At 66.8% G+C, this 55,351-nt stretch carries 58 protein-coding genes, 1 tRNA gene and 1 pseudogene (2 of these 60 only partly in view); 29 read left to right on the forward strand and 31 right to left on the reverse strand.

Annotated elements, in window-relative coordinates:
- Positions 1-1,433, forward strand: partial view of a methyl-accepting chemotaxis protein gene (locus EPL00_RS14935; RefSeq protein ID WP_135853617.1) — the 3' portion only. The gene continues 316 nt to the left of window position 1, outside the view; only the last 1,433 of its 1,749 coding nucleotides appear in the window; its start codon lies beyond the left edge, outside the window; it ends in the stop codon at positions 1,431-1,433.
- Positions 1,434-1,516: 83 nt separating this feature from the next.
- Entirely contained in the window at positions 1,517-2,755 is a 1,239-nt protein-coding gene (pan2, locus tag EPL00_RS14940) for a proteasome-activating nucleotidase Pan2 (RefSeq protein WP_135853616.1), read from the forward strand.
- A gap of 129 nt (positions 2,756-2,884) precedes the next feature.
- On the opposite strand, the gene EPL00_RS14945 is transcribed toward pan2, so the two are convergent.
- The gene (locus EPL00_RS14945) at positions 2,885-3,160 is read right to left on the reverse strand and encodes a DUF5808 domain-containing protein (protein ID WP_135853615.1); all 276 of its coding nucleotides are present in this window, start codon (positions 3,158-3,160) and stop codon (positions 2,885-2,887) included.
- 379 nt (positions 3,161-3,539) lie between these two features.
- Positions 3,540-4,259: an enoyl-CoA hydratase/isomerase family protein gene (locus EPL00_RS14950; protein WP_238398214.1), complete on the reverse strand. Its 720-nt coding sequence runs from the start codon at positions 4,257-4,259 to the stop codon at positions 3,540-3,542.
- 70 nt (positions 4,260-4,329) lie between these two features.
- On the opposite strand from EPL00_RS14950, the gene EPL00_RS14955 reads away from it, so the two are divergent.
- Positions 4,330-5,103 (forward strand): DUF7114 family protein, encoded by a 774-nt coding sequence (locus EPL00_RS14955; RefSeq protein ID WP_135853614.1) that lies wholly within the window; start codon positions 4,330-4,332, stop codon positions 5,101-5,103.
- Between the two features lie 45 nt (positions 5,104-5,148).
- Here EPL00_RS14955 and EPL00_RS14960 read toward each other — a convergent pair.
- Positions 5,149-6,392 (reverse strand): annotated as a pseudogene (locus EPL00_RS14960) (RNA-guided endonuclease InsQ/TnpB family protein).
- Positions 6,393-6,914: 522 nt separating this feature from the next.
- On the opposite strand from EPL00_RS14960, the gene EPL00_RS14965 reads away from it, so the two are divergent.
- A tRNA-Thr gene (locus tag EPL00_RS14965) sits at positions 6,915-6,986 on the forward strand.
- A 77-nt stretch (positions 6,987-7,063) separates the two neighbouring features.
- Here the strand turns inward: EPL00_RS14965 and nirK are convergent.
- The 4 genes from nirK to EPL00_RS14985 form a co-directional block, all read right to left on the reverse strand.
- Positions 7,064-8,128 carry a copper-containing nitrite reductase gene (gene nirK / locus EPL00_RS14970; protein ID WP_135853613.1) on the reverse strand — a complete coding sequence of 355 codons (1,065 nt, stop codon included), beginning with the start codon at positions 8,126-8,128 and terminating at the stop codon, positions 7,064-7,066.
- A 233-nt stretch (positions 8,129-8,361) separates the two neighbouring features.
- Positions 8,362-10,659: a nitric-oxide reductase large subunit gene (locus EPL00_RS14975; RefSeq protein WP_135853612.1), complete on the reverse strand. Its 2,298-nt coding sequence runs from the start codon at positions 10,657-10,659 to the stop codon at positions 8,362-8,364.
- Positions 10,660-11,281: 622 nt separating this feature from the next.
- Complete coding sequence (locus EPL00_RS14980; RefSeq protein WP_135853611.1) at positions 11,282-11,590, reverse strand: cupin domain-containing protein; 309 nt, start codon at positions 11,588-11,590, stop codon at positions 11,282-11,284.
- Between the two features lie 9 nt (positions 11,591-11,599).
- Complete coding sequence (locus EPL00_RS14985; RefSeq protein WP_135853610.1) at positions 11,600-11,827, reverse strand: DUF2249 domain-containing protein; 228 nt, start codon at positions 11,825-11,827, stop codon at positions 11,600-11,602.
- Between the two features lie 36 nt (positions 11,828-11,863).
- Here EPL00_RS14985 and EPL00_RS14990 point away from each other — a divergent pair, with 36 nt between their 5' ends.
- A complete protein-coding gene (locus EPL00_RS14990; RefSeq protein WP_162224233.1) occupies positions 11,864-12,007 on the forward strand; it encodes a hypothetical protein in 144 nt (47 codons plus the stop codon).
- A 72-nt stretch (positions 12,008-12,079) separates the two neighbouring features.
- On the opposite strand, the gene EPL00_RS14995 is transcribed toward EPL00_RS14990, so the two are convergent.
- From EPL00_RS14995 to EPL00_RS15025, 7 genes are all read right to left on the reverse strand, one after another.
- Positions 12,080-12,472 carry a cupin domain-containing protein gene (locus EPL00_RS14995; RefSeq protein WP_135853609.1) on the reverse strand — a complete coding sequence of 131 codons (393 nt, stop codon included), beginning with the start codon at positions 12,470-12,472 and terminating at the stop codon, positions 12,080-12,082.
- Positions 12,473-12,563: 91 nt separating this feature from the next.
- The gene (locus tag EPL00_RS15000; RefSeq protein WP_135853608.1) at positions 12,564-12,878 is read right to left on the reverse strand and encodes a hypothetical protein; all 315 of its coding nucleotides are present in this window, start codon (positions 12,876-12,878) and stop codon (positions 12,564-12,566) included.
- 53 nt (positions 12,879-12,931) lie between these two features.
- On the reverse strand, positions 12,932-13,981 hold the full coding sequence (locus EPL00_RS15005; RefSeq protein ID WP_135853607.1) for a S8 family serine peptidase: 1,050 nt from the start codon (positions 13,979-13,981) through the stop codon (positions 12,932-12,934).
- A 65-nt stretch (positions 13,982-14,046) separates the two neighbouring features.
- Entirely contained in the window at positions 14,047-14,304 is a 258-nt protein-coding gene (locus EPL00_RS15010; RefSeq protein WP_135853606.1) for a hypothetical protein, read from the reverse strand.
- A gap of 205 nt (positions 14,305-14,509) precedes the next feature.
- Positions 14,510-15,901 carry a hypothetical protein gene (locus EPL00_RS15015; RefSeq protein ID WP_135853605.1) on the reverse strand — a complete coding sequence of 464 codons (1,392 nt, stop codon included), beginning with the start codon at positions 15,899-15,901 and terminating at the stop codon, positions 14,510-14,512.
- The gene (locus EPL00_RS15020) at positions 15,898-16,155 is read right to left on the reverse strand and encodes a DUF2249 domain-containing protein (RefSeq protein WP_135853604.1); all 258 of its coding nucleotides are present in this window, start codon (positions 16,153-16,155) and stop codon (positions 15,898-15,900) included. Before EPL00_RS15020 ends, EPL00_RS15015 begins: the two co-directional genes overlap by 4 nt.
- A gap of 25 nt (positions 16,156-16,180) precedes the next feature.
- Positions 16,181-17,101: an extracellular solute-binding protein gene (locus EPL00_RS15025; RefSeq protein WP_135853603.1), complete on the reverse strand. Its 921-nt coding sequence runs from the start codon at positions 17,099-17,101 to the stop codon at positions 16,181-16,183.
- 202 nt (positions 17,102-17,303) lie between these two features.
- Here EPL00_RS15025 and EPL00_RS15030 point away from each other — a divergent pair, with 202 nt between their 5' ends.
- From EPL00_RS15030 to EPL00_RS15060, 7 genes are read left to right on the forward strand one after another with little or no spacing between them, the layout of a single operon-like run.
- On the forward strand, positions 17,304-20,486 hold the full coding sequence (locus EPL00_RS15030) for a molybdopterin-dependent oxidoreductase (protein ID WP_135853602.1): 3,183 nt from the start codon (positions 17,304-17,306) through the stop codon (positions 20,484-20,486).
- On the forward strand, positions 20,486-21,667 hold the full coding sequence (locus tag EPL00_RS15035) for a 4Fe-4S dicluster domain-containing protein (protein WP_135853601.1): 1,182 nt from the start codon (positions 20,486-20,488) through the stop codon (positions 21,665-21,667). Before EPL00_RS15030 ends, EPL00_RS15035 begins: the two co-directional genes overlap by 1 nt.
- A gap of 9 nt (positions 21,668-21,676) precedes the next feature.
- Positions 21,677-22,495, forward strand: a complete 819-nt coding sequence (locus tag EPL00_RS15040) for a molecular chaperone TorD family protein (protein WP_135853600.1) — start codon at positions 21,677-21,679, stop codon at positions 22,493-22,495.
- Positions 22,488-23,501: an ethylbenzene dehydrogenase-related protein gene (locus tag EPL00_RS15045; protein ID WP_135853599.1), complete on the forward strand. Its 1,014-nt coding sequence runs from the start codon at positions 22,488-22,490 to the stop codon at positions 23,499-23,501. Before EPL00_RS15040 ends, EPL00_RS15045 begins: the two co-directional genes overlap by 8 nt.
- On the forward strand, positions 23,498-24,556 hold the full coding sequence (locus EPL00_RS15050) for a HEAT repeat domain-containing protein (RefSeq protein ID WP_135853598.1): 1,059 nt from the start codon (positions 23,498-23,500) through the stop codon (positions 24,554-24,556). The genes EPL00_RS15045 and EPL00_RS15050 overlap by 4 nt, the downstream gene beginning before the upstream one ends.
- 6 nt (positions 24,557-24,562) lie before the next feature.
- Positions 24,563-25,144: an aldehyde dehydrogenase gene (locus tag EPL00_RS15055; RefSeq protein ID WP_135853597.1), complete on the forward strand. Its 582-nt coding sequence runs from the start codon at positions 24,563-24,565 to the stop codon at positions 25,142-25,144.
- Between the two features lies 1 nt (position 25,145).
- Positions 25,146-26,621: a P-loop NTPase gene (locus tag EPL00_RS15060; protein ID WP_135853922.1), complete on the forward strand. Its 1,476-nt coding sequence runs from the start codon at positions 25,146-25,148 to the stop codon at positions 26,619-26,621.
- A gap of 100 nt (positions 26,622-26,721) precedes the next feature.
- Here EPL00_RS15060 and EPL00_RS15065 read toward each other — a convergent pair whose 3' ends face one another.
- Both EPL00_RS15065 and EPL00_RS15070 read right to left on the reverse strand, forming a co-directional pair.
- Positions 26,722-27,276, reverse strand: a complete 555-nt coding sequence (locus EPL00_RS15065; RefSeq protein ID WP_135853596.1) for a metal-dependent hydrolase — start codon at positions 27,274-27,276, stop codon at positions 26,722-26,724.
- A gap of 216 nt (positions 27,277-27,492) precedes the next feature.
- The gene (locus EPL00_RS15070) at positions 27,493-28,107 is read right to left on the reverse strand and encodes a hypothetical protein (protein WP_135853595.1); all 615 of its coding nucleotides are present in this window, start codon (positions 28,105-28,107) and stop codon (positions 27,493-27,495) included.
- Between the two features lie 119 nt (positions 28,108-28,226).
- Between EPL00_RS15070 and EPL00_RS15075 the strand changes: the two genes are divergently transcribed.
- Genes EPL00_RS15075 through EPL00_RS15085 form a run of 3 tightly spaced genes read left to right on the forward strand, consistent with a single transcriptional unit; the run spans position 28,227 to position 30,623 of the window.
- A complete protein-coding gene (locus EPL00_RS15075; RefSeq protein ID WP_135853594.1) occupies positions 28,227-28,760 on the forward strand; it encodes a halocyanin domain-containing protein in 534 nt (177 codons plus the stop codon).
- Positions 28,761-28,768: 8 nt separating this feature from the next.
- Positions 28,769-30,076: a radical SAM protein gene (locus tag EPL00_RS15080; protein WP_135853593.1), complete on the forward strand. Its 1,308-nt coding sequence runs from the start codon at positions 28,769-28,771 to the stop codon at positions 30,074-30,076.
- Between the two features lie 4 nt (positions 30,077-30,080).
- Entirely contained in the window at positions 30,081-30,623 is a 543-nt protein-coding gene (locus EPL00_RS15085; protein ID WP_135853592.1) for a molybdopterin-dependent oxidoreductase, read from the forward strand.
- Positions 30,624-30,641: 18 nt separating this feature from the next.
- Here the strand turns inward: EPL00_RS15085 and EPL00_RS15090 are convergent, their stop codons facing one another.
- The gene (locus EPL00_RS15090) at positions 30,642-31,085 is read right to left on the reverse strand and encodes an FAD synthase family protein (RefSeq protein WP_135853591.1); all 444 of its coding nucleotides are present in this window, start codon (positions 31,083-31,085) and stop codon (positions 30,642-30,644) included.
- A complete protein-coding gene (gene mobA / locus EPL00_RS15095) occupies positions 31,082-31,819 on the reverse strand; it encodes a molybdenum cofactor guanylyltransferase (protein ID WP_162224234.1) in 738 nt (245 codons plus the stop codon). The genes EPL00_RS15090 and mobA overlap by 4 nt, the downstream gene beginning before the upstream one ends.
- 88 nt (positions 31,820-31,907) lie before the next feature.
- Between mobA and EPL00_RS15100 the strand changes: the two genes are divergently transcribed.
- From EPL00_RS15100 to EPL00_RS15110, 3 genes are all read left to right on the forward strand, one after another.
- Entirely contained in the window at positions 31,908-32,294 is a 387-nt protein-coding gene (locus tag EPL00_RS15100; RefSeq protein WP_162224235.1) for a hypothetical protein, read from the forward strand.
- A 79-nt stretch (positions 32,295-32,373) separates the two neighbouring features.
- Positions 32,374-33,729 (forward strand): protoporphyrinogen oxidase, encoded by a 1,356-nt coding sequence (gene hemG / locus EPL00_RS15105; protein ID WP_135853589.1) that lies wholly within the window; start codon positions 32,374-32,376, stop codon positions 33,727-33,729.
- 97 nt (positions 33,730-33,826) lie between these two features.
- Entirely contained in the window at positions 33,827-34,624 is a 798-nt protein-coding gene (locus EPL00_RS15110; RefSeq protein ID WP_135853588.1) for a twin-arginine translocation signal domain-containing protein, read from the forward strand.
- 40 nt (positions 34,625-34,664) lie between these two features.
- Here EPL00_RS15110 and EPL00_RS15115 read toward each other — a convergent pair whose 3' ends face one another.
- Positions 34,665-35,288 carry a helix-turn-helix domain-containing protein gene (locus EPL00_RS15115; RefSeq protein ID WP_135853587.1) on the reverse strand — a complete coding sequence of 208 codons (624 nt, stop codon included), beginning with the start codon at positions 35,286-35,288 and terminating at the stop codon, positions 34,665-34,667.
- 135 nt (positions 35,289-35,423) lie between these two features.
- On the opposite strand from EPL00_RS15115, the gene EPL00_RS15120 reads away from it, so the two are divergent.
- Complete coding sequence (locus tag EPL00_RS15120) at positions 35,424-35,696, forward strand: DUF2249 domain-containing protein (protein WP_135853586.1); 273 nt, start codon at positions 35,424-35,426, stop codon at positions 35,694-35,696.
- A gap of 50 nt (positions 35,697-35,746) precedes the next feature.
- On the opposite strand, the gene EPL00_RS15125 is transcribed toward EPL00_RS15120, so the two are convergent.
- Entirely contained in the window at positions 35,747-35,965 is a 219-nt protein-coding gene (locus EPL00_RS15125) for a DUF7511 domain-containing protein (protein ID WP_202932655.1), read from the reverse strand.
- A gap of 36 nt (positions 35,966-36,001) precedes the next feature.
- Positions 36,002-36,484 carry a universal stress protein gene (locus tag EPL00_RS15130; protein WP_135853856.1) on the reverse strand — a complete coding sequence of 161 codons (483 nt, stop codon included), beginning with the start codon at positions 36,482-36,484 and terminating at the stop codon, positions 36,002-36,004.
- A gap of 205 nt (positions 36,485-36,689) precedes the next feature.
- Here EPL00_RS15130 and EPL00_RS15135 point away from each other — a divergent pair, with 205 nt between their 5' ends.
- A complete protein-coding gene (locus EPL00_RS15135) occupies positions 36,690-37,262 on the forward strand; it encodes a DoxX family protein (RefSeq protein ID WP_135853585.1) in 573 nt (190 codons plus the stop codon).
- Between the two features lie 50 nt (positions 37,263-37,312).
- Here the strand turns inward: EPL00_RS15135 and EPL00_RS15140 are convergent, their stop codons facing one another.
- Positions 37,313-37,588, reverse strand: a complete 276-nt coding sequence (locus EPL00_RS15140) for a DUF7521 family protein (protein WP_135853584.1) — start codon at positions 37,586-37,588, stop codon at positions 37,313-37,315.
- 2 nt (positions 37,589-37,590) lie between these two features.
- Positions 37,591-37,968, reverse strand: coding sequence for a winged helix-turn-helix domain-containing protein (locus tag EPL00_RS15145; RefSeq protein WP_135853583.1), 378 nt, complete (start codon positions 37,966-37,968; stop codon positions 37,591-37,593).
- A 160-nt stretch (positions 37,969-38,128) separates the two neighbouring features.
- On the opposite strand from EPL00_RS15145, the gene EPL00_RS15150 reads away from it, so the two are divergent.
- The 3 genes from EPL00_RS15150 (at position 38,129) to EPL00_RS15160 (ending at position 40,927) form a co-directional block, all read left to right on the forward strand.
- A complete protein-coding gene (locus EPL00_RS15150) occupies positions 38,129-38,509 on the forward strand; it encodes a response regulator transcription factor (RefSeq protein ID WP_135853582.1) in 381 nt (126 codons plus the stop codon).
- 77 nt (positions 38,510-38,586) lie between these two features.
- Entirely contained in the window at positions 38,587-39,261 is a 675-nt protein-coding gene (locus tag EPL00_RS15155; protein ID WP_135853581.1) for a potassium channel family protein, read from the forward strand.
- A 799-nt stretch (positions 39,262-40,060) separates the two neighbouring features.
- On the forward strand, positions 40,061-40,927 hold the full coding sequence (locus EPL00_RS15160; RefSeq protein WP_135853580.1) for a dihydrodipicolinate synthase family protein: 867 nt from the start codon (positions 40,061-40,063) through the stop codon (positions 40,925-40,927).
- Between the two features lie 321 nt (positions 40,928-41,248).
- Here the strand turns inward: EPL00_RS15160 and EPL00_RS15165 are convergent, their stop codons facing one another.
- Positions 41,249-42,448 carry a carboxylate--amine ligase gene (locus EPL00_RS15165; RefSeq protein WP_135853579.1) on the reverse strand — a complete coding sequence of 400 codons (1,200 nt, stop codon included), beginning with the start codon at positions 42,446-42,448 and terminating at the stop codon, positions 41,249-41,251.
- A gap of 280 nt (positions 42,449-42,728) precedes the next feature.
- Here EPL00_RS15165 and EPL00_RS15170 point away from each other — a divergent pair, with 280 nt between their 5' ends.
- Positions 42,729-43,691, forward strand: coding sequence for a DUF5787 family protein (locus tag EPL00_RS15170; RefSeq protein ID WP_135853578.1), 963 nt, complete (start codon positions 42,729-42,731; stop codon positions 43,689-43,691).
- Between the two features lie 35 nt (positions 43,692-43,726).
- On the opposite strand, the gene EPL00_RS15175 is transcribed toward EPL00_RS15170, so the two are convergent.
- On the reverse strand, positions 43,727-44,314 hold the full coding sequence (locus EPL00_RS15175) for a hypothetical protein (protein WP_135853577.1): 588 nt from the start codon (positions 44,312-44,314) through the stop codon (positions 43,727-43,729).
- A gap of 6 nt (positions 44,315-44,320) precedes the next feature.
- Positions 44,321-44,965 carry a winged helix-turn-helix domain-containing protein gene (locus EPL00_RS15180; protein WP_162224236.1) on the reverse strand — a complete coding sequence of 215 codons (645 nt, stop codon included), beginning with the start codon at positions 44,963-44,965 and terminating at the stop codon, positions 44,321-44,323.
- A 181-nt stretch (positions 44,966-45,146) separates the two neighbouring features.
- On the opposite strand from EPL00_RS15180, the gene EPL00_RS15185 reads away from it, so the two are divergent.
- Positions 45,147-45,788: a universal stress protein gene (locus EPL00_RS15185; protein ID WP_135853575.1), complete on the forward strand. Its 642-nt coding sequence runs from the start codon at positions 45,147-45,149 to the stop codon at positions 45,786-45,788.
- Positions 45,789-45,821: 33 nt separating this feature from the next.
- Here EPL00_RS15185 and EPL00_RS15190 read toward each other — a convergent pair whose 3' ends face one another.
- Entirely contained in the window at positions 45,822-46,268 is a 447-nt protein-coding gene (locus EPL00_RS15190; RefSeq protein WP_135853574.1) for a DUF6653 family protein, read from the reverse strand.
- Between the two features lie 116 nt (positions 46,269-46,384).
- On the opposite strand from EPL00_RS15190, the gene EPL00_RS15195 reads away from it, so the two are divergent.
- The gene (locus tag EPL00_RS15195; protein ID WP_135853573.1) at positions 46,385-47,893 is read left to right on the forward strand and encodes an arylsulfotransferase family protein; all 1,509 of its coding nucleotides are present in this window, start codon (positions 46,385-46,387) and stop codon (positions 47,891-47,893) included.
- A 21-nt stretch (positions 47,894-47,914) separates the two neighbouring features.
- Here EPL00_RS15195 and EPL00_RS15200 read toward each other — a convergent pair whose 3' ends face one another.
- From EPL00_RS15200 to EPL00_RS15210, 4 genes are all read right to left on the reverse strand, one after another.
- Entirely contained in the window at positions 47,915-48,790 is an 876-nt protein-coding gene (locus tag EPL00_RS15200) for an MBL fold metallo-hydrolase (protein ID WP_135853572.1), read from the reverse strand.
- Between the two features lie 109 nt (positions 48,791-48,899).
- Complete coding sequence (locus EPL00_RS24085; protein ID WP_274381002.1) at positions 48,900-49,022, reverse strand: hypothetical protein; 123 nt, start codon at positions 49,020-49,022, stop codon at positions 48,900-48,902.
- 226 nt (positions 49,023-49,248) lie between these two features.
- A complete protein-coding gene (locus EPL00_RS15205; protein ID WP_135853571.1) occupies positions 49,249-50,640 on the reverse strand; it encodes an ATP-binding protein in 1,392 nt (463 codons plus the stop codon).
- An 89-nt stretch (positions 50,641-50,729) separates the two neighbouring features.
- On the reverse strand, positions 50,730-52,535 hold the full coding sequence (locus EPL00_RS15210; protein ID WP_135853570.1) for a flippase activity-associated protein Agl23: 1,806 nt from the start codon (positions 52,533-52,535) through the stop codon (positions 50,730-50,732).
- A 409-nt stretch (positions 52,536-52,944) separates the two neighbouring features.
- On the opposite strand from EPL00_RS15210, the gene EPL00_RS15215 reads away from it, so the two are divergent.
- From EPL00_RS15215 to EPL00_RS15225, 3 genes are all read left to right on the forward strand, one after another.
- Positions 52,945-53,127, forward strand: coding sequence for a hypothetical protein (locus EPL00_RS15215; RefSeq protein ID WP_135853569.1), 183 nt, complete (start codon positions 52,945-52,947; stop codon positions 53,125-53,127).
- Between the two features lie 104 nt (positions 53,128-53,231).
- Complete coding sequence (locus tag EPL00_RS15220) at positions 53,232-54,374, forward strand: thiolase family protein (RefSeq protein WP_135853568.1); 1,143 nt, start codon at positions 53,232-53,234, stop codon at positions 54,372-54,374.
- A 283-nt stretch (positions 54,375-54,657) separates the two neighbouring features.
- Positions 54,658-55,351, forward strand: the start of a protein-coding gene (locus EPL00_RS15225; protein ID WP_135853567.1) for a PQQ-dependent sugar dehydrogenase. Its footprint extends 1,208 nt past the window's final position; the window shows 694 of its 1,902 coding nt (coding positions 1-694); the start codon lies at positions 54,658-54,660; its stop codon lies beyond the right edge, outside the window.

A 55,351-nucleotide genomic window follows, 5' to 3' on the forward strand; every position in this document is an offset into this window, starting at 1 on the left:
CCGACGCCGAGCAGGATGACGAAATCGGACACCTCGTCGGTTCGTTCGCCGACATGCGCGCGTACCTCCGGGTCGTCGCCGAACAGGCCGCCGCGCTCTCCCGACAGGAGTTCGACGACCCCGTGATGGACGAGGAGGTCCCCGGCGAGTTCGGGGCCTCGCTGGACCGGATGGCCGAGAGCCTGCGCCGGTACACCGCCGACCTCGAAGCGACGACCGACGAGTTGGAGGCGACGACCGCCGACCTCGAACGCCGCTCCGAGAACCTGAAGCGACTCGTGACGGCGTTCGGCGACGCCGCCGAGGAGGCCAAGGCTGGCGACCTGACCGCCACCATCGACGGCGAGGTCGCCGAGGAAGACCTCCACGAGGAGGTCGCGGCGAACTACAACGCCCTCCTCTCGACGCTCGCGGACGCAATCGGCGAACTCGCCGCCTTCGCCGACGAGGTGGCGACAGCGAGCGAGGAGGCCGACGCCGAGGTCCGGGAGGTCAGCGAGGCCAGCGACGAGGTGGCCTCGGCGGTCGGCGAGATTTCGGAGGGCGCGGCCCGCCAGACCGACCGCCTCAACGAGGCCGCCGCGGAGATGAATACCCTCTCGGCGACCGTCGAGGAGATAGCCGCGTCGGCCGACGAGGTGGCCAAGACCGCGGGGACCGCGACCGACCGCGCGCGCTCGGGCCGGGAGGCCGCCCGCGAGGCCGCCGCGGAACTCGACAAGGTGGAGGACGGCATCGACCGGACCGCCGAGGCGGTCGAGGAGTTGGTCGCCGACATCGCCGAGATAGACGAAGTGGTCTCGTTCATCGACCAAGTGGCGACCGAGACGAACCTGCTGGCGCTCAACGCCAGCGTCGAGGCGGCCCGCGCGGGCGAGCGCGGCGACGGGTTCGGCGTGGTCGCAGACGAGGTGAAGAACCTCGCGGAGGAGACCGGCGAGGCGGCCGACGAGATTACCGGTCGCATCGAGCGCATCCAGACCGATTCCGAGGAGACGCTGGCCGACGTGCGCGAGACCCGCGAGCAGGTCACGCACAGCGTCGAGACCGTCGAGGACGCGCTCGGGGACTTCGAGGACATCGCCGAGGTCGTCGGCGAGGTGGACGCCAGCGTCAAGGAAATCAGCGACGCGACCGACCAGCAGGCCGAGTCCGCCGAGGACGTGGTGGCGATGGTCGAGGAGGTCGCGGCCATCAGCGAGGAGACGACCGCCGAGTCCGAGACCGCGGCCGCCGCGACCGAACAGCAGGCCTCCTCGCTGTCGGGCGTCTCCGAGCAGTTGGCGTCGCTGGCGTCGAAGGCCGACGAACTCGACGCGCTACTGGGCGAGTTCAGGCTTCCCGAGTCCGCCCGTCGAGAGCAGGCGGGGCAGTCCGAGCGGACGGGGCGAGCGGGGCGTCGAGCGGACGGGCGGCCCACCGGGGCGGACTGACGGCGACGAAAGATTTTTTTGCGGTGAAGCGGCCGAGACCCAAAGGCACTTTTAAGCCGACGACCTACGGACGAGTAGCAACGATGTCGCGTAGCCCACCTCTCCCCGACCAACCGACACTCGAACTCGACCCCGAAATGACAGACAGGGAGCGGCTGGCGGCGCTCCGCGAACACTTCACGGATATCGTGGACGTGAACGCCACGCTCGAAGAGCGACTCGACGACGCCCGCGAGCGCCGCGCGGACCTCCGCGACGAAGTCGATAGGCTCGAACGCGAGAACGAGACGCTGAAGACGACCTCGCTGTACGTCGCCACCGCCGAGGAGTTGACCGACGACGGTATCGTCATCAAGCAACACGGCAACAACCAAGAGGTGCTGACGGAAGTCTCGCCCAAGCTCCGCGAGCAGATAGAGTCGGGCGACCGCGTGGCGGTCAACGACTCCTTCACCGTCCAGACCGTGCTGGAAGCCGAGAAGGACGCCCGCGCACAGGCGATGGAGGTAGACGAGTCGCCGGAGGTCACCTACGACCAGATCGGCGGTCTCGAAGAGCAGACCCGCGAGGTCCGCGAGGCCGTCGAGCAACCCCTCGAAAACCCCGAACAGTTCGAGACGGTGGGCATCGAACCGCCGAGCGGCGTCCTCCTGCACGGCCCGCCCGGCACGGGCAAGACGATGCTGGCGAAGGCGGTCGCCAACCAGACCGACGCCACCTTCATCAAGATGGCCGGGTCGGAACTCGTCCAGAAGTTCATCGGCGAGGGCGCGAAGCTGGTCCGGGACCTCTTCGAGTTGGCCAGCCAGCGCGAGCCAGCCATCGTCTTCATTGACGAGATAGACGCCGTGGCCTCCAAGCGCACCGACTCCAAAACGTCGGGCGACGCCGAGGTCCAGCGCACGATGATGCAACTGCTCAGCGAGATGGACGGCTTCGAGGAGCGCGGCGAGATTCGCATCATGGCCGCGACCAACCGCTTCGACATGCTCGACCGCGCCATCCTCCGGCCGGGTCGGTTCGACCGCCTCATCGAGGTGCCCGACCCCGACGAGGAGGCCCGGCGCAAGATTCTGGACATCCACACCCGAGACATGGGCGTCGCCGACGACGTGGACTTCGAGAAACTCGCGAACGAGACCGAAGGCAAGAGCGGCGCGGACATCGAGAGCCTGACCACCGAGGCGGGCATGTTCGCCATCCGCGACGAGCGCACCGAGGTCCGCCAGTCGGACTTCGAGGACGCCTTGGAGAAGATGGACGAGGACGACGAGGACACCGGCATCGTCACCAAGGGGTCGCTTCCGAGCTACGCCTACTGACTCGGGAGTCGGGCTACGACGGTTCTCTTTGTTTTTTCGCCGCCGAGTTGCGACGCTCCGAGTTCGCACTGTGGGCCAGTCACAGACGCGACGAGAAACAGCGACGAATCGAGACGAGTCCGAGACCGGTCAGTCGTCGTCCACGACGACTTCGACGGGGCCCTCCTCGGCGGTCATCTTCTCTTGTTGGCCCTTGCGCTCGTGCCAGAGGAGCGCGCCCGCGACGGCCAGCACGATCCACGACCGCCAGTTGGCGAGGTTGAGCGTGTAGCCGATGCCGAATGGCTTCTCGACCAGCATCCCCTCGTCGGGCTTCCAGTACGACGAGAGCATCCGGCCGATGCTCGGTCGCTCGAAGTTGTACGGCACGCCGAAGAGTTCGCCGGTACTCGGTTTGTCTGCCATGCGAGAGATGTACGTCGGAGAGGAATAAAGTGCTTTGGCTACGGTTCGGGGCAAGAGTCTGCTACTGAGAGACGTGAGGGAGCGACGACCGAAGCAGAGTGAAGGCGAAGAAAAGTGAAAATCGCGACAAGAGAGGATGAGGTCGGAGAGTAGCTAGCTTCAGGCTTGAGCAACGGAGTCACCGCAACCGCACCGCATCAGCCTCACTCCTCCCCAACCGACTGCGTTACTCACTCCGCTTCGCTCCGGTGCGTTACTCGTCCCTCGCGCGGCTTGGCGCGAGATGAACTCGCGCCAGCGCGCGCCGGGATGAAAAATCAGCGACTCGCGGACTTGGCGGAAATTCGGTAGTACGGTAGAAACCTGAGAGACGACCGATTCACGACTCCCGGCGGTCCGCGATGGCGTCCGCGTGGCGCTCCACGAGGAGACCGAAGACCTCGGCTTCCCGGCGCTCTTGGACCTCGGGCGGGGCATCGTCGCGCATCCGGGCCTTCACCGTCCGAAGGGTTTCGGGGTCGTTGGCGGCCAGTTCGTCGGCGACTCGTCGGGGGTCGTCGGTCACGCGCGAGACCAGTCCCATCCGGTGGGCTTGCTCGGCGTCCACGGTCCGCCCCGAGAGCGCGAGGTCCAACGCCTCGCCCTCGCCGACGACGCGGGGCAGGCGGACCGTCCCGCCCCACGCGCCGAACAGGCCGAGTTTCACTCCCGGTTCCGCGAAGGTGGCGTCGGGCGTGGCCACCCGGAGGTCGGCGGCCAACGCCAACTCAACGCCCCCGCCGCGGGCCGCGCCGTCGATGCCCGCGACGACTGCGCTCTCGGCGTCCTCGATGGAGTTTGCAACGCGCTGACCCTGCGCGGCGAACTCCTCGGCCGACGCCCGGTCGAGGTCGGCTACCACGTCGAGGTCCGCGCCCGCGCAGAACGCCGGACCCGCTCCTCGCAGATAGACGACCGACTGGTCGGCCTCGCTCACGGCGGCTTCGAGCGCGTCGAGCGCGTCGGGCGTGAGCGCGTTGCGTCGCTCGGGCCGGTCGAGGGTCACGACCCGGACCTCCTCGGCGTCCCGAATTCGAATCGCTGACGTATCAACTGACACGGCTGGTCACGTTCGCATCTCGGAGTCGCTTTCCAAAGGTCTTTGGCGACTCCGTCATAAGACTCGATTAATGGAAGCGGCCGTCCGGGCACGAAAAGCAGGACGACAGGCGGTGCGAGACGTTTCGCCCGACCCTCTCCGCGAACGCATCGACGCCCTCCTCGAGGAGTCGGCGATGGTGCCGGGGGTCTTGGCGCTCGCGTCCGCACGCGCAGTCGAGGGTGCAGGCCCAACGGGCGTCGCCCCGGAGGCGTCGGACGACGAAGAGCGAGCGAACGGCGCGACGCCGTCGGGAGCGACGAGCGAAGGCGTCGGGTTGGGTCGTGGAGACGACGCCGGGCCGGTCGGCGTCGAGGAGCGCGCCGCTGGCGTCCAACTCATCTACGAGGGACTGCGACTCACGCGGGCGCTCGCCGACGACCCGCCGTGGGAGCGCGACCTCCCGCACACCGACAGCAACATCGACATCCTCGCGGCCGACGTGATGGTCGCCCGCGGGTTCTCGCTACTGGCCCGGACGGAGGCCGCCGACAAGGCGGTCGAGACCGTCCAGTCGTTCGGCCGGGACGAGACCGACGAGCAACAGGGCCGGACGGTCTCGCCGCGCGCGCTGGAGACCGACGTGTTCGAACTCGCCGTGGTCGCGGGGACGACCGTATTCGGTTCGACGCCCTCCGACGCGCTGGTCGCCTACGCCGGAAAACTGGCCGAGTCGTTCGACGGCGATAGCCCGGAACCACCCGAGTCCGTCTCCGAGGAGGTCGAGGAGGCCGTCGCCGACGCGCCCAACCCCCGGCAGTTCGGCCCGGCCGACGACCCCCAACCGTCGGCGACCGACCCGTGACCCTCGTTGCCGTCCCCTATCGCGAATCGAAACGCGTGAACTACCCTACTTACTCGCCGCTGACGCGACTCGTTCCTTGAGAATAGGGCTTCCTGCTTCCACGACGCGCTTTGCAGGAACTGTGATGGTTCCCGTAGGGAGCGCAGTCTCCACAGGCGTTCGTTCGGAGTGTCCCACTCCTACATCTTCGAGACCGCGAGAAAGAATATTCCACGCCGCGTTCGCGTCCCTGTCCGCCTCGAATCCACACGACGGACAGGAATGTTTGCGGACTCACAACGGCTTGTCCGTCGAGATGCCGCAGGACGCACACTCTTGGTCGTCCCTGCTGGTTCGACCGCTACGAAGTGCGTTCCTGCTCGTTCGCACTTGTATTCGAGCATTCGGAGGAACGTTCGCCACGCAGCAGAGGCGGTATTGCGGCTGTTCGACGGCGACTTTAGCATCCCCTTCACGTCCAAGTCTTCGACCGCTACGAGGTCGTACTCCCGAGCGTAGTACGCAGAGAGCTTGTGCAAGAAGTCACGGCGCTTGCGTCGGAGATCGGCGTGACACTCTGCGACTCGTTGTCGTTGCTTCTCCCAGTTGTTTGACCCGTGTTGCTTCCGCGAGAGTTTCCGTTGTTCGCGTTCCAAGCGGTCACGCTCGTCGGAGAGGTCGAGCGATTCGACGCCGCGACCATCGGTGTCGTGAGCATATTTGAGAATTCCTACGTCGATACCGACGCACCGTTCGGGATTCTCGGGCGGTTCGGGTGGTTGACGGTCCATCTCGACGCCGAACGTGGCGAACCACTCGCCGGTTGGTTCTTTCTTGAGCGTGACCTGTTTGAGTTGGGCGTTGTCGGGGATGGGTCGGTGTAGTCGAATCGGGATGTCCGCGAGTTTCGAGAGTGACAGTACAGTCTGACCGCCCTTCTTGTCGAGCTCGAAGCCAGACTGGTTGTACGTGAAACTGCGGAACTCGCGTGGCGGCTTCCACTTGAGTTGGCCGACATCGTATCCCTTCTCTTTGAGTTTGGAGAGGCTCTTGAGGTTGTCGAACAGTCGTTCCACGACGGTTTGGAGAACCTTCGAGTACACGTCGTTGAGGCCGTCCCACCACTGTTTGAGGTCGGGTAGCTCCGACCGTAGGGTGGTCATCGACGGCGGTTCGTCGTGGTTCGTTTGGTATTCGTTGAGGCGGTAGCGCGTGTGGTTGTACAGTTGCCTGCAAATATCGCGGTGGCGGTCCAACTCCTCGCGGTGGGTGTCGGACGGCATGAGGCGATATTTGTAGGCGTAGTACATGGCGTTACTCGCGTTCTTCGATAAGTTCGTCCAACTGTTCTCGGACGAACGACGAGAGGTTGAGGTGCTGCTTCTCAATCCACTCGTCTTGGTCCTCCCGAATGGTGATTGTCTTCCGTTTCATTGTAATGCACGGTATACACGCTATGCATATAACAGATCCGGTAGACGTGGGGCTGTAGGCCCCCAACAGAACAATGATGCAAAGTTCTACAACGGTGAGATACTTCCCCAGAAGTCGTACTGGACTGTGCAATTACGGAAGTGCAAGAAGAAAGGCCCATTCTTTAGCTCGGAGAGGATGTCAATGCAACACTTCTTCCACGGAGTATATACCGATATGACACAGAAGAACGGCTGGTCCTTTAGCGGTTCTGAGTTCATTCTCGTTTATTCAGAACGGCTTCCCAATTTCGTATGTCACGCTTCAACACCCCCAAGAGAATTTCATCACATATTTATACAGCAGGATAGTAAAATCGAATGCCGAAAGCGGAATCGGTGCGGAAAGCACCATAGAGTGCCTGGGTAGCTTAGAGGTAAAGCGCGTCCTTGGTAAGGACGAGAGCCCGGGTTCAAATCCCGGCCTAGGCTCTTTTCGCGATTCGTTTTCCACCGAAGAGCTACTGTTTTGTTCCGCAAAAACCAGCCGAAAGGTCAGTTCCTCGCCACTATTTCTTCGGTTCGGGGTCGAAGATTTCGGGCTTCTCGTCGCCCTCGGCGGCCACGATGGCCATACAGCCCTTCCGGGCGACCCGAGTCAGCGAGTGGTCCACCAGCTTGAACGCGCCGGGAACCGGGAAGTCCATCGTCGCGACGGTGGTGCTACCCGGCGCGACCTGTTTGGTCTGGATGTGGGTCTGCGGGCGGGTGGTCAGCGACCCTTCCGGCCAGAGCTTCTCCCAGACGTTGCCGATGGGGTGGAAGCTACTGGTGAGGTTCGGCCCGCCGGTGACGAAGAACACCCGTGCGGTATCCCCGGTCTCGACCTTGCCCGCGCCGTACTTGTTCGGCGTGCAGGCGTACTTCTCGCCGTTCATCACGACGTAGGTCGGCTCCTCGCGCTTCATCGACTCGATGTCGAAGTTGTGCTGGCCCTTCTCGCCGGGGCGCTTGTCCGTGTAGATTTCGTGCTGCCCGAAGTAGAACTCGTGGTCCACCTCGGGCAGGCCCTCCTCGGGTTCGACGAGGATGATGCCGAACATGCCCGCGGAGATGTGCATGTCCATGTTCGGGACGGCGCAGTGGTAGATGTACGCGCCGGGGTAGGTCGCCTTGAACTTGAGGTTGGCCGTCTCGCCCGGCGCGGTCATCGTCGCCTCCGCACCGCCGCCCGGCCCCGCCGCCGCGTGGAAGTCCACGTTGTGGGGCATGTCGTTCTCGGCCGGGTTCTCGAAGGTCAGGTTCACGGTGTCTCCCTTCCGGACGCGAATCATCGGTCCGGGGACCTGCCCGTTGTAGGTCATGTAGTTGAACGTGACGCCGTCCTCGACTTCGGCCGTGACCTCCTCTGGCCGGAGGGTCACGTCCACCTCCTTGGGCTTGTCGCGGCTAATCGGGTCCGGGATGTCTGTCGGGTCCGCGGCGACGCGCTTCGTGGTCTTCTGTTTCTGTTTGTTCATGGCTTTCTGAGTCTGGGTCGCTTTCGGGGCGGAGCGGGTCGAACACCCGGCGAGGGTGGCCGCGCCACCGAGGCCGATACCTTGCAGGACCGTGCGACGATTGGTTGCGGGCATTGGGAGTCACCTTACACTTGCAGATAGTGCCCGACTACCCTTTAATCGAGAACCCGTTTCTCAGGCCGCAGGAAGGCTATCGAACGTGTTCGTGGCGTTCTCAGCTTCTGAGAATCGCTGGCATTTCCGGACAGCGAACGAACATCTTTCACTCGGGACGCCGAGAGCGAGAGACGCTGGAACAGGAGCCGACGAAGAAAGAGAGAAATCGAAGCGACTCCTCGGCGGACGGTTCAGTCGTCGCTCTCGACGACCGACCCGCCACCGACGGGTACGTCGGCGGGTTCGTCGCTCGGGGTCGCGTCGCCGCGAGCGAGGAGCTTCTTCACCACGTCGTAGCCGAAGATGGCCGTGCCGATGATGACCAGCGTGTCACCGGGCATCCGGAGCCAGAACAACAGTTGGACGAGGTCGCCCTCGTAGAACGACAGGCTCCGGGCGGCGTCGTAGCTCTGGGTGAACGCGACTTCCAGTTGGAGGAAGCCGACCGGGAGGAGACTGATGCCGACCATCAGCGCCAGCCCGACGTTCCACGCCCAGAACGCGCGCCGGAGGTTGGTCCCGTCCCACTTGGCCTCGGGCACCGCGATGCGGAACATGTACGTCACCATGCCGAGCGCGAGGAAGCCGAACGCGCCGAACATCGCGGCGTGGGCGTGGGCCACAGTCAGGTAGGTCCCGTGTTCGAAGTAGTTGATGAACGGGAGGTTGATGAAGAACCCGAGGACGCCCGCGCCCACGAAGTTCCAGACGCCCGACGCGACGATGAACATGAACGGCAGGGTGTAGGGGAACGAGGCGCCGCCGTTCGACATCGCGCGGTACTGGCCGATGGCCTCGTAGAGGATGAACACGAGCGGGATGAGTTCGAGCGTCGAGAACGCGCTCCCGATGGGCACCCAGAAGTCGGGTTGGCCGACCCACCAGTAGTGGTGTGAGACGCCGATGACGCCCGTCCCCATCACCAGCAGGGCTTGGACCATCACGGCCTTCTCCGCGGAGCGTTTCTCCAGCAGGTTCATGCTGACCAGCGTGACGCCGACCAGCGAGACGATGAAGAACTCGAAGGCTCCCTCGACCCACATGTGGACGACCCACCAGCGCCAGAACTCCGTGACGACGATGTTGGTCTGGGGCGTGTAGAGGAAGCCCGCGCAGAACAGCAGGGCGATGGAGCCGCCTGCGTACAGAATCATGTGCGCGAGGCCCCACTTGGGTTCGCGGTCCAGCAGGGGCTTGAGTCCGCGCGCCACGAGCGCGGCCCACGACAGGAAGCCGACCAATATGCCGACCTGCCAGAGCCGCCCGATTTCGAGGTACTCCAGCCCCTCGTTGCCGAGAATCCACCAGAGCATCCCGTCGAAGTACCCCTTCGCGCCGAGCCAGATGCCGACGAGGGCACCGACCACGACGACGACGAGGACCCCGAGCAGGCGATTTATCCACTTACCCTGTCCGCGGGGTTCGTGGCCCGTCAGCAGGGGCGGGAGGAACAGGCCCGCACCGAGCCACAGCGTCGCTATCCACAGGATTCCGAGGTCGATGTGCCACGTCTTGGCGATGGAGAACGGGAGCCACTGGAGGATGCTGAAGCCCAGCATCTCGCCGAGTCCGAAGAAGCCAGCGCGTTCGATGTAGAAGTGCGCGAGCAGGCCCCCGAGGAGGACCTGCGCGAGGAACAGGCCCGCGCCGACGACCGCGAACCGGAGCGCCGCGGCCTGTCCGGGGAACAGGTCCACATCGTCGGGCCGGGGCACCGTGACGCCCTCGGTCTCGGGTTCGTCCAGCTCGATGGACTTGTAGAGCCAGACGCCCGCGCCAGCACCCGCGACCAGCAGGACCATCGCGACGACGCTCCACGTCATCGACGCGCCCGTGGCGTCGTTACCCGCGGCTGGCTGGTAGGGCCACTCGTTGGTGTAACTGTGGTCCGAACCGGGACGGTCGGTGTGGGAAATCCACGCCGTCCAGAGCGCGAAGTCGGCGAACCGCTCGGCCTCCGCCTCGCTGTCTATCATGTCCACGGGGACGCCCCGCTCGTGGCTCCCCTCGTGGTAGCGCTCGACGTAGACCTGCGTGACCTCCTCGTGGGCGTACATCTCGGCGGCGGAGTACTCGACCTGCCCGCCGGGGTCGCCGTCGGTCAGGTCCGACTTCACCGCCACGTCCACGGTGGCCCGCTCGCTCTCAGAGAGGCCGCCGTAGTCGGTCGTGCCGTACTGCTCTCGGGCGTAGTACTGGCGCATGTACTCGACTTTCAAGTCCAGCGCGTCGGCGGTGTAGTCCTCGCCGTAGTACGCGCCGTTGCCCAGTATCGACCCGTGGTTCATCATGCCGTCCGACTGGAACACCGTCTTGCCGTCTCGCACTTGCTCGGCGGTCACGACCGTCTGGCCGTTCGGTCCCTCGACCTCCTTCGGGATGGGCGGGGCCTCCTGATAGGAGTACCACGCGCCGACGCCCATCACGGCCAGATTCAGGACGAACACGACCGCGAGTATCTTGGCGAGTGTGCGACGTTTGACTCTCATACAAATCGAGGTTGTCCGTCGTGGGGCTTTTAATTGGGACGCGCTTCCCGACCGCTGGGAAACCGGGCGAACGTGTTCGGACCGAGGGGGAAACCCCTTTCTCCTCGGGCGATTTCGTGCGATACTTTGTCACGGTCGGAGGTCACACGTCGGCGCGCTCGTGGAGAGCGTTCCGACGAGTCGCTGTCTATTCGGCTCGGCCGAACGCGACTCGCCGACCGATAGCCGACGGCCGACTACGAAGACCACCGGACTCCGGCGGACTACACTCCTCCCGGATGCGCCGCGTCTGCGCTCGCGCTCGCGTGGTTCCGCGAGCGCAGACGCACGCGGGGAGGTTCGGGGCGCGGTGCGGGGCGGGGCGGCGCTGTGCGGCGGCGGTGGGGTGCCGTGCGGTCTGATGGGCGTCGGCGTCAGTCGCGGTACTATTTCCGGTACAGTCGCAGTGCTGTGTGGTCGCAGGTCTCTGCGGTCGCGGTCCGAGAAGAATCCATGACTCCGACCGAACGAAGACTCGAAACGTCGCACGAAAAGTAAAAACCGCGGGAAGACGAGCGAACCAACCGTCCCGAAACCGCCTGCGCGCAATCGAAGCCACACCGGCGTCGAAGACGAGGTTCTGCTACCCCTCGTCGGACCGAGGAGCCAGCACCAACACGGCGACGCTGTCCTCCTCGGCCGTCGGCGACACCTCCTTTCGGCCGTCGAATCGCAACAGTTCGCCCGGTTCGAGGACGTTCGACTCCCCGTCTACCCGCACGTCGAGCCGACCCGAGACGAGGTGGACGACGATTTCGCGCTCGGGGTGGCGGTGGGCGGGCACCTCCTCGCCCGCGTCGAGCGCGAGCCGCACCGTCTTGGGTTCGGCCCCCGGAAACGCGACTTCTCGGGGGCGTTCGGTCAGGTCGGCGAGTGCGACTGTCTCGGTCATGGCGGGAGACTACTGCTTGGGGAACTTGGCGACGAATTTCTGACTCTCCGGGCGCTCGACTTCGTAGCCGTCGGCGTCGAACGCCTCGACTTCGGCCTGCATCTCGTAGAACAGCGGCTTCGGTTCGTGGTCGTTGACGATTTCGAGGACCTCGCCGCTGTCCATCTCGGCGAACGCGTCGTGTATCTTTGGATGTCGTTCCGGCGGCGGTATCTCGCGTACGTCTAACCTCGGCATACGTGTAGAACGAGACGGACGCGAGCCTTCGCGGTTGTGCCGAACGTGTTCGACTGCGGCCGGGAAGTGGTCGATTCGGGGACTCCTCGGCGCGCTGGCGACCGACTCGTGTGTCAGTCGTCTTCCCTACCGACGGTGGTTGGTGGCATCGACGCCCTCCTCGGGCGCACTGGCGACTGACTGCGGTCAGTCGCCTCCCCCACCGCACAGTAATTAGTGACACAGATGCGTTCCGCGGGCGCGGTCCCGCGCTCACTTCGTTCGCTCGGGACCGCGCAGCTCGAACTCCCCTTTCCGCAACCCCTCGCGCACGGGGTCGTGTTCGGCGTCGGTCGGCGGCGGCGCGGTGACGAGCGTCGCCTCCAATCGCTCGCCGTCGTCGGCTCGCACGCCGCGCTCCTCGCCCGCGGGGACGACCACCACGTCGCCCGGTCGGACCGCGTGGTCCTCGTCGCTCTCTCGGACGACTCCTCGGCCCTCGCGGACCGTGATGGCCACGTCGCTGTCGGGCGCGTGGACCGGGATGAACTGCCCCGGCTCGAAGTAGCCGAGGACGACTTTCATCCGGTCGCTCCGGAACACCGACCGGGCGGAGAACTGGTCGTCGTCGTACTCGCGTTCGGCGTCGAAACTGGTCGCGACCATGTTCGAGGAGTACCACGAGAGGACCGTGGCGGTGTCGCCGAACCTGTTCGGTCAGCGTCGGAGGAGTCGGAGAGACGACGCTAACAGCGTCTCAGGGGTCTACTTCGGACGTGACTCGAACCGACAACGATGGCCCGGTAATGCTCCCACCGAGCGAGACGGAGTAACTGGAGATGTTCCCCGCTTCGGACAACTCCTCCAGCCGCGAGCGGAACGCGTTCATGCACTCGACGACGCTATCCAACCGGTCTACGTAGTCGTCCATCCCCGAGAGAGTCACGTCCTCGTCGGCCGAAGCGAACGTTTCGTTGACCAAGAGAACCGCTGATTGGAGTTCGGTGATAGAATCTGCCGCTTCGATGTCGTCTTTGAGAACGGCGACCTCGTCCTGATGTATTTCACTCATATATTTCGAATACTATTCGAAATGGATAAGTTTTCTCTCGGAGCCGTATCGGATCACTCGTCGCTAACCGTTCGGCTCGTCTGCCGGAGATACTGTCTCGCCTGCGCGGCGTCCAGCTTGACCGGTGGCGGACTCTGTGAAATCTCGTCGTCTATCTCCGTGCCGGTCTCGACGAGCGTGTTCCGGATTTCCTCGGGTCCAGAGTTCGGGAACTCCCCCCTGAGCGACGCAACAGCGCCGCTAACGATGGGCGTGGCGAAACTCGTTCCGGCGATAAAGACGACGTTCTGCTCGTCCTGTAACTCCGGTTTGTGAACCGGCGCGAGGAGGTCGGGTTTCCCTTTGAACGGGCGGACGTTGTCGTTCCACCACCGCTCTCTCCGCCGGTCGTCACAGGACGCACCCGTCCCACAGGTTCCCATACTACAGAACGGCCCCTGTTCGTGCCCGTCGATGCGGTGATAGTCGGAAACGTCGGCGACGAGTCGGTCGTCCGTACCGGTATCCGGAACGTACCCGTCGCACTCGTTGACGAAGCCGCCGACCCCGACCGTAGACCGAAAGAGAGCCGGACAGATGACGTGTTCTCCTCGACGGCCTCGCTCGTTTCCACAGGCGGCGACGACGTTCGTTCCGCCGTCTATCGCCGGGAGGACGTGTTTTCTGAAGACGCACGATTCGGAGCCACAGTTGTGGTGGTGTCTCCCGGCAGAGATATTGAGTACGTCGACGCCGTCGTCTATCGCTTGTTCGATACACTGGATGATTCGCGCGTTTCCGCCTTCACCGATGCTCGGCGACTCCGTGTACGAGACCTCCGAGTCGTCCGACGACTGGAGTCCGGAACCGCGTTGCAGTCGGTGTCGCTCCGCCTTCAATCGGTAGAAGTGGAATCTGGCGTTCGGGACGATACTCGAAATCACGTCGAGGATTCGATAGCCGTGACCCCACTTGTTCTGGACGTTCTCACCGTCCGGCGAGAAGTCCTCCCGGTTCCCGACCCGGATGTCACCAATGTCCTCGTCGGGAAGCATGTAGAGCGTGTCCGCGATACCGATAGTCACGGCCTCGCCGCCGTGAGAGAGGTCCGAGAGACCGAGCAATTCGCTGTACGCGTCGTTGACTCTCCGGCGAAACTGCTCCCACGTCTCGAACCGGTCGGGAACGTTTAGGAGTTTCCCTCGAACCGAAGCGGACCGTCGACGCTCATCGTGTCGACGGCATCGAGTTCGTCTAACTCCTCGACGAACTCCTCCGGAACGCGAATCTGGAACGTACCGCGCGGAAGTTCCTGTTGGATTTCGGAATCCCGAGTCTCGGAGACGAAATCGACGACTTCGCTCGGGTTTCCGGAAGTCGTCGCTGTGACGGTGACACAGCGTCCGACCTTCGGTTTGTTGAGAACGTCGATGAGACTTCGATTCATCACTTGGCGGTTGAACGTCCCGACGTACGCGCTTTCGGTATAAAAATGTTGAGGGACCGGGAGAACTCTCGAACGGCGTACGACGACGATTCGGAATCGAATTAAAAATACGTAGATTTTCCTGAGAACGATTTTCACTGCTCAGAAAATGTTGTACGTTTCTTCGCGGGCGACGGTGAGCCTCTTCGTCCCCGAGCGTCGGCCGTCAGGGGAGTTCGTCGGCGTCGTCGGCCGGGTCGCCAGTTCCCGACTCGGCGGACCCGGCGAGCGCCCCGACGCGGAGCGATTCGGGACCGTGGCGCACCACGACGCCGGTCAGGTTCGCGGCGAAGACCGCGAATCCCGCGAGCGCCACCGCGCCGCCGACGACGAGGGCCTCCTCGACCCCGAGGACCTCGCCGCCGACCACCAGCGCGACACCGGCCAGCGCGAGCCAGAAGTCCGCGGCCGCGAGGCGGGCGTCGTACAGGTCGTCTATCATCGGCACCGGCTCCAGCCCCACGCGGTCGCTGTACCGGCGGACCCAGACGACGAACGGGACGACGTGGTAGAGCGTGCCCAGCAGGACGAACCCGACGACTCCGGCCGCCAGCAGGTGGCCGATTTCGGGGTGGCCGAACGTCGTCGCGGGGTCGGCCGGGCGCGCGAGCCACGCGGGGAGCGCCGCGAGTGCCCACGCGGGAAGCGCGGCCGCGACGACCGCGTACCGCGACAGCATCGGCGTCCGTTCGACTTTCGTCTCGTGGAGCTTCCGGGCGAGGACCGCCGCGAACCCGAGGAGACCCGCCGCGACCAGAAGCCCGCCGACTCTGGCGACCCACTCCGCGCCGACCAGTCGCCCCGCGGCGAGCGCGAGGACGCCGGGCGTGTAGACGAGTTCTTGAGTGCGCCGGAGCGTCGTGTCCGCGCCGCGAAGTTCGGTCTGCGTGAACATCGTGGCGAGTTGGTAGAGCGCGCCCACGACGGTCGTGAGGACGATTCCGAACACCGCGAGCGTCGCGTGTGCGGCGACGACCTGCGGGCGAGCCAGTCCCACGGATGCGAACGTCGGTCGAACGAAGTCCACCGCGAGGAGCAATCCGAGCGTCGTCACGAGCAGGACGTGGCCGAGCGCGAGCGCGAAGTGGCGCTCGGTCGCGTCGAGCGCGGGACCGTCGCTTTCGTCCGCCGACCCGCTCCTCGCGGCCAGCCACAGCGTCCGGCCGACGTTGTAGACGAACAGCCAGAACCCCGCGAACATCGTCGTTCCGGCGACCGGGAGCAAGTCGAGTCGCCCCGCCAGCAGGAGGCCAGCGAACCCCGCGACCCCGCCCGCGACGAGCGCGAGTTGCGCGCCCGCGAGCCGCCGCGAGTGGAGTTCGACGCCCGACCAGACCGGGACGAACTGGGTCATCGCGCCCAAGATGGTGAGACAGACCCATCCCACGAGCAGGAGGTGGACGTGCGCGAGACCGTGGAGACCGGGCGCGAGACCGACCGCGCCGACGAGGCCGAGCGCCGCCCCCGCCAGCAGGAACGCGAAGCCGACGAGGAAGTGCGCGAGGGGCACGACCATCGGCGGCCCGCGGTCGGCGTCGATACCGGCGGGGACGCTCATCGGGGTTCTATCTCCACCCGCCACTCGTCGGGGGCGACCTCCTCGGTCTCGTGGTCGAAGCCGCGCTGGTCCAACACCCCGTAGAGCGGTTCGGGTTCGAAGCTGTTGTACAGGACCAACCGCTCGTCGTCGCCGAGGTCCGCGAGCGCCGACGTGATGGCCCCGAACGGTTCGCCGTCTATCTCCCGCGCGTCGAGTTCGCGCGTGGTCTGTGCGTCGGCGGTCGTATCGTCGGTCGTGTCGTGGGTCGTCATGGTTCGTACTCCGTTCGGTTCGTGTCTATCGGTTGTCCCGACCATGTTCGACGGGCGAGTCCGCGCGGTCGCCGGCGCTCGCGGTCGGGTCTCCGTTCCGGTGGTTCGCGGCCGGATTCGACTCCCGGCCGCGAACGACCGGGAACTCGTCGGGCACGCCGAAGCCGTACTCCCGCAGGCGCTCGGCGTCCCCGACCAGATTCCGGTAGAACTCCTCGCCCCGGTCGGTCAGGAACGCCGCGCCGTACCGAATCGGTTCGCCCCGAATCGTCTCGCCGCCGACCGTCACCGCCGCGCGCCGATAGCGGTCCGCGAGTCGGGGGTCCGAGAGGTCGAGTTCGGCGGGCAGGTCCACCCGCGGCAGGTCGTGGGCGACCGCCATGTTCCGGTAGGCGAACGCGGCGTCCACGCCGCCAGCCTCCAGCGTCCGGAGGAGTTGCGTCTCGGGGAACACGTCGGCGTTCGCCCGGATGGCGTCGGCGGGCGCACCCTCCCGGCCCGCGAGGTCGAGCGCCAGCAAGGTCCGGTAGCCCAGCGGGTCGCGGGCGGGGTCGGTCCGGCCGACGCCGACCTCCTCGCGCGCGAGCGCGGTCCGCCAGTCCTCGCGGATGGCCGGGGCGAACTCGGAGTCGGGGTCGTAGACCACCGTGAGCGCGTTGGTGGCGAAGACCGCGTGCCACCCCGCGAGGTCGGCGACCAGACGCGGTTCCGCGAGCGCGAGCGCGTCGGGGTCGCGCGCCCCCGACCGGACGAGTTCGGCCGCCGCCAGACTTCCGTGGGCTTCGGGGGTCGCCCCACCGACCTCGCCCGCGACGGTCTGGAGGCTCCCCGCGACCAGCGCCGTGGCGGGGGTCTCCTCGTCGTCGCTTCGAGAACCCGTGACTCGGACGCCGACTGCGCCGCTGGCGAGCGCGCCTCCCGCGAGCAGCAGCGTTCGTCGTCGCATGTCCGAAGGTCGTCACCGGACTTTCAAAAAGTCGGTAGGGCGTTTTCATCCGGCGGGAATCGGACTGAAAAACCCCCGGCCCGAAGGTGTTCGCCGCCGTTGTCACGCGGTTGGAATCGGCTCGCCGGTTGAAGGTTACGAGGAGGTGAGGTCGAAACTGTATGACGCGAGCAACTCAAGCGAGGACCGGAGGTGGGTCGCGGTGAGCCTCTCACGCCGCGACTTCATCCGCGGTGCCGGGGCGGGCGCAGTGGGCGGGCTCCTGACCAGCAGTTGGGGCGCGACCCAGAGCGTCGAACCCGTGACCCAAGTGGACAACCCGCTGAAGTCGTACCCGAATCGGGACTGGGAGCAGGTCTACCACGACATCTACGCCTACGACGGGGTGGACTGGACGGTCTGTCACCCCAACTGCACCCAGTCGTGTGCCCTGAACTTCTACATGAAGAACGGGATTCCGATTCGGGCCGAACAGGTGTATCACAACGAGGAGCCGAGCGTCGGCCCCTCGGGGTACGAGGACGCGAACGTCAGCCAGAACTGGAACCCCCGCGGCTGTATGAAGGGGCTGACGCTCCACCGCCGGACCTTCGAGCCGAGTCGCATCAAGTACCCGATGGTCCGGAAAGGGTGGGACCCCGACGACCCCAACCCCGAGGGCCGAGGAGAGGACGAGTTCGAGCGCGTCTCGTGGGACGAGGCCATCGACCTACTCGCCGAGAAGATGGCGAGTCTGGACGACAACAAGCGGTTCCACATCTTCAACGCCATCAAGGCCGACGGCCTCATCACGCGCCACGGCGCGGGCCGACGGCTCGCCTCCCTCTTCGGCGGTTGTGAGTGGACCGAGTACGACTGGTACGCCGACCTGCCGCCGGGCCACGTCATCACGACGGGGTACCAGACCAGCGACTCGGACGCCAACGCGTGGCGGAAAGGCGACTACACCATCATCCAAGGCAAGAACCTCATCCACAACAAGCTCGCGGACAACCACTGGTTGCAGGAGTCCCGCGAGCGCGACGGCAAGATGGTCGGCATCTACCCCGACTACTCGCCGACCGTCCAGAAGTGCGACCGGTGGCTCCCCATCCGGCCCGGCTCCGACCCGGCGATTCCGCTCGGGTTCGCGCACGTCATCATCCGGGACGAACTGTACGACGCCGACTTCATGCGGCAGTTCACCAGCCTTCCCCTGCTAGTCCGCGAGGACGACAGCAAGTACCTCCGGGCGCACGAGGTCTTCGAAGACCACGAGGCTCCGCCCGAGGAGAGCCACGCCCAACACGAGAACGACGACTGGGGAGACTTCGTGGTCCTCGACCAGAACGGGAACCCGACGGCCGTCACCCGCGAGGAGGTCGGCGACGAGATGCCCGTCACGCCCCAACTGGAGGCCGACACCGAGGTGTCGCTGGCCGACGGCGGGTCGGTCTCGGTCCGGACCGACTTCGCGCGCCAGAAGGAGAACGTGATGGAGAACTACTCGCCCGAACAGGTCGAGGAGATAACCACGGTCCCGGTCGACGGCATCGAGAAGACCGCGAAGGAGTTCGCCGCCGCTGAAAAGGGCCAGTGGTTCACCGGCGAGGGCATCAACCACTGGTTCCACGGGAATTCGGAACTCCAGCGGTCGATCTTCTTCGTCCAGTCGATGCTGGGCAACGTCGGCGACGCCGGGAAGGGCTACTACAACTACTCGGGCCAGTACAAAATCGAACTGCTCGACGGCTACCCCCACTACGTCAACCCGGACGGCCACAGCGCCCACGGGATGTATCCGGGGTACGCCTTCGCCTTTTTCGGCGGCGAGCAGTTGGACCCACACGAGATTCGTGGCGACTTCGACCGCGATCTGGACCTCGTGCCCCAAGGCGACGCCGACGACCCGGTGATGCCGAAGGGCGCGGAGTCGTACACGATGTCCAAGCCCACGATTCTGTGGACGATGAACTGCAACCTCCTGAACCAGACCAAACATCAGGAACACGTCGTCAACAACTTCACGAAGCATCCGGACACGTCCAACGAACTGTTCGTCGTCTCGGACATGCACATGACCTACTCGGCCCAGCACGCCGACATCGTGTTGCCGTGTCCGTCGTGGCTCGAATGCGACTACCCGGACATTACCGTCGGACCGGAGAACCCCTTCGTCACGCTCGACAGCGGGGTGATGGACCCCATCTACGACACCAAGCAGGACGGCGAGGTGCTGGCGCTGGTCGCCGAGAAGTTGGACGAGAAGATTCCGCCCGAGGAGCGCCGCGTCGATTCCTACCGGTCGTACTTCGAGAACTTCCTCGACGACGACAAGGACGTTCGGGAGTACATCCAAGAGACGCTGGACGCGGGCATCACCACGCAGGACATCGACGTGGAGGACCTCGAAGACGGTCCCGAGCGCCTGAACCTCAAGACGTACCCGAGAATCCCGTTCTACTCCCAGATTCACGACGACCGGCCGTTCTACACCAAGACCGGCCGGATGGAGTTCCACAAGGAGGAGGACCGGTTCGTGGACCTCGGACGCGACGACTTGGACCACATCGAGAGCGTCGAGGGGACGCCCTACGGCGTCAACGAGAAGTGGCCCGAGGCGGGCGAGCAGGAGAATCCCTTGTATCACGACGAGGGCTACCAGTTCTACTACAACACGCCCCACAGCAAGTACCGGACGCACTCGTCGTGGGGGATGACCGACTGGAACCTCATCTGGGCGTCGCGGGACTTCGGTTCGACCAGTGCCGACCCGGAGGGCACCGAGCGCCTGATAGACGACTTCTCGTTCCCCGAGGCCGAGGGCGAGACCAGCGACGCCCCGCCGCTCGGCGAGGCGTTCGTGGAGATACACCCGAGCGACGCCGAGGAGATAGGCGTCGAGAACGGCGACTACGTGCGAATCAAGGGCAAGCGCGGGGGCACCGTCGTCCGCGCGATGTTGAGCGAGCGCCAGCGCCCCGGCAAGGCGGGCGACATGGGCCAACTCACCGTCTGGCACGGCTGGTGGCCCCAGCACTTCCCCGACGACGAGGAGGCCGGGGAGGACGACGAGAAGGGGTTCAACACGACGACGAACATCTGGCTCGACCCCGGCCAAGAGACCGACGAACTGGTCCACAAGGCGGTGTTCGGCGACCCGAACGTCTCCGAGGAGGTCGGCGAGGACATCGCGTGGCACGGCGCGGAACTGGAACACGGCTACGAGGAGACCGTCTGGGCACCGACCGGGGTGAACCGCGACGACCTCGTGACCGTCGAGAAGTACGAGGAGGCCGACTGGTGGCCCGGCGACGCCCGGAAGGACGAACTCGTGGAGGACTACATCGGCGGGTCGCTCCAGTCGAAGGGCGGCGGTAGCACGACGACGCGAGGTGACGACTGATGCCAGACGTGTACAATCCCCAACTCGGCCGCGAGCAGAGCTACCCCTACGAGCATCGCCAGCAGGAGCGCGACTGGCACTGGGGGATGATAATCAACACGAACCGGTGTATCAACTGCAACACCTGCTCCTTTGCCTGCAAGTCCACGTGGACCAGCGGGAAGGGCGAGGAGTACATGTGGTGGATGAACGTCGAGACCGAACCCTACGGGGGCTACCCGATGGGGTGGGACATGCGCCTGCTGGACGATTTGGGTCCCGAGGAGACCATCTTCGAGGCCGCCGAGCAGGGCGAGCAGGTCAAAGGCTACGTCGCCCAGAAAGAGGAGTGGGAGTACCCCGCGTTGGGCGACGACTCGGTTCACGGCGAGTACCCCGAGGACGAGGTGGTCGAGTCCGACCCCGAGGAGGGCAAGTACCACGACATCTGGCAGTTCTACCTGCCCCGCCTCTGCAACCACTGCAAGAACCCGGCCTGTCTCGCGGCCTGCCCGCGCAAGGCCATCTACAAGCGGTCGGAGGACGGCATCGTCCTGCTTGACCAAGAGCGGTGTCGGGGCTACCGCAAGTGCGTGAAAGCCTGTCCGTACCACAAGCCGATGTACAACCCCGAGACGGGCGTGAGCGAGAAGCCGGTGGGCTGTTTCCCCCGCATCGAGGAGGGCAACGTTCCCCGGTGTGTCTCGTCGTGCATCGGGAAGACGCGCCTGCACGGCAACATCAACCGGGGGCCGGACCGCGGGCGACCCAACGGGAAGAAGTCGGCCGCGGCGGGTCGCAGTCCCATCAACTACCTCGCCAAGTCCGACGAGAAGGTCGCGCTCCCGCTCTACCCGCAGTTCGGGACGCGCCCGCAGGTGTTCTACATGCCGCCGTACCACGTCCCGCCGGAGTTCCTGACCCAGATGTTCACGCCGAACACCGACCAGAAGCGCAACGACTGGCCCGGTAGCTCCTACGAGGAGTCCGTCGAGATAATCCAGCAACGCGTCCGGAACCCGAGCCACCACCTGCTCGGGGTCCTCCAGTTGTTCGGCGCGACGACGCGACTCATCGAGACGTACAACGTCAAGGAGAACCGCGTGAAGGGCTGGGACCGGAAGGGGAACAAGGTCGTGGACATGCCCATCGAGGAGGACCTCGAAGTCCGCGAGGGCGAGCAGTGGACCAACCAACCGTGAGGTGACAGTATGGACGACACGCCACACAGCGACGCGACACCGACGGACGACGCGACGCCGGACGCCGACACGGTATCGGACGCCGAGCGCCACTCGGCCCGCGCGGCCCTCTACAGCGCGGCGGCCGGGGTCTTCTGCTACCCCGACGAGGAACTCGTCGCGGAGTTGACCCACGACGAGACCGCCGCCGGACTCCGCGAGGCCGGGCGGAAACTCGACCTCGAATCGGAGGTCGAGGGCCTGCTCGACGCGCTCGACGGGACGACCCGCGACGACCTCGAACCGGCGTACAACGAACTGTTCGGCATGCCGGGCGACGACGGCACCTACCCCGTGGTCCCCTACGAGGCCGAGTACACGGTCGGCGAGGAGGTCGGCCGCCAACAGCGCCGCATCGCCACCGTGGTCGGCCTACTGGAAGCGTTCGGCGTCGAACCCGCCGACCAGTTCGACGAGCGCCAAGACCACGTGGTCGTGGAACTCGAACTGGTGCAGGTACTCGCGGCGCGGCGAGCGGTCGCCCGCGAGCAGGACGAGGAGGACACCGCGGCCAACCTCGAACGCGCCGAGGCAATGGTGCTGGACGAACACCTCGGGGACTTCGTGCCCGCGTTCGCCCACGAGGTCCGCGAGTCCACGCCCGACCCCGACGGAGACGCCGAGAGCGCCAGCGACCCCGACGAAGATGCGAGCGCCAGCGACAGCGCGGCCGCGGTCTACCGCGCGGCCGCCGACCTCGCGGCGGCGGTCGTCACCCGCGACGTGGCGACCCACCCCGAACCCGACGTTGACTTCGATGGCTCCTCGGAGGTGAGAAGCCGTGCTTGAGGAAGACGCCGCGCGGCGCGCGACGATAGTCACCGTCGTCGTCGTGGGCGCGCTCGTCGTCGCCCAGACCGCGGTCACGGCCGCGGTCACGAGCGGGAGCCAACCCGCGATGTCCGTCGAGTCGGTGCCCGACGACCCGGCGGCCACGGCGTGGCAGGACGCGCCGACCCGGACGGTTTCGCTGTCGAAACAGCAGATGGCCCCGCCGTTCGGCGGCGGGAGCGTCAGCGAGATGGACGTACAGACGGTCCACAACGACACCCACACCGCGTTCCGGGTGACGTGGGAGGACCCGACCCGCGACGCGAACATCCGCGCGCCGGGCAACTACAGCGACGCCGCCGCGGTGATGCTCCGGACCGGCGACAAGCCGCCCATCACGATGGGTGCGGCCGGAAAGCCCGTAGACATCTGGTACTGGCGCGCTAGTTGGCAGTTCGAGAACCACTCGTCGTTCGGCGAGATGTACACTTACCCGCACCCGAACAACGAGACGATGCCGGGCCGGGCCGCCGGGAATCCCCTCTCGAAGGCTCAGTACGACCGCTTCGCGCAGAACTACTACGCGAAGGGGTACGGCTCGCTGAGTCACGCGCCTCGCCAGAACGTCCGCGCGAACGCCGAGTACGACGACGGCGAGTGGTCGGTCGTCTTCACCCGGAAACACGACACCGACGGCAAGTTCGACGCGACGTTCTCCGGGTCGAAGAACGTGTATCTCGCGTTCGCGGTCTGGAACGGGAGCGCCGACGAGGTCAACGGCCAGAAGTCCATCACGCTCCAGTTCACCAGCCTCGACACGAAGAAGTGGGCCATGAGCGACGCCAGCAGTAGCGCGAGCCAGTCCGGCGACGGCCAGTCGGCCAGCGGCGATTCGGGGTCCGGAACGAGCAGTGGCGACTCCGGCGAACCGTGGATAGTCCACTCGGTGAGCAACTGGGTCGTCGGTCTCGTGGTGACGACCCTGCTGACGTGGACGGTCGTCTACTGGAGGGCCAGAGGATGACCAACGAGTACAAGAACAGGAGCGCCCGCGCTCGCTCGCCGCTCCGCGGGCGGGCCGACGACGACGACGGAATCGAGAACGGAAACGAACCGGACGCCGAGGAGACCGAGACCCGCCTCCGGCGACTCCTCGACTCGCCCAGCGAGTACGAGCGCCGGGACGCCGCGCTCGCGCTCGTGGACGAGGCCGAGTCCGGCGGTCTCGACCCCGAGACCGTCGAGGCGCTGGCGGGACTCCTCGGCGAGGACGACAGTGCGGACGTGCGCCAGTTCGCGGTCGAGGCGCTGGGCGTGGCCGGACGCGCCACTCCCGCGGACGCGGAGACGCCCATCCGAGGAGCCCTCGAAGACGACGACGAGTGGGTCCGGGCGGAGGCCGTGGTCGCGCTCTCGCGGGTCGCGCCCGACGCCGACCCCGTCGCCGACGCGCTCGGCGACGACAGCGGGTGGGTCCGCCGGAACGCGGTCATCGCGCTGGGCAAGACCGAACGGGCGACCTTCGCGGCCCTGACCGACCGCGTCAAGAACGACCCCCATCCCGCGGTCCGGGAGTACGCCGCGCGCTACCTCGGCGAGTGCGCCGAACGCGACGAGTCCCACGAGGAGGACGCGGTTCGACTCCTCGCCGCGATGCTGGCCCGCGACCCCGAGGCGTTCGTCCGGGCGAAGGCCGCCGAGTCGCTCGGGGACCTCGCCACCGACCGGGCCGAGGAGGCCCTCGAAGCCCACGGCATCACCGACCGGAGCGACGACGTGAAGCGGACCGCCAAGCGCGCGCTGGCCGCGGCCCGCGGCGTGGACCCCGACCAACTGGACGTGGAGATAGACGACGGCCCGCCCGGCGGCGGCCCGCAAGCACCGGGCGAGACGCCGGGTGGTCCGGGGCCGAGTAGCGGTCCGGGCAGCGGACCGAACAGCGGTCCCGGAGGCGGCCCGAACCGCGGTCCCGGCGACCGACCGGGCGGCCCCGGCGGGCCGAGCGACGGTCCCGGAAAGCGACCGCCCGCGCCGGGCGAGACGCCGGGAAGCGACCCCGACGACCGCAGACAGAGGTGATACACGATGTCCAAGACAGACCCCGAGAGCGGAGGAGGAGAGAGCGAGTCCGTCGGCGTCTCCATCCCCGACGACCACGTCGGCGCGTTCGTCGCCGAGGTGTTCGAGGACGTGGAGCGCGACACGACGTGGGAGCAGATAGTCTCGGCGCTGGTCGCCGACGAGGCCCGCGACGAGTGGAACGAGCTGTCGGCCAGCGAGCAGGTCGCGGCGGTCCTCTCGGCCGCGGCCGACTACGACGAGCGCGCGGCCGACCGCCTCGCCGGGATTCCGACCGACCGGGGCAAGCCGACGCCCGAGATTCGCGACGAGTACGACGAGGCGATGCGGTGTCGCCGGAACGCCGACCAGTTCCGCGACGGCGTGGCCGCGGCCTACGCCCAAGGAATCGTCGGCGACGACGAACTGGTCGCCGCAGTCGAGGAGGGCGAGTTCGACGCCGCTGTCGTCGCCGAGCGCGAGGACGAACTCGACCGCGTGGCCAACGCCTTCGACTTCGAGTACCGGCCCTACGGTGGGACGCTGATGCACGACGAGGAGGACGAATCGGACGACGAGAATCCGCTGGAAGATTTCGAGGCTTGGTAGCATGACTGACACCGATAGCGCCGACGACGTGCCGGACGACGAGATTTCGAGGCGAGTCGAGGAGGCCGTCGCCAGCGTCGAGGACCCCGACTTCGGCGCGAGCGTGCTAGACGCGGGACTCGTGACCGACGTGGGCGTCGCAGACGGCGTGGCGACGATTACGGTGGACCTCGCGGGCGCTGACCCCGAGGCCGCCGAAGACGTGACCGAAGCGATGCGCCGCGAAGCCTTCGAGGTGCCGGGCGTCGAGACTGTCCGCGTCGAGGGGAAAACGCCCGACTCCGGCGGCGTGCGCGGTGGCGCAGGCGGCGGGGCGCGGTCCGGCGCAGCGAACTCCGGTTCGGCGGGGACGAGTGCGGCCGGGTCCCACGACCACGGCGAGTCCTGCGACCACGGCGGCGGTGTTGGTGGTGGCGGTGTCGGTAGTAGTGGTGTCGGTAGTGGTGGTGTCAGTAGTGGCGCTAGTGGCGGCGGCCTCGCGCTCCCGGAGGTCGAACACATCGTCGCGGTCGGGAGCGCCAAGGGCGGGGTCGGCAAGACCACCGTGGCGACCCTCCTCGCCCGCGCGCTGGCCGACGAGTACGACGTTGGCCTGTTCGACGCGGACATCCACGGGCCGAACGTGCCCGAGATGGTCGGCGTCGAGGGACCGGTCGAGGCCACCGACGACGGGCGGGCCGCCCCCGCCGAGGTGGACGGGATGCAGGTGATGAGCGTCGGTCTGATCGCCGACGACGCGCCGCTGGCGTGGCGGGGCGCGATGGCCCACGACGCGCTGACCGAACTACTGGAGGACACCGCGTGGTCCGACCGCGACGTGCTGGTCGTGGACCTGCCGCCGGGGACCGGCGACGTGGTGCTGACGATGCTTCAGGAGGTGCCGGTCACGGGGTCGGTGTTGGTGACGACGCCGTTCCCGACCAGCCTCTCGGATACCGGTCGGAGCGCCGCACTGCTGGAGGAGAACGGTGTCCCGGTCGTCGGCGCGGCGGTGAACATGCACGGGTTCACCTGCGAGAACTGCGGCCACGACCACGACCTCTACGGCGGGAGCGAGACCGGTCCTGAGGAGGAACTGGGCGTGGAGGTGCTGGCGGAACTCCCCTTCGACCGCGGGTTACAGCGTCCGGACTCCGGGGGACCCGACGCCGCGACCCCCGGTCCCGTCGCGGACCTCGCGGAGTCGGTCGGCGAGTTCGTGGAGCGCGACGACGCCGGGCCGGTTTCGGTGCCCGACTCGGCGCTCGACGTGCGGGGGCTTCCCCCGCGCATCCGCCACGAGCAGGTCGGCGAGGAGTTCGCGGCGCTGGACCCCGGCGAGGAGTTCTACGTCGTGAACGACCACGACCCCTCGCCGCTGGCGCAGATGCTCGCTGGCGAACACACAGACGAGTCGCCCGAGGGGGCGTTCGACACCTGCGAGGTCCACCGCCGCGGCCCCGACGAGTGGGTGCTGGAACTCCGGCGGGCGGTCTGAGGCGACTCGTTCCGACCCGTGTCGCGGTCGCGGCGCTACGTTTCGAGAGTGAGCGAGACCGACGGAAAATCGAAGGAGCTACGAAAACACGACTACGGCGTCACGACGTGGCCGACGTGCTACTGCCCGTACTGGGTTTCAGCCAGTAGTAGAGTCCGACGTTCAGGAGGATGCCCGTGACGAACAGGCCCCAGTTGAACCACGGGTTGTTGTACCAAACGATATCGATGCCGAACGACTGCCGGTAGAGCGGCCAGAGCGGTTCGACCGCTTCCGCGATGTCCGGGGCCGAGAGCATGTCGGCGAAGACGTGCGCGAGGCCAGCGACCCACACCATCACGAAGCCGAGCGAGTAGGCGCTCCGCTCCGCGGCCTCGGAGAACCACTCGGAGTCGTCGAGTCCCTTCTTCAGGACCCACCCGACCAGCGGGCCGATGACGGCCGCGAGGAGGGTGACGGCCAAGACGGTGTGGAAGATGCCGTGGTGCTTGATAGTCGGGAACCAGTTCGAGAGGACGAGGTCCACGTCCGGTAACATCCCGAACCAGAACCCGGCCGCGACGAACGTCGCGGCGGTCTTGCGCTGGTCGATGACGAACCACGCCGGGGCGAGCCATACGAGCGCCATACCGAGGTGTCCGACTACGTCTACCATACCGGATTTTCAATACGTACGCCAAAACCCTTGTTGGCAGATTCGGCCGTAGCGACCGCCGCTCGGCGAATGGGCCGTCAGTTCGGGCGAGCGAGGCTGTCGGCGTCGAACTCGAAGCGCGACCGCGACGGGACCGGTCCCGCGAACGACGGAACGAGAAACTGCCCCGAGAAACCAGTTCCGCGAACGACGGACCCGAACTCCAAAAAAACCGCCTCAGAACGGGAGCGACGAATCGTCGGCGTCGTCGGCAAGTTCGCGGTTGCCCTCCGCCGTCTGTATGTTGGTCCGAGCGTCCGGGACCTCCCCGTCGGCGTCGAGTCGCGCTTCGAGGTCCCGCAGTTTCTCGTTGATTGCGGTACTCTCGTGGTGCATCGGCGCGAGGGCGACCGAGACGCGGTCGAAGTCGTGGCGGTCGCTCAGGCCGTTCCACGCGCGGAACGCCCCGACGGTCAGACTCTCGCTCTGGGGACAGAACTCCGTGGTCGGCGTGAACTCCGCGAGGAGAACGTCGGCGTCGCCCGCGCCCTCCTCACCGGCCGCCGTGTCGGCGGCCGCGACGCGGGCGTACCGCCAGCCAGCGTCCGGGTGGCGCGAGTCGAGGTTGAGTCGCGCGAGGTTGTAGCCGAAGGTGGCGTCGTAGACCCCGCGCTCCTCGAAGATGTCGCGCGTGAGTCGGTGGAACGCGCAGTGTTCGTCGCCGGTCAGCACGTCTGCCCCCTGAAGGGCCGGACCGGGAACCGGCAGGTGGTCCGGGCAAAACTCGTCGTACTCGTCGAAGGTCTCGTCGTCGGCGTCGTCGCTGGCGAAGGGTCGCGGGATACTGGGCATGTCAGAAGGTACGGCCGAACGACCGGTAGCCGTGGCCCCGAACACGTTCGCCGGGCGTTTTCACCGACTGGGAATCAGGGCCACCCCCATTTATGTAGCCCCCGAAGCTGGAAGTGAAGATGACCCGAGATACTCTCGACCGACGAACGATGTTGAAGACGATGGCCGCCGGTGCGGCGACGGCGACGATTGCGGGCTGTTCGAGCGGTGGCGGCGGTTCGGGCGGCGACGGGGACGGTAGCGGCGACTCCGGCGGCGGCGATTCCGGCGGGAGCGGCGACTCCGGCGGAAGTTCGGGAAGCAACTCCGTGAGCTTCGACGGCTGGTTCGACGGCGTGTCGAACTACGACAGCGTGGTCGATAAGACCGGCAGCGACGAGGTGACGGTGAAAGTCGGCGCGAAGGGCAACGGCGGCAACTTCGCGTTCGGCCCGGCCGCGGTCAAAGTCTCGACGGGAACGAAAGTCGTCTGGGAGTGGACCGGCAAGGGCGCGCTCCACAACGTCGTCGCCGACGACGGCTCCTTCGAGAGCGAGCAGACCCAAGAGAAGGGCTTCACCTTCTCTCAGACGTTCGACAGCGCCGGGAAGCACAAGTACTACTGCACGCCCCACAAGGCGATGGGCATGAAGGGCGCAATCGTCGTGGAGTAAGTGGTTCCATGCCGAGCCCATCGAATCGTTCGGGCGGGCCTCCTCCCTCCGTCGCCGCCGACAGCGCAGGGTCCGCCGACCGCTCCGGCGAGTCAGATGGCGGGGGCAAACCCGACCACGTCGGCGGGTCAGACAGCGCGAGCAAACCCGACCACGTGGGCGACTCCGACGGCGGGGGCGGACCGCCGCGGCGGGTGGACACCGACGAGCGGCCGTTCGTCCTCATCTGGGAGCTGACCCAAGCCTGCGACCTGACCTGCGAACACTGCCGGGCCGACGCTCAACCCGACCGCCACCCCGACGAACTCACGACCGAGGAGGCCCGGCGGCTCCTCGACCGGACCGCCGAGTTCGGCGAGGACCAACTGGTCGTGTTCTCGGGCGGGGACCCCCTGAAGCGCGACGACGCGGTGGACCTCGTGGAGTACGGGACCGACATCGGCCTGAACGTGACGATGACGCCGAGCGGGACCTCCTCGCTGACTCCCGCGGCCGTCTCGGACCTCGCGGACGCGGGCCTTCGCCGGATGGCCCTGAGCGTGGACGGCGCGAGCGCGAAGCGCCACGACGCCTTCCGGGGCGAGGAGGGCAGTTTCGAGGAGACGATGGCCGCCGCGCAGGCGGCCGCCAACGAGGGGATTCCGCTCCAGATAAACACCACGGTCTGTCGCCAGACCGTCGCCGACCTGCCCGACATCGCCGACCTCGTGGCCGACCTCGGGGCGGTCCTCTGGAGCGTGTTCTTCCTCGTGCCGGTGGGCCGGGGCGCGGCGCTCGACTCGCTCTCGCCGGAGCGCGCCGAGTCCGTGATGGAGTGGCTGGTAGACCAGCGCGAGGAGTGGCCCTTCGGCCTGAAGACGACCGAGGCACCCCACTACCGACGGGTCGCGGTCCAGCAGACCGAGGCGACCCCCGACCGCCAGATGGGCATCACCGCTGGCGACGGCTTCGCGTTCGTGAGCCACGTCGGCGAGATGTACCCCTCCGGGTTCCTCCCCGAATCGGCGGGCAACGTCCGCGACCGGAGCGTCACCGACATCTACCGGAACGCCGACCTCTTCGAGGACCTGCGCGACGGGGACGCCCTGAAGGGCAAGTGCGGGGCCTGTCCCTACCGGAACGTCTGTGGCGGCAGTCGCTCGCGGGCCTACGCGACGACCGGCGACCCCCTCGAAAGCGACCCGCTCTGTTCGTTCGTCCCGGAGGGCTACGACGGCCCGCTCCCGTGGGACGACGACCCGCGGGCGGACGCGCCGGACGCCGACTCGCAGGCCGACGCCCGCCCGAACACCGACCACGCGATGAACTCCACGTAACGCCATGCGACCGCCGACCGCCGAACCGACCGACGAGACCGAAGGCTCGACCGACTCGACCGGAACGGACGAGCGGACGCCCACGGACAGCGAGCGCCCCCGAGTTGCCGACCGAGAGTTCCCCCGAATCGAAATCGTGGGCCGCGAGACGGTCGTCGTCTCGCCCGCCGAAGGCGTCCCGACCGCGGCGCGCCGGACCGACGAGTTCCCCCGCGCGACCCGGACCTGCACGGTCGAGTGTGCGTCGGGCGTCCGCGCGACCGACGAGTGGGCGGGCGTCCCCGTGGCCGCGCTCGCGGACGCCGCCGACTTCCCCGGAGCGACCACACACCTCCGCGTCGAGTCCGCGGACTTCGCGGCCGACGTGCCGATTCGGGCGGCGCTGGACGGGATTCTCGCTTTCGAGCGCCGAGGAGACCGCGACGACGGCGAAACCGGGCTTCCCCGACTCGTCGCCGAGGGCGTGCCCGGCGAGCGACTGGTCAAGCGCGTCGAGCGAATCGCGGCGGTCGCGCTCGACGCCGGAACGGAGCCGAAAATAGGCTAACCGACCGCGACTCGTTCGCTACGGACTGACGGCTCTCTTCTCCTCGCGCTCGTCCAGAATCCGTTCGGCGATGGCGCTCGACGAGTAGAGTTGTTCGCCCTCGCCCTCAGCCAGCGACGCGCGCCGGACCTCGCACTCGACGCCCCAGTCGGTGAGCATCGCGGCGACTTCCTCCTCGTCGTGGTGCTGGTCGCCGCCCAGCACCAGCACGTCCGGGTCGATGCGGCGGATGGGTGCCGAGATGTCGTCGGGGTCGCCCGGATGGGCCGCCGTCACCGGGTCGAGGGCTTCGACCATCCGGACGCGCTGGTCGTCGGGCAGAACCGGGTCCTTGTGGCTCACGCGCTCGCCGTCGGCCACGACGACGTGGAGTTCCTCGCCCCACTCCGCGGCCTCCCGCAGGTAGTGGACGTGGCCCGGATGGAGGAGGTCGAAGGTCCCGAGCGCGACGGCGCGGGTCATCGCGGGCGCGTCACCTCCCGGCCCCCGACTCGACTCCCGTCGCCACCGTCCCGAAGCAGTCGGGCCGCCCGCCCGTGGTCGGCGGGCGTGTCCACGTCGAACAGGCTTCGCTCGGCGTCTCCGGCGACCTCCGCGGCCGGGACCGCCCGCGCGTCGAGGCGGTCGAACAGCGCCGCGAGCCGGGCCACGTCGGCGTCGAGGAGGGCGTCGCAGGCCTCCTCGGTCGGCGCGGTCCGGTAGGCCGCCTGCGTCGGAACGGGGCGCTGGTCGGCCAGCACCGCGGCGGCGTCCCTCTCGCCGCGGACCACTCGCTCGGCGAGGTCCGCGAGCAGTCGAGGGTCCAGAAAGGGCGCGTCGCAGGCCGCGAGGAGGCAGGTCTCGGACTCGACCGCGCCGAGCGCGGCCCGGAACCCGTAGAGCGGTCCCCGGTCGGCCACCGGGTCGGCGACGAACTCGACGGGGACCGAAGTCGCGTCGAACCGTTCCGCCGAGTCGTCCGCGGCCGAGTCGTCTGCCGCCAACGCATCGGCGAACGCCGCGCGCTGGTCGGCCCGGCAGTTGACCACCACGCGGTCGGCGACCTCGCCGAGACGGCCGACGACGCGGGCGAGGAGTGCCCGCCCGCCGAGGCGGGCCAGCGCCTTGTCGCGGTCGCCGAACCGGCGGGAGTAGCCGCCCGCGAGGACGACGCCCGTCGGGTCGTCGGTCTCGAAGTCCGGCAGTAGCTCGCTCACGTCCGGCGATTCTCGCCCCTCGTCGGTAGACGTTGGGCCGAACACGTTCGGCACAGTCGATTCGGGGCGCGCGGTGCAACCTCGGTACGTGACCGAACTGGTGAGACGCGACGCGGAGTCGGCGACGACCGCGGACGCGGGACCGGACCCCGACGCCGAACGAGTCGGCGACCCGCCGGACCGCACCAAGTCCGATGGGCCGGACCGCACCGAGTCCGATACGCTCGACCGCCCCGAGTCGGTCGCTTCGAGGGCCGCCGAGCGAGTCCGCGCTCGCGGGCGGCGCGTCCGACGCCGGGAACTCGACACCGCGCTCGCGCGACTCCGCGAGGAGGGCGACCTCTCGCCCGACGAGCGACGAGTGGTGGAACTCCTCGCGGCGCGACTCGCCGACGCGCTGGTCGAGGAGTGGGCCGGAAAACTGGCCGACGGCGAGGTCGAACCCGAGACCGCGCTGGCGTTGCTCACCGAGTAGCCCGGCGCAGTTCTCCCCACGAACAGGACCGAACATCTTCGGGGAGAGGCCCAACGCGGTGGCGTCCCGAGTGTCGAGTATGAGCGTCGGCATCGTCGGTGGCGGCATCACGGGACTGGCGACACACCACTACCTCCGGGAGTCGGGCGTCGAGAGCGTCGTCTTCGAGGCCGACGACGAACCCGGCGGCGTCGTCCGGAGCGAGGAGGTCGAGGGGAGAGTACTCGATTTCGGGCCACAGCGCACGCGACTCACGCCCAGCATCCGGAAACTGGTCGAATCGCTCGGCTTGGAGTCGGAACTGCGCCGGGCCGCGGACCCGCCGCTGTACGTCTACCGCGACGGGAAACTTCGACTGGTGCCCCAGTCGCCCCGAGAGGCGGTGACGACCGACCTACTGTCGTGGCGCGGGAAAGCGCGGGCGCTGTTGGAACCGCTGACCGGCCCGGCGCGCACGGGCGAGGGCGGCGGCGCGAACGGGAGCGAGAGTGACGGCGGGAGCGAGAGTGACGACGGAGGCGAGAGCGTCGAGGAGTTCCTGACTCGCAAGTTCGGGTCGGAGGTCGCGCGCTACTACTTCGGGCCGCTGTACGGCGGTCTCTACGGCTCCCATCCCGACGAGATGCCGGTCGAGTACTCGCTGTCGAAGGCCTTGGAGAAGGCGGGCATCGAGGGGAGCGTCCTGACCTCGGTCGCGCGGAAGGTACTGGAAGGCCGGGAGAAACCGCCCATCGTCTCGTTCGACGCGGGCCTCCAGCGACTCCCCGAGGCGCTCGCCGCGGCCCACGGCGGCGTTCGACTCGAAACCCCGGTTCGGGAGATTCGCCGGGCGGGAGACGGCTTTCTGGTGGAGACGGAGGGCGACGAGACGCGAGTGAACCGACTCGTCGTCACCACTCCGGCGGACGTGACCGCCGACCTGCTGGCCGACCTCGCGCCCGACTCGGCCGCCGCGCTCCGGGAGTTGCGCTACAACCCGCAGGTGGTCGTCCACCTCCTCGCCGAGGCGGACCTGACCGGCGCGGGCTATCAGGTCCAGTACGACGAACAGTTCCGGACGCTCGGCACGACGTGGAACGATAGCCTGCTGGACCGCGAGGGCGTCTACACCTGCTATCTCGGCGGGTCCCGGAACCCCGAACTGGTCGAGCGGAGCGACGACGAGTTGGGGTCGCTGGCGGCCGCGGAGTTCGAGGAGGTCACGGGCCACGAAGCACGGGCTATCTCGGTCCGCCGCCTCCGCCGGGGGATGCCCGCCTACGACCGGAGTTGGGCGGCGCTCGACCGCATCTCGATGCCCGAGGGGATTCGGCTCTGCACGAACTACACCGCTCGCGCCGGGCTTCCGGGCCGGATTCGGGAGGCCAAGCAGACGGCGGAGACGTTGGCCGGGGCGGAATCGGCGTCGCACGAACCCCCTGCGGCCGACGCCTGAACCGACCGCCGACCCCCGACAGTGACTCCGGCCCACTATTTTCACCTATGGAAAGATATTATAAAATTACTTCTTCTGACGTGTAATACCATAAGCCGTGTCTGAAAAATCAAACGCGCCGAGCCTCAGCCGAAGAGACGTACTCAAACGCACCACCGCGGCGGGGTCCGCCATCGCAGTCGGTTCCGGACTGTCGGCGGCGGCCGACTACAGCGGGACGATAGACATCGAAATCTGGTACGCCGACGGAGCCGACCCCGACGCGACGAGCGACCAACTACGAACTGCGGCCGACGACATCGCGGACCAGACATCCGTCGGGACGAACATCACGCAGATTCAGAACACGACCGACTCCTACCCGACCGGCGACGCGTCCGAGATCATCAGCGACTTCCGAGACAATCAGGGCTACGACATCAACGAGGGGCAGATCAACCTCCTCGTCTTCTCACATTCCCCGGACACGAACCTCGATGTCGTCGGGCTGAACCACCAAGGTGTCCTGAAGCCCGACAACGACCCGGTCGTCGTTCTCAACGACTACTTCCAGTTCCACCCCAACTCGCGGGTACTGAAGAACCTCGCGATTACGGGCTACCTGCGGCCGATTCTCGGCGGTCACGCCGACGCCGCACCGGCCGCGGGAGACGTGAACAGCTTCGGGAAGGTCTACGTCAACGACGGCTCCGCAAACGAAGTTTCGCCGCTCGCGTCGTGGCACGCCCCGAAGGCGTGGGACTGCCCGAACCACCTCAACAACCTCGACGGGACCGACGACAACATCGACTCCGGGTGTCAGCAGGACGACGTTCCGACCGCCTGCGGGTACTCCCGGTCGCTCACCAGTTGCACGATACTCGGCGTCGAACAGCACATGCAAGACAACTTCTGAGTGGCGTTCGACCGCCGAGGAGTCCGTCGGCCGGGCGCGTTCACCCGTCCACGTACTCCTTGACGATTTTCTCCTCGACCCGATGTAGCGTCTCGCTCGCGGTCGATTTCGCCACGCCCGCCTCCTCGGCGAGTTCGGTTAGCGAACACTCTCGGGGGGTGTCGTAGTAGCCCTCCTCGACGGCGGTGTGGAGGAGTTCCCGCTGGCGCTGGGTCAGCAGGCTCTCGGAGTTGACCATCTCGCGGACGTACTCCACGTCGAAGTCCATCCCGAACGTCTGCAACTGGGTCGTGAACGCCGACAGTCGGTCGCGCGAGGCGGTCAACTCGACTTCGGCCTCTCCGTCCACGATGGTAAAGGGCAACTCCAGCGGGAGTCCCGACTCTTGGACCGAGAACAGCAGGAGCGGCGCGGTCGTCTCGAACTCCACCAGCGCGGACTCCTCGGACGCCTGCTGGAGGTCGAGTCGGGTGATGTCTTCGCGGTCGTCCATCGCGGCCACGACCGACGGCAGGTCCTCGGCCGAGATTTCCAGCAGGCCGACGCCGGTCTCCTCGGCGGGAAAGGCCGCGAGGACGCGGAACTCCGCGTCGGGGTTGGCCGTCGATACCTCCGAAATCCACACGTCCTCGGGGAGCGCGATGTGTAGTTTTGCGGTCGGCATCTCTATTTAGTCCTTCTCGGCCACCACCCGGATAAGTCCTGCCGAACATGTTCGGGGCTTCGGGCGACGGTACCGACCGCGGGTGCGAACGTATTCGGGACAACTCCCGAGGGATTCGGCCGCGTCGTTTCTCGTATGCAGACCCACTTCGCCGAACGGGCAGTCGAGCGCACCGACGCCCCGGCCGACCGGCCGCGCGAGGAGCTAGACGTTCGGAGTCTCGGTCCGCCCAAGCCCCTGACCGAGACGCTGGAGCGACTGGCCGAGAGCGACGACGGGACGCTCCTCGTGCAGGCCAACGACCGGGCACCGCAACACCTCTACCCGAAACTGACCGACAGGGGCTACGAGTACGAGACCGTGACCGACGGCGATGTCGTCCTGACCGCTATCTGGCGCGAGAAGTAGGCCGGTCGAGCGCGGTCCCGTCGGGGTCGCGGGCGAACGGTTGGGTCCGCTCACCGCATCTCGCCGAGGGCGACGTACGACCCCTCCTCGGCGGTTATCCACTCGGCGACGAGCGAGTCGTCGTCGGCCTCGGGCGGGTAGAGGGTACACTCGTCGGGTCCGTCGTCGCGCTCCTCGACGACCGCCCGGAGGTCGGCGGGGCGGGCGGCGGGCGATTCGTCGGTCGGCAACGCGGGGTCGTCGCGGTTCGGGGACGTAACGTCGGTCATGGTCGGAGGAGTGTCGGGGTTCGAGAGCGTCGGGGTTCAGTTGTCGGCGCTGGCGTCGATGGCGGCGTCGATAGGTGCGGCGTCGTCGTCGGCGTCGGCGATATCGACGGTCAAGACGGGCACCGACGAGAGGGTGACGACCTTCTGGGAGACGCTACCGAGCATGTTGCGCGTCGGGTCCGAGCCGTGAGTGCCCATGACCACGAGGTCGGCGTCGCGCTCGTCGGCGACCGCCAGAATCTCGTCGGCCGGGTTGCCCTCCCGAATCTCGGTCGAGACCGACACCTCCGGGGCGTCGAAGTCGGCCGCGATCTCGTCGGTCGCGCGCTCGCCCTCGTCGCGCAGGCTGTCGGTCACTTCCGGAATCCGGTCGTCGTCGAGGGTCAGGAACGCCCGGTCGTCCACGACGTAGAGGACGTGAACGTCCGCGCCACGCCGCTCGGCGATGTCGCGGGCGTGTTCGACCACCGTCTCCATTGCTTCGCTCCCGTCGGTCGGAAGCAACACCGTATCGTACATCACGTTCGGTACTCTGTCGCCGGAGGGTATATATTAGGGGCGTTGTTCCCGCGCGATGAAAACGTCGGGCAGTCGTCGGGGGACTCGCGGCTGACTCGGCGAGGAGGCGGTCTCGGGACTCCGTAGCCGATTTTCAGCCAGTGGGAATCGGTATCCGTTTATACCCCTCCGGAGGGCCAAGTTACTCCCGTAGGAGTGATTCGCTATGGCCACCGACACGTCCCGATTCGGAACGCAAGCCAACGTCTTCGAGAGTGACCTCGCAGGTATCACCGTCCGCGGGAAGGCCCACAGCCTGAGCGCGTGGTTCGTCGTCGCGCTCCGGTTGATGATGGGGTACGCCTTCCTCCACTCCGGTTGGACGAAGATTACCGCCGCAGAGCCGTTCAGCGCCGCGGGCTATCTGACCAACGTCACGGCCGCCAGCCCGCTCTCGGGGCTGTTCCACTGGATGGGCGCGACGCCGTGGTTCGTGGAGTTCGTCAACCTCGCGGTCCCGTGGGGCGAGTTCCTCATCGGACTCGGCCTGCTCGTGGGCGCGCTGACCCGCCTCGCGGCGTTCTTCGGCGCGTTCATGATGTTGCTGTTCTACTTCGGCAACTGGGAGGTCGCCCACGGGGTCGTCAACGGCGACCTCGCGTACATGATGGTGTTCCTCGCGGTGGCGGCGTTCGGCGCTGGCCGCCTCCTCGGACTGGACGCCATCGTCGAGAAGTACGACACCGGCGGCGAGTGGTTGGTCGAGAAGTACCCGAAACTGCGCTACCTCCTCGGGTGAGCGATGGGTGAGGCTCCCCCGAGCCGATTCCGCGACTCCTTCTGTCGGCCTCAGTCGGCGTACAGCGAGTAGAGGATGATGGCGAACCCGACCGCGGTGAGCGCGCTCTCGACCGCGAGGACGGCGGTTCCGGCGGTGTCCAGCACGCGGTCCAAGACCCCCGCCAGCAGCGACCCGAGCGTGACGACGCCGAACCCGAGCGCCAACGCCTTGAGCGGCCGCGACCCGGTTCGTCGGTAGGCCTTGAACGCGAAGTAGGTGATGAGACCGCCCAGTACCAGCGTTATCGTCTTGAGCGCGACGACGGTGGAGGTGATGTGTACCATCGTCAGGTCTCCTTGCGGACCTCGGCCCAGAGGCCCGCGAGCTGTTCTTCCGCCGAGTGGGTCGGGCGAGTGATGGACACCTCGAACTGGCGCTCGTCGTCCAAGAACACCGAGACCTCCTCGAAGGCCAAGGTGTACTCGGAGGTGTGGTGGCCGTCGGTTCGGATGGCGGTCGCCTCCGAGAGTATCGAGGCGTCGGTGAGTCGTTCGAGCTTCCGATACGTGGTCGAGGTCGGGATGTCGCACCGAGACGAGATTTCGCTGGCAGTCATAGGTTCGTCGAGTTGGCGGACGATTCGACGGCAGTCCGGGTCGTCCAGCGCGTCGAGGACCGGCTGGAGTTCCGGAGTGTCGCCGTCTCCGAGGGGGTCGCGGACCATCTACTGGGTTTCGCCGTGAGAGAACTATAAGCCGTTCGACTTCGAATCTCGGGGGTCGAGGCGGTGCAACGGACTGCAACCGTCTGCAACGAACCCCCCAACCGTTATAGGTGGCCTTCGAAGAACGGGCGAGGCCATCACGGTGCCGTTCGACCTCACTATGCCCGACCGCACTATGCCCGAGACGCCGACCGTGTTGATAGTAGACGACAATCGCCCGCTCGCCGACGGGTTCGCGAAAGCGCTCCACGACGAGTACGAGACCCTGACGGCGTACACCGCCAGCGAAGCCCGCGAATCGCTCCACGAGGAGGTAGACGTAGTCCTGCTCGACCGCCGCCTGCCGGACACGCCCGGCGACCAACTCCTCGACGAGATTCGCGCGAGCGACTACGACTGCCGCGTGGCGATGGTGTCGGCCGAGGAGCCGACGGGGAGTCACGACCTCGACTGCGACCGCTATCTGACGAAACCGCTCTCGGGGGTCGAAGCGGTCCAACGGGCCGTCGCCGACCTGCTGGACGGCAACGTCTCGCGCTGACGTGGAGGGCCAACCGACTGTCGGGTCTCTCTCGTGCGACGCGAACCCTTTTGTTCCTACTCGAAGTAGAGGTAGCCATGCGATTTGTTATCGTTGGTTCAGGACGGGTCGGACTCCGGACCGCCCGCATCCTTCAGGAGGAGGGCCACGAGGTGACGCTCGTGGAGAGCGACGCAGAGAAGGCCGACCGCGCCCGCGACGAGGGCTTCATGGTCGTGGAAGGAGACGGAGCCAGCGAGGAGATTCTCGAACAGACCGACCTCGCGACCGCCGACGCGGTGGCCGGACTGACCGGCGACCTCAACGTCAACTTCGCGGCGTGCATGATCGGCAAGCACTACGGCTGTCGGACGGTCCTGCGAATCGACGAGGACTACCGCGAGGATATCTACCACAAGTTCGCCGACGACGTGGACGAAGTAGTCTACCCCGAGCGTCTGGGCGCGGCCGGAGCCAAGACCGCGCTGTTGGGCGGCAACTTCAACGTCATCGCCGACCTGACCGAGGAGCTACAGCTGACCACCGTGGTCGTGCCCGACGACTCGCCGGTCGTCGGCCAGCAGGTCAGCGCGGTCGAAGTCCCGGAGAACGCGCGCATCTACGCCCACGGTCACGGCCGCGAGCGCATGACGATTCCGCTCCCGAACGCGACCATCGAGGGCGGCGACCGCCTCGCCGTCATCGCCGACCGGACCGCGGTCTCTGAGGTCCGCGAGCGGTTGCAGGGCGAGGCCGCCGGGGCGGCCGACTGACGGGAGTATCGAGGACCGACGGTAGTATCAGCGACCGAGCCAGCCCCCGAACTGAACGACTCGCCGCGTAGCGACCGCTCGCGGTCGGTACAAGCTCCCGAAAAAGGACGCGGAGGGCAGTGGGTAGCGCGGGGTCAGTGGTGGGCGACCCGAGACGAGAACTTTCGTGGGAGGGTTGGTGACACTGTGGCGAGAGGCCAACTCGCCGCCAGAGCCTCCGGCCCCGTCGGGACGCCGACCGGGAGACTGCTGCACGCTTCGCGCCCGAGCCGTCGGGCGCATCCACTTCTTGGGCGGATTCGGACTTTGTTATGTGGCGTCTGCCGGGGGAGTAGGGACCCGCTCGTCGGACCTCCTCGGAGTACAAATACCGCCTGACGCGGCCGTAAGCAGTGGTTACTCGGGAAAAGCAGTTTCCGCGACGAGTGACGGGTGACGAGTAACGAGCGGTCCGACGCCGAAACGTGTCGTCTCGCGCCGAATGGGGAGTGGGAGAGGGTGTGGGGAGAGTGGTGGTGTGCCGGGCGCGCGGTGTGGGAGGATGGGGAAGAGAGGCCGTCGATGCGCGCCCAGTCGGGGGTGTGAACGGGACCAACTTAAAAGTGCGTCAGACGGACGCCAGACGAAACGGGGGTTCGTCGCCCCGCCGTCCCGCGAACTCCTCGGTCGTTCCGGCCCGGTTCGTCTCGGTCCGGCGCGGTCCGTCTCGGTCCGGCGCGGTCGGGCCGGGGCCGACCGGTCGTCGCGTCCGGTTGCCGAGGAGCCTACTTTCAAGGGCGGTCGGACCGACTCGGGAGGTATGTACGGAACCGGCGTCCCGCTGATAACGCCCTTCGACGCGGACGGGGACCTCGACGAGAAGCGACTGCGCGAAGTGACTCGGTGGGTCGAAGACGGCGGCGTGGACTTCGTCGTCCCCTGCGGGTCGAACAGCGAGGCCGAACTGATGAGCGTCGAGGAGCGCACCCGCGTGGTCGAGGTGGTCGCCGACGAGACCGACCTGCCCATCGTCGCGGGCACCGGCCACCCCGGCCTGAAGGAGACGCTTCGCCAGACCGAACTCGCAGACGAGGCGGGTGCGGACGCCGCGCTGGTCGTGACGCCGTTCTACTACGAGTACGACGACGACGAACTGGAAGCCTACTATCGGGAGGTCGCCGACGAGAGTCCGATTCCGGTCTATCTCTACAGCGTACCGGCCTACACGGGCGTCGCCCTCGACCCGGAAGTCGTCGGGCGACTCGCCGGACACGACAACGTGGCCGGGATGAAGGATTCGAGCGGCGACATCGAGCGGTTCCAGCGCGAGCGCCGCCTGACCGACGACGAGGAGTTCGACCTGTTCGTCGGGAGCGGGAGCGTCTACGCCCACGCGCTCGCGTCGGGCGGCGACGGCGGTATCCTCGGACTGGCGAACGTCGCGCCCGAGCGCGCCAGCGAAATCTTCAAACTCCATCAGGCGGGCGACGACACCGCGGCCCGGCAACTCAACGCCGAGTTGGTCGAACTCAACCGTGCCGTGACCTCGCGATTCGGCGTGCCGGGCGCGAAGGCCGCGATGGCCGAACGCGGCGTCGATGCGGGCCACCCGCGCAAGCCCCACCGCGAAGTGAGCGACGACGTGCGCGAGGAAATCGTGGAACTGGTCGAGGCGATGACGCCGTAGCGAGTGCGAACGCTCGACCGACCGCCGGAACGCGCTTATCCGACCGAACCACCGGAACGCGCTTATCCGACCGAACCACCGGAACGCGCTCGATTTCACGGACGACGGTTTGGGTGGACTGAAAGGGGCCGGTCGCTGGCGGGCCGACGGCCCGTGGTCGTCTGAGCGACCCCTCTCCGGAGTGAACGAAGTGAACGGCGGAGATGTCGCTCAGCGACCGCCAGCGACCGGGGGCTTTCTAAGCCCTCACTGTGGTCTTCCCGACGGTCGTTTTCGAATCAGTTCCGATTCACCTCCCAGCTCAGAAACAAAAACGGCTACTCACTCGCTCTTCGAGAGCGTCTGCAACACGCCGCTGACGAACGGCCGCGGGTCGTCCAGTCGCAGGAAGTCGAAGCGGGGTTGCCGGACCACCGACTCGCCGATTTCCAGCGCGGTCTCGCCGAGTCCGGGGCGCTCGACGTACGGCGATTCGTCGCTGAGTACGCTGGCCAGATAGCCCAGTTCGCCGTACAGCAGGTGGCTCCCGACGCCCAACTCGAAGTCGGGGTCGATTTCGTCCCGCCTGCCCTGCGACTGGAGCCAGTAGTACAGCGGGAAGTCCGCGCCCGCCCGCACCGTCGAGGGGAGCGACTGCCACATCCGAGGGTTGATTTCGGTCAGGTAGTACTCGCCGGTCTCGGCGTGTTCCATGTACTCGATGCAGGCGAGACCGTGCCAGTCGAGTTCGCCCAGCAGGTCGCGGGCGACCGATTCGAGGTCCGGGTCGTACATCGACTCCCGGTAGACGCCGCCGCCGCCGGTGTAGGAGTTCCCTCGAATCTGGCGGTGCTGGAACGTGGCGACCGGGTCGCCCTCGTCGTACAGCGCCGCGAACATGTACTCGTCGCTGGCGGGGACGAACTCCTGCACTATCGGCACGTGGTTCATCGCCGCGACCAACTCGTCGCGGTCCGGCTCCTCGTCGGGACGGACGTGCGTGACGTGGTTGACCTCCTCGCACTCGTCGGGGGCGTGGGTATCGACGTACCGGTCGGCCAGCAGATTGTACCGGGACTTGACGATGTGGTCGCCCGACCACTCCTCGACGGCGTCCAGCGGCCGGGTCTCGGGCACCGGCGCGCCCGCCGCCTCGGCGGCTTCCGCAAGTTTCACCCGGTCGTGGACCCGCTCCAGCGTCTCTATTGGCGGCACCTCGACCGCGGCGCGCTCGGCGAACTCGTCGCGGTAGCGCGACAGCAGGTAGGCGTCGTACTCCCGAATCGGAATCACGGCCGCCACGTCGTCGCGCGCCGCGAGGTCCACCAGCGCGTCCTTGTACGCCAGCAGGTCGTCGTCCGGCGAGGGGAGTCGCGCCGTCTCGTCGCAGAACCGCGAGGAGAACACCGGCACGTGGTCGTGTTCGGAGGCCGCGAGGGTGCGGACTCCTCGGCGATGCAACGACCGCAGGCAGGGGTAGCTGTAGGGTGCGACGCCCGTCGGAATCAGCACCGACGGCGCGTCGTCGCGGACCGGGGGCATATCTCCCGATTGGCAGGCCGCGCGTTTTAGTATGTGCTGGCAACGCAGTTTCGCGAACGGCGTAGGGCGGTCCTGTCGGAGCGTCCGGTCGGAGTAGGCGTCGATTGGGCGGTGGCGCTCGGCCACACGCACCATCGTTTCAATTGTTCGGAGACACGTTTAGAGTCTCTTTATATTTTCTTCAGCAATCTTCGTATCTTTCTTCGGGGTCTCGGCGGCTGGCCGACGGGTCCCCCGCGACGAGCGAGACTTTTTGCCCCCTGCGCCCCGAGTCGGAGTCGTGCGAGAGTACGCCTTCGAGTTGGCGCTGTGCGCGCACCTCGAAGCCCGCGAGGAGGCCGTCGTCGCCCGCCAAATCGGCGGGGGCGTCCGCGCGCCGTCGAACCGCGTCCTCGACGTGCTGTGCGTCGAACCCGGCCCGGAGATGGACGCGCGGGCCGCGCTGACGCCCGCGAGGATACCCGACGCGGCCATCGAGAGCGACGTGGGCGTCGGCCGAGCGCGCGACCCGGTGGACGCCATCGACGCCCGGCCGGAGCGCGCCCGGAGCGTCGCCGACCGGGCGGTCGAACTCGGCTTCTTCGAGCGCGCGGTCGGCGGTGGCGTCCGCCAAACTGCCCGCTACCCCGACGAGTGGTTCGACCGACTCGTCGCCGTCGAGAACAAGCCCGACCTCGGCGACCCCGGCGACCTCCAACTGCAACTTCGGAAGGACGCGAGCCTCGCGCTCGCCGACGCGGTTCTCCTCGCCACCGAGAGCTACGTCACCGGCGCGCACCTCAACCGCATCCCCGAGGAGGTCGGCGTCTGGCGCTTCGACCCCGAGACGGGCGACCGGGAGGTGGTCCGCGAACCCACCCCGCTCGACGCCGACGACTGGGGCGTCGAACTCCTCGACGAACATCCGCTCCGGACCGACGTGGCCCCGGTTCCACCCGAAGCGAAGGCCCGCCAGCGCCGCCAGATGGCCGAGCGCGCCTACGGCAAGGGGTGGCGGCCCAACGCATTCCCGGCCTGCGCCGAGGTCGAGGCGGTCGCCCGCGAGGGAAGCGAGGGGCTACCCTTCTGCCACTGGAAAGGGCGGGTCGTCAACCCCGCGCGCTGTGGGCCGGACTGTCCGGGCCACGACCCCGCCGAACCTCCCGCGGTGGACCCCGACGAGGCGCGGGACGGGCGGACGCCGTGGGTCGCGGACCCCGAGGGGAGAGCCAGACGGCAGTCGGGATTAGACCAGTTCGGGTGAGCAACGAGTACGGTCGTTTCGACGGAGAACGATACCTACAGCGAGTCGTACTCGCGTTTCAGTTTCGTGACCACATCCTCGCCGCGATAGAGAGCGATGGCCTCTTCGTAGAACGTGTCGGCGACCACGTCGGAGAGCGCCCGCTCGGCGTTTCTGTCCTTGATAACGATTCCAACGCGGTCGTAATCGAACGCCCCGAGCAGTTGGACGGCACGGCCACCGAGTGCCGGGTCGGTTCGCTTGACCTCGTCTTGGGGCACGCGTTCGAGTTTGGCGATTCGCTCGTGTGCGCGGTCGATAAGTTCGCTCGCTCGCGGTCCGTCGTGGATTCGTAGTCCTTCGTCCATCGCGGGGAGTCGCATCATCCAGTCTTCGCGCCGGGCGACGTAGAGCCAATCTCCTCGTCCGTACTCGTCGGCGTCATCGCGTTTCAGTTCCGCCGCCACTCGCTCGGTTAGATACAGCGTCTTGTCGTTTTCAGTCACGTACTCCACGACGGCTTCTCGCTTCTCGTTCCCGGACCGCCCGACCATACTGAGAAAGCTGGTGTCGGAAACGAGCGCGTCGGGGAGGTCCCCGAGCGGCGGGGTCGCTACGAGCGCGGGAGTATCGGTTCCGCTCATGACTGTCTACTCGTCTGTCTCCGACGCTTCCCGGACGTAGGCGGCGTCCGTCGTGTCGAGGCCGTGAACGTCGATGTCGGAAGCGGTCAACACGGGGTCCGCGTCACCCAACAGACCGACGATTCCCTCCAGCGCGATGGTGATAGTAATCGCCTCGACTTCCGGGAGGTCGAGTTCTCTGGCGACGCCGCGGCGCGTCAGGTCGCCGTTCAGATACGCGACGGTGCCAGCGACTGCGGCACCGAGTTTGGTGTACCCGTTGCGGTCGATGAACGTGTCGATGTCCTCGTCGACCGCTCGCGCTCCCGCGGCCGCGATGACCGTCGGCGTGACGGTGAACTGTTCGTCTGCCCCGGTCGTCACGGTGAAGATAACCGGGTCGGTCGTCAACTGCTTCTTGCGGCCGCTGTCGCTCACGTTCTCGACCAAGCCAGTCTCTTCGAGTTCGGTGACGAACTTCGAGGCCGAACTCGGCGACATCTCCAGTCGTGAGTCGAGTTCACTTACGGTCGTCGGTTGGTTGAGGAGAACGTCGGTGTAGACGCGAGCGCGACCCGAATCTCTCACGAGGTCGCTTGCGACGAAGAACTCCCGGAAAGCGTTCTCGCCTTCGTGGAGGTCGTCCGTCATGTCGTGAAGTTTGGCACCCATCGTAGTACACATTTCATGAAATGTGTAGAAAAGAGTTTTGGTGGTCGTTTCCGGAGTGTCCACCATCTGTCGGCGGCTAGTATACTTCGTTACGTCGGGTTTTCGTTCGACGCGAGGTTCAGACGACTCCTCGATAGCGACGACGGAGAAATATTTCAGTACCACCACCGTAGGGATGCACATGTACGACCGGATTCTGGTGCCGACCGACGGGAGCGAACAGCACGCGGTGGTCACGCAGGCGATGAACCTCGCGGAACTCGCCGACGCCACGGTCCACGCGCTCTACGTCGTGGACGAGCGCGCGCTGGATTACCAGCCCTCCGAATCCGGGCGCGAGGAGACCCGCGACGCGCGCCGCGAGGAGGGCGAGGAGGCCACCCGCCACGTCGCCGAGGCGGGCGAGGACCGCGGCGTCGAGGTCGTCACCGCAATCGAGGAGGGCAAGCCCGCCGAAACCATCGTCGAGTACGCCGACGACGAGGACGTAGACGTGGTGGTGATGGGTACCCACGGCCGGTCGGGCGTGGACCGCTACGTCCTCGGGAGCGTGACCGAGCAGGTCGTCCGGACCAGCGAGGTCCCGGTGTTGACGGTCAACCTCGCGCGCCAGCGCCGGGCGGTCCGCGACGGCGAGACCGCAGTCGAACGCGCGAGGCAGGTCCTCGCCGACGAGGGCCACGAGGTCGCCGACGTGCCCGAGGACCCCTACCGGGAGAGCAACACGTGGCTCGTCCGGGTCGAGACCGAAGACGGCCAGACGTTCAACGTCCACATCGACGCCGAATCCGGCGAGGCGCGACTCGCCCGCATCGGGACGTAGGCCGAACGTGGTGCGGTTCGCGGGAGGCGGTCGTCACGCTTCTTCGCTCGCCACCGCTCGGTCGTAGAGTTTCACCATCTCGTTGACGAACGCCAACTTCAGCGCCATCGACAGCGCCGTGAAGAAGGCAGTCCGAGCGGGTCGCCGCCGAATCGCCGCGTAAATCGCCCAGAGAAACGCCGGGGCGCTGGCGACATTCAGCAGGTTCGCCCGGCCCGCGTCGGCACCCTGCACCCACAGTCGCTCGCCGCGGACACCGCGCGTCATCCAACTGTCGTCGGCCTCGGGACCCGGCTTCGGGAAGAGAATCGGGTTGACGACGACGAACGCCACCGTTGCGGCCAAAAGCCTCCAGTTCCGCGCGTAGATGGCGTACATCAGCAGGGGTGCGGTCGGTAAGCGTGTCCACCCCGACGCCGGGTTCTCGTGGCGTTCCCAGAACTCCGCGTCGGCGAGGCGTCGCCGGAGGACGCCGAACATGGCGTCGAATACTGCGGGAGAACACAAAATACTCACGTCGGAGTCCCAACAGCTCCGGCCGAGTAACCGCGTCCTAACCAGTAGCGGTAAACCGACCAACACCGATACCACCATCCATGCAATCGACCGCCCGACGGCCGCTCGCCGTCGCGTTAGCCGTGTTGTGTTGTCTCTCGATGGCAGTCCCCGCCGTGGCCGTCACGGACGGGGCAGTCACGACCGACTCGCGCTCGGTCGCGCTCGCCCAGAACGAGACGACTGCCAGCGATTCCGACGCGCCCAATTCCTGCGTCGGGACGATGACCGCGCCCGCGAACGGGACGACCGTCATCAGCGTGCAAGGGTTCAAATTCGGCGAGAACGGCGGCAAGCGCCCGGCGAAACTCGTCGGCGTCGGCCCGAGCGGCGAAATCGAGTGGGTCCACCAGAGCGCCGAGAAGTACGGCGTGGTCTGGGGCTACGACGTGGACCCGATGGACAACGGGAACATCTTCGTGACCGCGACTGTGAAGGGCCACAAGACGTTGGTCTACGAGTTCGACCCCGAGACCCAAGAGCGCGTCTGGGCGAAGACCTTCGACCTCGGCGACACGCACGACGCCGACCTCATCAACAACGGGACCGAGATTCTGCTGGCGAACATGCGCAACTACAACGCTTCCGCGGAGCGCAACGACGACCGCATCTTCGTCTACAACCGCACCACCGAAGAAATCGAGTGGGAGTGGCGCTTCGACGACCACTACGACCCCCAAAACCTCGAGGAGAACTACACCGACGACTGGACCCACGTCAACGACGTGGACAAAATAGGGGAGGGACTGTATCTGGCCTCACCCCGGAACTTCGACCAAGCCATCGTCGTGAACCGCTCCACGAACGACATCGTAATGAAACTCGGCGAGGACGGCAACAAAGACATCCTCGCCGAACAGCACAATCCGGACTACCTCGAAAGCGAGAACGGCACGCCGACCCTCCTCGTGGGCGACAGCGAGAACGACCGCATCGTGGAGTACGCAAACCCTGATGGAGACTTGACGGACGGCGACGGCTGGACCCGGACGTGGACCCTGACGGGCGACCTGAACTGGCCCCGCGACGCCGACCGACTCCCGAGCGGCAACACCCTCGTCACCGACTCCAGCAACCACCGCGTGCTGGAAGTGACCCCCGACGGCGAGGTCGTCTGGGAGTTCTACGCGCCGTGGCTGGTGTACGACGCCGCCCGCATCCCCGCGGGCGAACACGGCGGTCCGACGATGACCGACCTGAACGAGACCGGCACGGTCGAACTCCGCGGCGACAGCGACATCCACGAGGACCGGACCTCGCTTCGGAACTGCCACGCCACCTTGGAGCAGATTACCGGCCGCGCCGACGGCGGGTCGCCGACCGGCGATGGAACCGGTACCGACGAGACCGGCGCGGACGGGACGACCGCTCAGAGCGCGATGGACGACGAGTCCGGCGGGGACGACGCCGGAGCGGACGCGACCGGCGACGGGACCGAGACCCAACCGGAACCGATGGGCGACTCGACCGGCGTCCCCGGATTCGGCGCGCTCGCGGCGCTCGGGGGACTGCTCGTCGCGCTCGGCATCGGCGTCCGTCGCCGCCGCTAGAACCGAAATTCGCGTCGTCTTCTACAGCCGATACTGCTCGCCATCCACGGCGAGCGGTTCGGCGAACGCCTCGTCGGCGGGATAGAAGTGCGAGACGTGGACCAGTCGCGTCTCCGCGGCGTCCAACTCGTCGCCGAGGGCGAGCGCGCCCTCGCGGGTCATGTGTTTCGTGCCGAACGTTCGGGGGACGCCCTCCTCGTCGTGGTGGTCGCCCCCGAGCGGGTGGTGGTGACAGAGGTGGGCTGGCACGAGTCCGTCGGCCAGCAGGAGGTCGGCGTCGGCCAACTCGTCGCGGCTCTCGTCGGGAACCGCGTAGTTCGTGTCGCCGGTCAGCGAGAGCTTCGCACCGGTCTCGGGGTCCTCGACAGCGACGCCGTAGCAGAGCATCGGCGGGTGTTCGACCGGCACCAGCGTCACCTCGAACCCGCAGGTCTCGAACGGTTCGAGGGGCGCGTGGTCGTGGACCGTCACCCGGTCCAAGTAGTCGTACTTCGAGCGAATCGTGTCGGCGACGCTCTCGTCGGTCAGGGGGTCTACTTCGTCAGCCGCGTGGACCGGCAAGTCGTCGAACAGCCTGTAGGCGTTGCCCAGTCCGTCCAAGTGGTCGAAGTGGATGTGAGTGATGATGGCTTCGTCGGGCAGGCCGACCTCGTGCGTGAGAAACTGGTGGCGGAAGTCGGGGCTGGCGTCTATCAACAGCGCCTCGTCGGTGCGCTCGTTGCGGACGTGGACGGAGAACCGGGAGCGTTCGACGCCGCCGCTCGCGTCGATACCGCGTTCGCGCAGTCGCCGACGCGTGGCGTCGCCCGGATTGCGGGCCTCCCGACAGGTGTCGCAGTCGCAGTCCGGCGTGGGCGTGCCGGTCGTGTCGCCCGTTCCGAGGAGGGTGACCTGCATTCGGTTCGGAGTAGTCGCTTGGGGTACAAAGCTTTCCGGGACGCGGCGGCGAAAGTGAAAGATGCAAGCCCGTGCGACAATCTCCGTCCGAACCCCGTGATGGGGGAGTTCACAGCCAACCGAAGGCCGTGGCCGTCGCGAGGAGGCAGGTGAGAATCGTCGCGACGTTCGCGGCGATTCGGAGCCACCTCCTCGCTTCCTCGGACGAAGGAATGGGCTTACTGGAGGTCATCGGAACCTCCAGTAGTCTAATTAGTCATTTTAGACTTGTATTTTTCTATTCGAATATTCGAGCGAACGAACACGTAGCCGGTGGGAACATTTATAAATATAGCAGAAGTATCACCTGATGGGCTTACTGGAGGTCGGCCGCAGTGTAACTGCTGCGGCTCCTTCGGATTTCGATTCTCGTAGTCGCCTCTACGCCGTTTGGACGATAGATACGAAAACGAGTTGTCTCAGTGGTCGTGGCTGTGGCCGCCGTCGGCGCTCGCGCCGCTCGACTCGGAGATGTCGCCGCCAGCGACCAGCGCGTCGTGGTCGCCCTCTATCATGTCGAGGTCCTTGAGGTTGTCCCGCTCCTCGAAGTCCTTGATGGCGTCCACGAAGTCCTCCTGCGTGAGCGCGGTGCGCTCCTCGGTCAGGGCGTCCAACACCGCCTCCCGGAGGACCATCCGGAGGTCGCTCCCGGTCAGACCCTCGGTCTCCTCGGCCAACTCGTCGGGGTCGAAGTCCACGATGTCCATCGGCCGGGTGATGAGTCGCAGGATGTCCGAGCGCATCCCCTCGTCGGGCTTCGGGAAGTTGACGATCTCGTCGAAGCGCCGCCACGCCGCGGCGTCGAGTTGGTCGGGGTGGTTGGTCGCGCCGATGAGGAGTACGTCGTCCTGAATCAGGCTGATGTTGTCGATGGACTTCAGGAGGGTGTTGACCGCGCGCTTGATGGCGGCGTGTTCGTCGCTCGCGCGGGTCTTGGCCACGAAGTCGAACTCGTCCATGAAGAGGATGCAGGGCGAGAGTCGCTTGGCGACCTCGAAGACCTTCTCGACGTTCTTGGCGGTCTCGCCGAGGTACTGGCTGGTAATCATCGAGAGTTTGACCTCCACGAACGGCAGGTCCAAATCGTAGGCCAGCGCCCGAGCGGTCGAGGTCTTGCCAGTCCCCGGCGGCCCGACGAACAGGAGCTTCCCGATTTCGCGCAGGCCGATTTGGGCCAGATACTCCCGATGCTCGATGGCCTTCACTATCTTGTGAATCTCGGCCTCTTGGTCCTTGGTCAGCACGAGGTCGTCCAGCGTGGTCTCTATCTCCTCGGGCGCGCGGATGTCCACGAGGTCCAGCATCTCCTCTTCCTCCTCGTCGGCGAAGTACTGGGCCAGCAGGCCGTCTATCCACGCGCGGTCGGCCTGCACGGGGCGGTTGGCCTCGCGGGCCGCCTCGTAGTCGGCCCCGTCTACCTCGTCTCCGAACGCGTAGGCCAGCACGGGGTTGTGGAGGACGCGCTCGTCGGCCCTGTCGAGGAACCACTCCTCGGCCATCTCCCGCTGGGTCAGTTCGAGCGCCCCGGAGAACTCGTCGCGGTCGCTGAACATGAGTTCCGAAATCGCGCTCCACGGGTTCTCGACGCCCGTCGCTCGCCGGGCGGTGTCGATGGTCGCCCGAATCGGGCGCTCGATGCCCAGCGGCGAGTCGTCGCTCCCCGGCCGGTCCGGGCCGGTATCGGTAGCCCCGTCGGGCCAGAACACCTGTCGGTAGCGCGGGGGAAGGTCGTTCTCGTCTAGCTCTCGGTTGTCGTTGTAGAGGCTCGCAGTGAGCAGAAACTCGACGACATCCAGTGCCGCGTCGCTCATTCCCCGGAGTTTTGACGCCAAAGGTGCTTAAGCGCGTCGAAGGCCGCGTCGGTCTCGGTAGTAGCCACGACGACCGGTCGAGAGCGCCCTCAGTTCCCGGTCGCGTTCTCGTCGACGTAGATGACGGTCGTGCTGATGACACAGCCGCTGTCGTGGAGGTACCGCTGGACCTCGTATCGCTCGTAGCCGTCCACGTACTGCTGGATGTCCCCGGCATTGTCGTACTCCTCCGAGCAGGTGTCGGCCTCGCCGAGCGCGATGACGACGGGCGGCTTCTGGCCGTCGTTCAGTTCCTGCTGGACGAGTTCCGGTTCGTTCACGCTGTCGGTCTCCGCGCCGAAGACTTCCATGTACCACGCGAAGGGGAGTCGGGCGAACCAGCCGTCGCCCGCGGGCGGCGCGTCGTGGGTCGAGGGGTCGGGCGCGTAGAGGTTGTCGCCGTCGAAGTTGGGGTCGTCGCCGTAGTACAGCACGTCCACGCCCTCGTTCGAGTTCGCGGCGTCCCGAATCTCGTGGAGGACGGGCTTCATCTCGCTGGACGACTGGGCGTACTGGACCAGTTCGTTCTCCTCGCTCTGGGCGTCGAGATAGGAGGTCCCGACCGCCGTCGCGCCGACCTGCCCCACGACGAGCAACAGGACCAGCGCGGCCGCCGTCGCCGACACTGCGTCGCCGTCGGTCACGCTCTCGAAGCCGAGGCGACCGACTAACGCGAGGCCGACCGCGGCGGGAATCGCCAGCGGCACTATCATGTGGATAACCTCCCACGGGAAGGGGTTGTCCACGATGACGGGGTAGCCCAGCACGCTCGAAAAGCCCCAGTAGGCCGCGAACGACACCACGTCGTTCGGGCGCTCGCCGGTGTAGCGGTCCACGACGAACCCGATGATGGAGAACGCGAGGAGAACGATAGCGCCCGACTCAAGCACCGGCCACATCGCCGTCAGCGCCCCGAGGTACGACTCGGTGTTGCCCTCGCCCCACTGGCCGAGGAAGGCGTTCCACGACCCGAGGGTCGCGTGGCCGATTACCGCGGGCAGGAGCGCGGGATTGCCCAGCGCCTCGTAGAGGCCCGGCACGTCCAAGCCGGGGATGCGGTCGGTGTTTCGCGGCGCGTAGAAGAACACCACGATGGCGAAGAACTCGAAGACCGCGAGCGTGAGGTAGGGCCACCAATCGGAGAGTCCTCGCGCGGTCGTCCGGAGTCGGTCGAGGACGACCGTCAGCAGGCCGCGCTCCCCGGCGCGCTGGACGAACAGCCGGTGGTCCCACAGCAGGGCCGTGGCTCCGAGCCAGCAGACCGGGTAGACCAGCGCGTTCTCCTTGGTCGTGAACGCCAGTGCGAACGACGCGGTTCCAGCATAGAGAAAAACAGGGCGCTGGTGGTCGTACGCGCGGACGAAGAAGCCGAACGCCAACAGCATGAACCCGGCCAGCAGGAGGTCGTTGCGGTAGAACCGCGAGTAGTAGAGCAGGACGGGATTGAACGCCAGCAGGAGCGCGAGCGCGACGGTCTCCGAATCCCGCAACCGCTGGCGGAACAGGAGCCCCCCGAGCGGGAGGAGTCCCCCGATCAACGCGACGATAAAGCGCATCGTAAAGTCGGAGGCCCCGAACACCGAGAAGAGGTGGCCGTCCACGATGGTGAGGAACGGGCCGTGGACGATGGGTCGGTACTCGTAGACGCCGTTCTCCATGAACCGATACGCCCAGTAGGCGACGCGGGCCTCGTCTTGGTGGGCCACGCGCGCCCCGAGCATCACGAACCGCGCGAGGAGTGCCACCACGGCGATTCCGGCCACAACCAGTTGGGTCCGGGAGGCGTAGCCCGTCAGCGTCTCGCGGGTGTCGGAGGTCGAGACGCCGGTGTCGGAGGTTTCGGTTTGCGATGCCATCGTTTAGGTTTCAGTGCCTCGTGTCTGCGTGGGGCGGAGGGCGAGCGTTCTGCGGGCGACGCGAGCCGAGGTAGTCATTGGACAGTTATAGCCGCGGGTTCGGACAAATAGTTTCTGGACCGATGCGTTTCTGGGGTGGCTTCGTTGGCGGGTATTCTCGAACAAGTGCTATTAGCAGGGCCGCGACTACGAACCGCACTGTTGCCGACGCCAAGGAGTCACCGCGACCGCACCGCCCCGCACCACGACAACCACGTCCTCCCCAACCGCCTGCGGTCCTCACTACGTTGCGGTCCTCGGCCCTCGCACGGGACGGGGCGCACGAGAGCGCCCCGCCCGCGCGCCGCGAGAAAAGCCAGCAGAAAGAACGTTCCCGTCGAATTATGTCGTTGCGGCGAGGAGTCCGCGTATGAGCGAGTACGGTCGGTGGGTCGTCGTCAGCGCCGCGGGTATCCTCCTCGGAGTCGCCGTCTGGACGCCGCTTCTCACCGGTGAACTGAGTCTCGACGCGTACCTCGACCCGAGTCTGCTCGCCGGGGCGCTATTCGGGTGGATCGTACTCCTAGTGACGTTCCCGATGTTTCAGGAGTAGAGCGGAGCGTCTCGGTCGGCGAGTCGAGGAGACGGTCGGAAACTTCGCGCCACGGGGGCCGAGTTCTACTGTCATTTAAGGCCGTTCGGAATCGATAGGGAGGCATGGGAGACGACACCACTCCAGTCATCGCCAAGGCGGTCCGAACGCCACAAGGCAAGGAAGACGGCGTGTACGCCGACACGCGGAGCGAGGACCTCTCGGTTCCGCTCGTCAACACCATCTTATCGGAGACCGGACTCACGGGCGAGGACGTAGACGACCTGATGTGGGGCGTCGCACAACAGCGCGAGGAGCAGGACAACAACGTCGCGCGAGTCATCGCGCTCCTCTCGGACCTCGGTGAAGGGGTCCCGGCCGCGACCATCAACCGCTGGTGTGCCTCCTCGATGCAGGCGGTCATCAGCGCGAGCGACGCCATCCGCGCGGGCCAGCGCGACGCCATCATCGCGGGCGGCGTCGAGAACATGAGCCGCGTCCCGATGAGCCAGAGCTACGGGAACGTCCACCCGCGGATGGCCGACCACTACAACGTCGGCGAACTCTCGATGGGGATGACCGCCGAGAAGGTCGCCGAGGAGTACGGCGTCTCCCGCGAGCAACAGGACGAGTACGCCCTCCGGAGCCAACAGCGCGCCGCCGAGGCCACCGAATCGGGCCGGTTCGACGACGAAATCGTCCCCATCGAGACCGACGACGGACTGGTCGAGGAGGACGAGGGCATCCGGCCGGACACCTCGATGGAAGCCCTCTCGGGACTTCCCACGGTGTTCAAGGCCGACGGGACCGTGACGCCGGGGAACTCCTCGCAGATTTCCGATGGGGCGTCCGCGACGCTCGTCACCAGCGAGGCGTTCGCCGAGAAACACGGCCTCGACATCATGGCCTACGTCGGCGACAACAACGTGACCGGTGTGGACCCGACCGTGATGGGCATCGGCCCGGTCCCGGCGACGCAGGGCCTGCTGGAGCGCACCGGCGAGTCCATCGACGAGTTCGACCTCGTGGAACTCAACGAGGCGTTCGCCAGCCAGACCGTCTACGCGAAGAACGAACTCGGCGTCCCGGACGAGAAGTTCAACGTCAACGGCGGCGCAATCGCCATCGGCCACCCGCTGGGAGCCTCCGGCGCGCGCCTGCCCGTGACGCTCGTCCACGAGATGCAGAAGCGCGACGCCGACAAGGGCTTGGCGACACTCTGTGTCGGCTTCGGTCAGGGTGCCGCGATTACCTTCGAGCGGAAGTAGCGAGCGAACCGAGCGGACGAAGGAGCCGACCGAACGCGGCGAACGGTCGGTGGTCTGCCACGGACCTCGGTCGGAAGCCGCCGACACCGGGAGGACGGCACTCGAAATACGATTGGAAATCTATCATTTTTCCCGCGGTACGCAGTGGGTAGGACGCGAAGGCTCGGATTCCGTCGAGCGGGGGACGTAGTAATTCCCAGTATCCGAGAGAAACCCGACCCACCACCGTCGAACTAACGTGGCACCTTATGCGAGTCGATAGCGACCCAACTCAGGGTTCTCGATGAGTAACGACACTGATGCGGACCGGAATCACGACTCGAACGACGAACAAGACCGGAATACCGACCACGACCGAAACGACGCGACGCGAAGCGACGACCAGCGCCGAGCGAACACCTCGCGGCGAACCGTCTTACAGGGGGTCGCCGCCGGGTCCGTCGCCGGACTGGGCGGTCTCGCGGCCGGACGCGACCCCGAAGGCGAACCCGCCGGAGCGCGACAGGAGACGACGACACAGCAGGGCGGAGGAGACGGCTTCTTCGAGGAGGGCACCGAAGTCGGCACGCAAGTCGTCGCCGACGGGGACCTGACCGCGCCGACTGACTTCGCCGTCGCGCAGGGCCAGAACGACCGCCAGTACGTCACCGACCAGACCGGGCAGGTGTACGTCGTCACGCCCGACGGCCTGCGGGACGAACCGTTCGTGGACGTGAGCGACCGGATGGTCGAGTTGGGGCGGTTCTACGGGCTGTACGCCTCCGACACGCAGGATTACGACGAGCGCGGACTGCTGGGCATCGACTTCCACCCGAACTTCCAAGAGAACCGGAAGTTCTACCTCCACTACAGCGCGCCGCCGACCGACGAGTTGCGGACCATCAACTGGGACCACATCGAAGTCGTCTCGGAGTTCCGAGCGACCGAGGACCTCTCGTCGGGGGACCCGGACAGCGAGCGCGAACTCCTCCGACTTC

It is taken from the genome of Halorussus salinus (assembly GCF_004765815.2).
GTDB classification, from domain to species: domain Archaea; phylum Halobacteriota; class Halobacteria; order Halobacteriales; family Haladaptataceae; genus Halorussus; species Halorussus salinus.

Excerpts from the sequence above, each read along its gene's own strand:
- EPL00_RS15125 (WP_202932655.1), bottom strand. The coding sequence starts at position 35,965 with ATGACCGACGTTACGTCCCCGAACCGCGACGACCCCGCGTTGCCGACC.
- EPL00_RS15090 (WP_135853591.1), bottom strand. The coding sequence starts at position 31,085 with ATGACCCGCGCCGTCGCGCTCGGGACCTTCGACCTCCTCCATCCGGGC.
- EPL00_RS15080 (WP_135853593.1), top strand. The coding sequence starts at position 28,769 with ATGCCGAGCCCATCGAATCGTTCGGGCGGGCCTCCTCCCTCCGTCGCC.
- EPL00_RS15040 (WP_135853600.1), top strand. The coding sequence starts at position 21,677 with ATGGACGACACGCCACACAGCGACGCGACACCGACGGACGACGCGACG.
- EPL00_RS15205 (WP_135853571.1), bottom strand. The coding sequence starts at position 50,640 with ATGAGCGACGCGGCACTGGATGTCGTCGAGTTTCTGCTCACTGCGAGC.
- EPL00_RS15220 (WP_135853568.1), top strand. The coding sequence starts at position 53,232 with ATGGGAGACGACACCACTCCAGTCATCGCCAAGGCGGTCCGAACGCCA.
- EPL00_RS15145 (WP_135853583.1), bottom strand. The coding sequence starts at position 37,968 with ATGGTCCGCGACCCCCTCGGAGACGGCGACACTCCGGAACTCCAGCCG.
- EPL00_RS15130 (WP_135853856.1), bottom strand. The coding sequence starts at position 36,484 with ATGTACGATACGGTGTTGCTTCCGACCGACGGGAGCGAAGCAATGGAG.
- EPL00_RS14980 (WP_135853611.1), bottom strand. The coding sequence starts at position 11,590 with ATGACCGAGACAGTCGCACTCGCCGACCTGACCGAACGCCCCCGAGAA.
- EPL00_RS15070 (WP_135853595.1), bottom strand. The coding sequence starts at position 28,107 with ATGCCCAGTATCCCGCGACCCTTCGCCAGCGACGACGCCGACGACGAG.
- EPL00_RS15195 (WP_135853573.1), top strand. The coding sequence starts at position 46,385 with ATGCAATCGACCGCCCGACGGCCGCTCGCCGTCGCGTTAGCCGTGTTG.
- EPL00_RS15120 (WP_135853586.1), top strand. The coding sequence starts at position 35,424 with ATGCAGACCCACTTCGCCGAACGGGCAGTCGAGCGCACCGACGCCCCG.
- EPL00_RS15075 (WP_135853594.1), top strand. The coding sequence starts at position 28,227 with ATGACCCGAGATACTCTCGACCGACGAACGATGTTGAAGACGATGGCC.
- EPL00_RS15150 (WP_135853582.1), top strand. The coding sequence starts at position 38,129 with ATGCCCGACCGCACTATGCCCGAGACGCCGACCGTGTTGATAGTAGAC.
- EPL00_RS14955 (WP_135853614.1), top strand. The coding sequence starts at position 4,330 with ATGGAAGCGGCCGTCCGGGCACGAAAAGCAGGACGACAGGCGGTGCGA.
- EPL00_RS15035 (WP_135853601.1), top strand. The coding sequence starts at position 20,486 with ATGCCAGACGTGTACAATCCCCAACTCGGCCGCGAGCAGAGCTACCCC.
- EPL00_RS15060 (WP_135853922.1), top strand. The coding sequence starts at position 25,146 with ATGACTGACACCGATAGCGCCGACGACGTGCCGGACGACGAGATTTCG.
- EPL00_RS15020 (WP_135853604.1), bottom strand. The coding sequence starts at position 16,155 with ATGACGACCCACGACACGACCGACGATACGACCGCCGACGCACAGACC.
- EPL00_RS15115 (WP_135853587.1), bottom strand. The coding sequence starts at position 35,288 with ATGCCGACCGCAAAACTACACATCGCGCTCCCCGAGGACGTGTGGATT.
- EPL00_RS15185 (WP_135853575.1), top strand. The coding sequence starts at position 45,147 with ATGTACGACCGGATTCTGGTGCCGACCGACGGGAGCGAACAGCACGCG.
- EPL00_RS15135 (WP_135853585.1), top strand. The coding sequence starts at position 36,690 with ATGGCCACCGACACGTCCCGATTCGGAACGCAAGCCAACGTCTTCGAG.
- EPL00_RS15055 (WP_135853597.1), top strand. The coding sequence starts at position 24,563 with ATGTCCAAGACAGACCCCGAGAGCGGAGGAGGAGAGAGCGAGTCCGTC.
- EPL00_RS15085 (WP_135853592.1), top strand. The coding sequence starts at position 30,081 with ATGCGACCGCCGACCGCCGAACCGACCGACGAGACCGAAGGCTCGACC.
- EPL00_RS15165 (WP_135853579.1), bottom strand. The coding sequence starts at position 42,448 with ATGCCCCCGGTCCGCGACGACGCGCCGTCGGTGCTGATTCCGACGGGC.
- EPL00_RS15155 (WP_135853581.1), top strand. The coding sequence starts at position 38,587 with ATGCGATTTGTTATCGTTGGTTCAGGACGGGTCGGACTCCGGACCGCC.
- EPL00_RS15050 (WP_135853598.1), top strand. The coding sequence starts at position 23,498 with ATGACCAACGAGTACAAGAACAGGAGCGCCCGCGCTCGCTCGCCGCTC.
- EPL00_RS15000 (WP_135853608.1), bottom strand. The coding sequence starts at position 12,878 with ATGAGTGAAATACATCAGGACGAGGTCGCCGTTCTCAAAGACGACATC.
- EPL00_RS15200 (WP_135853572.1), bottom strand. The coding sequence starts at position 48,790 with ATGCAGGTCACCCTCCTCGGAACGGGCGACACGACCGGCACGCCCACG.
- EPL00_RS15180 (WP_162224236.1), bottom strand. The coding sequence starts at position 44,965 with ATGGGTGCCAAACTTCACGACATGACGGACGACCTCCACGAAGGCGAG.
- EPL00_RS14985 (WP_135853610.1), bottom strand. The coding sequence starts at position 11,827 with ATGCCGAGGTTAGACGTACGCGAGATACCGCCGCCGGAACGACATCCA.
- EPL00_RS15015 (WP_135853605.1), bottom strand. The coding sequence starts at position 15,901 with ATGAGCGTCCCCGCCGGTATCGACGCCGACCGCGGGCCGCCGATGGTC.
- EPL00_RS15175 (WP_135853577.1), bottom strand. The coding sequence starts at position 44,314 with ATGAGCGGAACCGATACTCCCGCGCTCGTAGCGACCCCGCCGCTCGGG.
- hemG (WP_135853589.1), top strand. The coding sequence starts at position 32,374 with ATGAGCGTCGGCATCGTCGGTGGCGGCATCACGGGACTGGCGACACAC.
- nirK (WP_135853613.1), bottom strand. The coding sequence starts at position 8,128 with ATGCCCGCAACCAATCGTCGCACGGTCCTGCAAGGTATCGGCCTCGGT.
- EPL00_RS15025 (WP_135853603.1), bottom strand. The coding sequence starts at position 17,101 with ATGCGACGACGAACGCTGCTGCTCGCGGGAGGCGCGCTCGCCAGCGGC.
- EPL00_RS14975 (WP_135853612.1), bottom strand. The coding sequence starts at position 10,659 with ATGAGAGTCAAACGTCGCACACTCGCCAAGATACTCGCGGTCGTGTTC.
- EPL00_RS15010 (WP_135853606.1), bottom strand. The coding sequence starts at position 14,304 with ATGAATCGAAGTCTCATCGACGTTCTCAACAAACCGAAGGTCGGACGC.
- EPL00_RS14945 (WP_135853615.1), bottom strand. The coding sequence starts at position 3,160 with ATGGCAGACAAACCGAGTACCGGCGAACTCTTCGGCGTGCCGTACAAC.
- EPL00_RS15140 (WP_135853584.1), bottom strand. The coding sequence starts at position 37,588 with ATGGTACACATCACCTCCACCGTCGTCGCGCTCAAGACGATAACGCTG.
- EPL00_RS14995 (WP_135853609.1), bottom strand. The coding sequence starts at position 12,472 with ATGGTCGCGACCAGTTTCGACGCCGAACGCGAGTACGACGACGACCAG.
- EPL00_RS24085 (WP_274381002.1), bottom strand. The coding sequence starts at position 49,022 with ATGACCTCCAGTAAGCCCATTCCTTCGTCCGAGGAAGCGAGGAGGTGG.
- EPL00_RS15190 (WP_135853574.1), bottom strand. The coding sequence starts at position 46,268 with ATGTTCGGCGTCCTCCGGCGACGCCTCGCCGACGCGGAGTTCTGGGAA.
- EPL00_RS15160 (WP_135853580.1), top strand. The coding sequence starts at position 40,061 with ATGTACGGAACCGGCGTCCCGCTGATAACGCCCTTCGACGCGGACGGG.
- EPL00_RS15065 (WP_135853596.1), bottom strand. The coding sequence starts at position 27,276 with ATGGTAGACGTAGTCGGACACCTCGGTATGGCGCTCGTATGGCTCGCC.
- pan2 (WP_135853616.1), top strand. The coding sequence starts at position 1,517 with ATGTCGCGTAGCCCACCTCTCCCCGACCAACCGACACTCGAACTCGAC.
- EPL00_RS15210 (WP_135853570.1), bottom strand. The coding sequence starts at position 52,535 with ATGGCATCGCAAACCGAAACCTCCGACACCGGCGTCTCGACCTCCGAC.
- EPL00_RS15215 (WP_135853569.1), top strand. The coding sequence starts at position 52,945 with ATGAGCGAGTACGGTCGGTGGGTCGTCGTCAGCGCCGCGGGTATCCTC.